This is a genomic window from Gordonia sp. NPDC003504 (genome assembly GCF_053587995.1).
The window spans coordinates 113,982-171,652 of sequence record NZ_JBSFPC010000010.1 but is presented as its reverse complement, the minus strand read 5'-3'; the positions used below and the strand labels follow the sequence as shown (position 1 = coordinate 171,652).

51 protein-coding genes and 2 tRNA genes (1 of these 53 only partly in view) are annotated in these 57,671 nt (G+C 67.9%); 31 read left to right on the top strand and 22 right to left on the bottom strand.

The genetic code is table 11. From position 1 onward, the window contains the following. From ACWDPV_RS18370 to ACWDPV_RS18355, 4 genes are all read right to left on the bottom strand, one after another. A protein-coding gene (locus ACWDPV_RS18370; protein WP_449744114.1) for an alpha-1,4-glucan--maltose-1-phosphate maltosyltransferase crosses the window boundary here: on the bottom strand, positions 1 to 404 show its start. It extends 1,597 nt beyond the left edge of the window; 404 of the gene's 2,001 nt are visible here — the first part of the coding sequence; the start codon lies at positions 402 to 404; its stop codon lies off the left edge, out of view. 133 nt (positions 405 to 537) lie between these two features. Beyond that, on the bottom strand, positions 538 to 2,652 hold the full coding sequence (locus tag ACWDPV_RS18365) for an ATP-dependent DNA helicase (protein ID WP_449744113.1): 2,115 nt from the start codon (positions 2,650 to 2,652) through the stop codon (positions 538 to 540). 63 nt (positions 2,653 to 2,715) lie between these two features. Further along, positions 2,716 to 3,315, bottom strand: coding sequence for an isochorismatase family protein (locus ACWDPV_RS18360; protein ID WP_449744112.1), 600 nt, complete (start codon positions 3,313 to 3,315; stop codon positions 2,716 to 2,718). Between the two features lie 61 nt (positions 3,316 to 3,376). After that, on the bottom strand, positions 3,377 to 4,645 hold the full coding sequence (locus tag ACWDPV_RS18355; protein WP_449744129.1) for a nicotinate phosphoribosyltransferase: 1,269 nt from the start codon (positions 4,643 to 4,645) through the stop codon (positions 3,377 to 3,379). Positions 4,646 to 4,713: 68 nt separating this feature from the next. Here ACWDPV_RS18355 and clpS point away from each other — a divergent pair, with 68 nt between their 5' ends. From clpS to ACWDPV_RS18340, 3 genes are read left to right on the top strand one after another with little or no spacing between them, the layout of a single operon-like run. Next, positions 4,714 to 5,037 (top strand): ATP-dependent Clp protease adapter ClpS, encoded by a 324-nt coding sequence (gene clpS, locus ACWDPV_RS18350; protein ID WP_348803252.1) that lies wholly within the window; start codon positions 4,714 to 4,716, stop codon positions 5,035 to 5,037. Positions 5,038 to 5,055: 18 nt separating this feature from the next. Continuing rightward, positions 5,056 to 5,631 (top strand): oxidative stress transcriptional regulator AosR, encoded by a 576-nt coding sequence (gene aosR / locus ACWDPV_RS18345; protein WP_348808243.1) that lies wholly within the window; start codon positions 5,056 to 5,058, stop codon positions 5,629 to 5,631. Next, positions 5,628 to 6,755: a P1 family peptidase gene (locus ACWDPV_RS18340; protein ID WP_348808242.1), complete on the top strand. Its 1,128-nt coding sequence runs from the start codon at positions 5,628 to 5,630 to the stop codon at positions 6,753 to 6,755. The genes aosR and ACWDPV_RS18340 overlap by 4 nt, the downstream gene beginning before the upstream one ends. Positions 6,756 to 6,788: 33 nt before the next feature. Here the strand turns inward: ACWDPV_RS18340 and ACWDPV_RS18335 are convergent, their stop codons facing one another. Both ACWDPV_RS18335 and ACWDPV_RS18330 read right to left on the bottom strand, forming a co-directional pair. Next, positions 6,789 to 7,178: a DUF4189 domain-containing protein gene (locus ACWDPV_RS18335; protein WP_348808241.1), complete on the bottom strand. Its 390-nt coding sequence runs from the start codon at positions 7,176 to 7,178 to the stop codon at positions 6,789 to 6,791. 26 nt (positions 7,179 to 7,204) lie between these two features. Next, positions 7,205 to 7,993, bottom strand: a complete 789-nt coding sequence (locus tag ACWDPV_RS18330; RefSeq protein ID WP_348808240.1) for an LppX_LprAFG lipoprotein — start codon at positions 7,991 to 7,993, stop codon at positions 7,205 to 7,207. Positions 7,994 to 8,304: 311 nt separating this feature from the next. Here ACWDPV_RS18330 and ACWDPV_RS18325 point away from each other — a divergent pair, with 311 nt between their 5' ends. From ACWDPV_RS18325 to rdgB, 8 genes are all read left to right on the top strand, one after another. After that, positions 8,305 to 8,712, top strand: coding sequence for a M67 family metallopeptidase (locus ACWDPV_RS18325; protein ID WP_348808239.1), 408 nt, complete (start codon positions 8,305 to 8,307; stop codon positions 8,710 to 8,712). 8 nt (positions 8,713 to 8,720) lie between these two features. Next, positions 8,721 to 9,026, top strand: a complete 306-nt coding sequence (locus tag ACWDPV_RS18320; protein WP_348808238.1) for a MoaD/ThiS family protein — start codon at positions 8,721 to 8,723, stop codon at positions 9,024 to 9,026. A 3-nt stretch (positions 9,027 to 9,029) separates the two neighbouring features. Next, the gene (locus ACWDPV_RS18315) at positions 9,030 to 10,001 is read left to right on the top strand and encodes a PLP-dependent cysteine synthase family protein (RefSeq protein ID WP_449744111.1); all 972 of its coding nucleotides are present in this window, start codon (positions 9,030 to 9,032) and stop codon (positions 9,999 to 10,001) included. 40 nt (positions 10,002 to 10,041) lie between these two features. Then, positions 10,042 to 10,671 carry a rhomboid family intramembrane serine protease gene (locus ACWDPV_RS18310; protein WP_348803261.1) on the top strand — a complete coding sequence of 210 codons (630 nt, stop codon included), beginning with the start codon at positions 10,042 to 10,044 and terminating at the stop codon, positions 10,669 to 10,671. Continuing rightward, the gene (murI, locus tag ACWDPV_RS18305) at positions 10,668 to 11,477 is read left to right on the top strand and encodes a glutamate racemase (protein ID WP_348803895.1); all 810 of its coding nucleotides are present in this window, start codon (positions 10,668 to 10,670) and stop codon (positions 11,475 to 11,477) included. The genes ACWDPV_RS18310 and murI overlap by 4 nt, the downstream gene beginning before the upstream one ends. Before the next feature lie 87 nt (positions 11,478 to 11,564). Next, entirely contained in the window at positions 11,565 to 12,329 is a 765-nt protein-coding gene (locus ACWDPV_RS18300; protein ID WP_449744110.1) for a cyclic nucleotide-degrading phosphodiesterase, read from the top strand. A gap of 54 nt (positions 12,330 to 12,383) precedes the next feature. Next, entirely contained in the window at positions 12,384 to 13,133 is a 750-nt protein-coding gene (gene rph, locus ACWDPV_RS18295) for a ribonuclease PH (RefSeq protein WP_449744109.1), read from the top strand. Then, positions 13,133 to 13,753: an RdgB/HAM1 family non-canonical purine NTP pyrophosphatase gene (gene rdgB / locus ACWDPV_RS18290; protein WP_348803264.1), complete on the top strand. Its 621-nt coding sequence runs from the start codon at positions 13,133 to 13,135 to the stop codon at positions 13,751 to 13,753. Before rph ends, rdgB begins: the two co-directional genes overlap by 1 nt. Before the next feature lie 3 nt (positions 13,754 to 13,756). On the opposite strand, the gene ACWDPV_RS18285 is transcribed toward rdgB, so the two are convergent. Continuing rightward, positions 13,757 to 14,125, bottom strand: a complete 369-nt coding sequence (locus ACWDPV_RS18285; RefSeq protein ID WP_348803265.1) for a DUF3817 domain-containing protein — start codon at positions 14,123 to 14,125, stop codon at positions 13,757 to 13,759. Positions 14,126 to 14,138: 13 nt separating this feature from the next. Next, positions 14,139 to 14,594 carry a transcriptional regulator gene (locus tag ACWDPV_RS18280; RefSeq protein ID WP_348803267.1) on the bottom strand — a complete coding sequence of 152 codons (456 nt, stop codon included), beginning with the start codon at positions 14,592 to 14,594 and terminating at the stop codon, positions 14,139 to 14,141. A 130-nt stretch (positions 14,595 to 14,724) separates the two neighbouring features. On the opposite strand from ACWDPV_RS18280, the gene ACWDPV_RS18275 reads away from it, so the two are divergent. Further along, positions 14,725 to 14,809 (top strand) — tRNA-Leu (locus ACWDPV_RS18275). Positions 14,810 to 14,859: 50 nt separating this feature from the next. On the opposite strand, the gene ACWDPV_RS18270 is transcribed toward ACWDPV_RS18275, so the two are convergent. After that, positions 14,860 to 15,222, bottom strand: coding sequence for a histone-like nucleoid-structuring protein Lsr2 (locus tag ACWDPV_RS18270; protein WP_348803268.1), 363 nt, complete (start codon positions 15,220 to 15,222; stop codon positions 14,860 to 14,862). Between the two features lie 92 nt (positions 15,223 to 15,314). Continuing rightward, positions 15,315 to 15,623, bottom strand: a complete 309-nt coding sequence (locus tag ACWDPV_RS18265) for a hypothetical protein (protein WP_449744108.1) — start codon at positions 15,621 to 15,623, stop codon at positions 15,315 to 15,317. Here ACWDPV_RS18265 and ACWDPV_RS18260 point away from each other — a divergent pair. Next, positions 15,613 to 17,850 carry a DUF222 domain-containing protein gene (locus tag ACWDPV_RS18260; protein WP_449744107.1) on the top strand — a complete coding sequence of 746 codons (2,238 nt, stop codon included), beginning with the start codon at positions 15,613 to 15,615 and terminating at the stop codon, positions 17,848 to 17,850. The genes ACWDPV_RS18265 and ACWDPV_RS18260 overlap by 11 nt on opposite strands. A gap of 36 nt (positions 17,851 to 17,886) precedes the next feature. Here the strand turns inward: ACWDPV_RS18260 and ACWDPV_RS18255 are convergent, their stop codons facing one another. Beyond that, on the bottom strand, positions 17,887 to 19,620 hold the full coding sequence (locus tag ACWDPV_RS18255) for a hypothetical protein (RefSeq protein ID WP_449744106.1): 1,734 nt from the start codon (positions 19,618 to 19,620) through the stop codon (positions 17,887 to 17,889). 222 nt (positions 19,621 to 19,842) lie between these two features. Between ACWDPV_RS18255 and ACWDPV_RS18250 the strand changes: the two genes are divergently transcribed. The 3 genes from ACWDPV_RS18250 (at position 19,843) to ACWDPV_RS18240 (ending at position 22,855) form a co-directional block, all read left to right on the top strand. Further along, positions 19,843 to 20,055: a hypothetical protein gene (locus ACWDPV_RS18250; RefSeq protein WP_449744105.1), complete on the top strand. Its 213-nt coding sequence runs from the start codon at positions 19,843 to 19,845 to the stop codon at positions 20,053 to 20,055. Then, entirely contained in the window at positions 20,055 to 21,554 is a 1,500-nt protein-coding gene (locus tag ACWDPV_RS18245; RefSeq protein WP_449744104.1) for a DUF7782 domain-containing protein, read from the top strand. The genes ACWDPV_RS18250 and ACWDPV_RS18245 overlap by 1 nt, the downstream gene beginning before the upstream one ends. A gap of 149 nt (positions 21,555 to 21,703) precedes the next feature. Continuing rightward, positions 21,704 to 22,855, top strand: a complete 1,152-nt coding sequence (locus ACWDPV_RS18240; protein ID WP_449744103.1) for an acid phosphatase — start codon at positions 21,704 to 21,706, stop codon at positions 22,853 to 22,855. 24 nt (positions 22,856 to 22,879) lie between these two features. Here the strand turns inward: ACWDPV_RS18240 and ACWDPV_RS18235 are convergent, their stop codons facing one another. The 3 genes from ACWDPV_RS18235 to ACWDPV_RS18225 form a co-directional block, all read right to left on the bottom strand. Next, positions 22,880 to 24,076 carry a trans-sulfuration enzyme family protein gene (locus tag ACWDPV_RS18235; protein ID WP_449744102.1) on the bottom strand — a complete coding sequence of 399 codons (1,197 nt, stop codon included), beginning with the start codon at positions 24,074 to 24,076 and terminating at the stop codon, positions 22,880 to 22,882. Beyond that, positions 24,073 to 25,266, bottom strand: coding sequence for an OpgC domain-containing protein (gene opgC, locus ACWDPV_RS18230; RefSeq protein ID WP_449744101.1), 1,194 nt, complete (start codon positions 25,264 to 25,266; stop codon positions 24,073 to 24,075). Before opgC ends, ACWDPV_RS18235 begins: the two co-directional genes overlap by 4 nt. A gap of 127 nt (positions 25,267 to 25,393) precedes the next feature. Next, complete coding sequence (locus tag ACWDPV_RS18225; RefSeq protein WP_449744100.1) at positions 25,394 to 27,178, bottom strand: AMP-dependent synthetase/ligase; 1,785 nt, start codon at positions 27,176 to 27,178, stop codon at positions 25,394 to 25,396. Positions 27,179 to 27,436: 258 nt separating this feature from the next. On the opposite strand from ACWDPV_RS18225, the gene ACWDPV_RS18220 reads away from it, so the two are divergent. From ACWDPV_RS18220 to ACWDPV_RS18210, 3 genes are all read left to right on the top strand, one after another. Then, positions 27,437 to 29,191, top strand: a complete 1,755-nt coding sequence (locus ACWDPV_RS18220; protein ID WP_449744099.1) for a DEAD/DEAH box helicase — start codon at positions 27,437 to 27,439, stop codon at positions 29,189 to 29,191. A 162-nt stretch (positions 29,192 to 29,353) separates the two neighbouring features. Next, entirely contained in the window at positions 29,354 to 29,686 is a 333-nt protein-coding gene (locus ACWDPV_RS18215) for a rhodanese-like domain-containing protein (protein WP_348803282.1), read from the top strand. A gap of 127 nt (positions 29,687 to 29,813) precedes the next feature. After that, a complete protein-coding gene (locus ACWDPV_RS18210) occupies positions 29,814 to 33,983 on the top strand; it encodes an AAA domain-containing protein (protein WP_449744098.1) in 4,170 nt (1,389 codons plus the stop codon). Between the two features lie 16 nt (positions 33,984 to 33,999). Here ACWDPV_RS18210 and ACWDPV_RS18205 read toward each other — a convergent pair whose 3' ends face one another. After that, entirely contained in the window at positions 34,000 to 34,818 is an 819-nt protein-coding gene (locus ACWDPV_RS18205; protein ID WP_449744097.1) for an SIR2 family NAD-dependent protein deacylase, read from the bottom strand. Next, the gene (locus tag ACWDPV_RS18200; protein WP_449744096.1) at positions 34,815 to 35,240 is read right to left on the bottom strand and encodes an HIT family protein; all 426 of its coding nucleotides are present in this window, start codon (positions 35,238 to 35,240) and stop codon (positions 34,815 to 34,817) included. Before ACWDPV_RS18200 ends, ACWDPV_RS18205 begins: the two co-directional genes overlap by 4 nt. A 490-nt stretch (positions 35,241 to 35,730) precedes the next feature. On the opposite strand from ACWDPV_RS18200, the gene ACWDPV_RS18195 reads away from it, so the two are divergent. Both ACWDPV_RS18195 and acpS read left to right on the top strand, forming a co-directional pair. Beyond that, complete coding sequence (locus ACWDPV_RS18195) at positions 35,731 to 44,964, top strand: fatty acid synthase subunit beta domain-containing protein (protein WP_449744095.1); 9,234 nt, start codon at positions 35,731 to 35,733, stop codon at positions 44,962 to 44,964. 3 nt (positions 44,965 to 44,967) lie between these two features. Then, a complete protein-coding gene (acpS, locus tag ACWDPV_RS18190; RefSeq protein ID WP_348803290.1) occupies positions 44,968 to 45,363 on the top strand; it encodes a holo-ACP synthase AcpS in 396 nt (131 codons plus the stop codon). A 75-nt stretch (positions 45,364 to 45,438) separates the two neighbouring features. Here acpS and ACWDPV_RS18185 read toward each other — a convergent pair whose 3' ends face one another. Together ACWDPV_RS18185 and bcp are read right to left on the bottom strand one after the other, a co-directional pair. Continuing rightward, complete coding sequence (locus ACWDPV_RS18185) at positions 45,439 to 46,062, bottom strand: TetR family transcriptional regulator (RefSeq protein WP_348808223.1); 624 nt, start codon at positions 46,060 to 46,062, stop codon at positions 45,439 to 45,441. Positions 46,063 to 46,076: 14 nt separating this feature from the next. Then, a complete protein-coding gene (bcp, locus tag ACWDPV_RS18180) occupies positions 46,077 to 46,553 on the bottom strand; it encodes a thioredoxin-dependent thiol peroxidase (protein WP_449744094.1) in 477 nt (158 codons plus the stop codon). Between the two features lie 204 nt (positions 46,554 to 46,757). Between bcp and ACWDPV_RS18175 the strand changes: the two genes are divergently transcribed. The 5 genes from ACWDPV_RS18175 to ACWDPV_RS18155 all read left to right on the top strand — a co-directional run bounded on the left by ACWDPV_RS18175 (position 46,758) and on the right by ACWDPV_RS18155 (position 49,533). Then, the gene (locus tag ACWDPV_RS18175; RefSeq protein ID WP_348803294.1) at positions 46,758 to 46,979 is read left to right on the top strand and encodes a DUF3618 domain-containing protein; all 222 of its coding nucleotides are present in this window, start codon (positions 46,758 to 46,760) and stop codon (positions 46,977 to 46,979) included. Beyond that, positions 46,976 to 48,181 carry a L,D-transpeptidase gene (locus ACWDPV_RS18170; protein ID WP_449744093.1) on the top strand — a complete coding sequence of 402 codons (1,206 nt, stop codon included), beginning with the start codon at positions 46,976 to 46,978 and terminating at the stop codon, positions 48,179 to 48,181. Before ACWDPV_RS18175 ends, ACWDPV_RS18170 begins: the two co-directional genes overlap by 4 nt. 92 nt (positions 48,182 to 48,273) lie before the next feature. Further along, positions 48,274 to 48,346: transfer RNA gene (locus ACWDPV_RS18165), tRNA-Lys, on the top strand. Between the two features lie 197 nt (positions 48,347 to 48,543). Further along, entirely contained in the window at positions 48,544 to 48,879 is a 336-nt protein-coding gene (locus ACWDPV_RS18160; protein WP_449744092.1) for a hypothetical protein, read from the top strand. A 69-nt stretch (positions 48,880 to 48,948) separates the two neighbouring features. After that, positions 48,949 to 49,533 (top strand): hypothetical protein, encoded by a 585-nt coding sequence (locus tag ACWDPV_RS18155; protein ID WP_449744091.1) that lies wholly within the window; start codon positions 48,949 to 48,951, stop codon positions 49,531 to 49,533. A 620-nt stretch (positions 49,534 to 50,153) separates the two neighbouring features. On the opposite strand, the gene ACWDPV_RS18150 is transcribed toward ACWDPV_RS18155, so the two are convergent. Both ACWDPV_RS18150 and ACWDPV_RS18145 read right to left on the bottom strand, forming a co-directional pair. After that, the gene (locus ACWDPV_RS18150) at positions 50,154 to 50,312 is read right to left on the bottom strand and encodes a hypothetical protein (RefSeq protein WP_449744090.1); all 159 of its coding nucleotides are present in this window, start codon (positions 50,310 to 50,312) and stop codon (positions 50,154 to 50,156) included. 389 nt (positions 50,313 to 50,701) lie between these two features. Continuing rightward, on the bottom strand, positions 50,702 to 51,088 hold the full coding sequence (locus ACWDPV_RS18145; protein ID WP_449744089.1) for a hypothetical protein: 387 nt from the start codon (positions 51,086 to 51,088) through the stop codon (positions 50,702 to 50,704). 311 nt (positions 51,089 to 51,399) lie between these two features. On the opposite strand from ACWDPV_RS18145, the gene ACWDPV_RS18140 reads away from it, so the two are divergent. From ACWDPV_RS18140 to ACWDPV_RS18120, 5 genes are all read left to right on the top strand, one after another. Continuing rightward, positions 51,400 to 51,711 carry a hypothetical protein gene (locus ACWDPV_RS18140; RefSeq protein WP_449744088.1) on the top strand — a complete coding sequence of 104 codons (312 nt, stop codon included), beginning with the start codon at positions 51,400 to 51,402 and terminating at the stop codon, positions 51,709 to 51,711. 201 nt (positions 51,712 to 51,912) lie between these two features. Continuing rightward, positions 51,913 to 52,497 (top strand): permease, encoded by a 585-nt coding sequence (locus ACWDPV_RS18135; protein WP_449744087.1) that lies wholly within the window; start codon positions 51,913 to 51,915, stop codon positions 52,495 to 52,497. A gap of 250 nt (positions 52,498 to 52,747) precedes the next feature. Beyond that, the gene (locus ACWDPV_RS18130) at positions 52,748 to 53,956 is read left to right on the top strand and encodes a L,D-transpeptidase (RefSeq protein ID WP_449744086.1); all 1,209 of its coding nucleotides are present in this window, start codon (positions 52,748 to 52,750) and stop codon (positions 53,954 to 53,956) included. 77 nt (positions 53,957 to 54,033) lie between these two features. Next, positions 54,034 to 55,176 carry an acyl-CoA dehydrogenase family protein gene (locus ACWDPV_RS18125; RefSeq protein WP_449744085.1) on the top strand — a complete coding sequence of 381 codons (1,143 nt, stop codon included), beginning with the start codon at positions 54,034 to 54,036 and terminating at the stop codon, positions 55,174 to 55,176. A 53-nt stretch (positions 55,177 to 55,229) separates the two neighbouring features. Next, positions 55,230 to 56,027, top strand: a complete 798-nt coding sequence (locus ACWDPV_RS18120) for a DNA polymerase beta superfamily protein (protein ID WP_449744084.1) — start codon at positions 55,230 to 55,232, stop codon at positions 56,025 to 56,027. On the opposite strand, the gene ACWDPV_RS18115 is transcribed toward ACWDPV_RS18120, so the two are convergent. Both ACWDPV_RS18115 and ACWDPV_RS18110 read right to left on the bottom strand, forming a co-directional pair. After that, positions 56,019 to 56,537, bottom strand: coding sequence for an ArsR/SmtB family transcription factor (locus tag ACWDPV_RS18115; RefSeq protein WP_449744083.1), 519 nt, complete (start codon positions 56,535 to 56,537; stop codon positions 56,019 to 56,021). The two genes, ACWDPV_RS18120 and ACWDPV_RS18115, sit on opposite strands and share 9 nt — an antisense overlap. Continuing rightward, a complete protein-coding gene (locus tag ACWDPV_RS18110; protein ID WP_449744082.1) occupies positions 56,534 to 57,613 on the bottom strand; it encodes a serine hydrolase in 1,080 nt (359 codons plus the stop codon). The genes ACWDPV_RS18115 and ACWDPV_RS18110 overlap by 4 nt, the downstream gene beginning before the upstream one ends. Positions 57,614 to 57,671: the final 58 nt, after the last annotated feature.

Below are 57,671 nucleotides of genomic sequence, written 5' to 3'. Positions count from 1 at the left end.
TCCGGTGGTGGGAGCTGATCGTGTGCGACGTCGAGAATCCTGGCCCCGATCTCCAAATCGTTGGCGAGATCGACGGTGCCCTGCCCGGCCTCGATCTTCTTGACGATGCCGGACTTCCAGGTGGTGAAGGGGTCGCTCCATGCCTCGATACGGAACGTCCAGAAGCCCTCGAGATCGGGGACGAACGCCGCGTTGAACTGATCCGGTTCGATCGACGGCGTCATCCGGACCTCGAAGATGCGTCGCCTCGGTCCCTCGATCCGCAGGGTCGCGCCGAGGGCGTCGTGCCCTTCGCGCCACGCCGTGGCGCTCACCGGAACCATTTCGCCCACAACGGCTTTGCCTGGATTCGCACCTGCCGATACGAGTGGTTGGATGTCGTCGATGCCCATCCGGCCGATCACTCGCGGCTCCCTTCTCACGCAGGCCGCGACTCCGGCCGGATGCGTCGTTGCTGTTGAACACCGTGCTGGGCGCGCCCACCGGTGACCGCGCCTGAACTCATTGTGACGTGGTTGCGGGCCGCGCGTCCGGAGATCAGCGTACGGGCACCGCGGTCAGCCTGCCGAGTGCCGAACGCACCACCGCCGGATCGGTGGTCCGCCAGAACGGCGGCAGGGATGCGGCCAGGTATCCGCCGTAGCCCGCGGTGGCCAGGCGCGAGTCGAGCACCGCGACCACACCCCGGTCGTCCACCGACCGCAGCAGCCGCCCGGCGCCCTGGGCCAGGAGTAGCGCCGCATGATTGGCGGCGACCGACAGAAAGCCGTTACCGCCGCGGGCGTCGACGGCGCGTTGCCGCGCGGTCGACAACGGGTCGTCGGGCCGCGGGAAGGGGATGCGGTCGATGAGCACCAGACTCAGCGACGGACCCGGGACATCGACTCCCTGCCACAGTGACAGCGTCCCGAACAGACAGGTCGCCGGGTCCTCGGCGAACCGACGCACCAGCGTCGAGGTGGTGTCGTCGCCCTGACACAGGATCGGCACCGAGCAGCGATCGGTCAGGGCGTCGGCGGCCTCGCGGGCGGCGCGCATCGACGAGAACAGTCCGAGGGTGCGTCCACCCGCGGCGGCGATGAGTTGCTCCATCTCCTCCAGGGTCCGCGGGGCGAGGCCGTCACGCCCGGGTCTGGGCAGATGCCGGGCGACGTAGAGGATCGCCGAACGCGGATAATCGAACGGTGAACCGGCGTCCATCCCGGTCCACCGCACCGGCCCGGAATCCGACGGCGCCGCCTTCCCAGTCGCGGTGACCTCCCGCGCGGAGCCGGTCGATGTCGCCGCGTCGATCTTCGCTGCGTCGATGTCGTCGGCGGCGGGGGTGTCGGCGCCGCGACCGGCCGCGGGCAATCCCCAGGTGGCGGCCAGGGCGTCGAAGGAGCCACCGATGGTCAGGGTCGCCGACGTCAGGATCACCGTCGCGGTGCTGAACAGGGTGGCGCGTAACAGCCCACCCACCGACAGCGGGGCGATGTGCAGCACCGGACGGGTGGTGGCCGACGCTCCCCGTCCGACCCGTTCGGCCGCGACCCACACCACGTCGCGACGTTTGGCCACATCGGGTTCGCCGAAGGTGTCCAGCAGGCGGACGATGGTGTCGTGCAGGTCGTCGAGGCCGGTCAGGGCCGCCGACCGCGCGGCGGCATCCTCACCGCTCATCCCGGTGCCGCGCACCGGCCCGATCGCCGAGCGGGCCGCCCACAAGCGGTCCCGCAACGCGGTCAGCATGGTGCCCGCCGACACCGGCAGTCGCGTCCACTCACCCGGCGGACACTCCTCGAGCAGCGCACCGATCTGGTCGCCGGCGCCGAGCAGCGCGTCGGTGGTCTCCTCGTCGATGAGCTTGCCGACGCGGCGCGACAGGTTGGCGACCGCCGCCGCCGACACCTCGGCGGTGCTGACGGCGGTGATCCGGTCGACGAGCTCGTGCGCCTCGTCCACGATGACGACGTCGTGTTCGGGCAGGATGTTGGCCGGGCTCATCGCATTGATGGCGAGCATCGCGTGATTGGTCACCACGACGTCGACCTGGCCACTCGCGCGCCGTGCGCGTTCGGCGAAGCAGTCCTCGGCATACGAGCAGTTCGCGGCCCCCAGACATTCGCGAGCCGACACACTCACCTGCCGCCATGAGCGGTCGGAGACCCCGGGGGTCAGGTCGTCACGGTCACCGGTCTCGGTGTCGGAGGTCCACTCCCGCAGCCGGGTCACCTCGCGGCCGGTCCGCGACAGTTCGAACGCGTCGAACAGTTCGGTGTCCGGCTCCTCGACGGTGCCCGCGTGGATCTTGTGCAGGCACAGATAGTTGGCGCGGCCCTTGAGGATCGCGAAGGTGGGCCGCCGGCCGAGCGGACCGGCAAGCGCGTCGGCCAGTCGCGGCAGGTCGCGTTCGACGAGTTGGCGTTGCAGCGCGATCGTGGCGGTCGAGACGATGACGGTGTGCCCGCTGGCGACGGCATGACGGATCGCCGGGACCAGATACGCCAGGGATTTGCCGGTGCCGGTGCCGGCCTGCACCGCCAGGTGTTCACCGACGTCGATGGCGTGATCGACGGCGGTGGCCATCCGCACCTGCCCGTCGCGTCGGGCACCGGAGACGGCGGTGACGGCGGCGTCGAGAAGATCGGTCACCGAGGGGAGTTCAGGCATGAGTGAGTCTGTCAGGTGTTTCGCGGCGGTGGGCGTCGATGACGGCAGGCTGTGGATGAAAGATCAGGATCCGGCGCCACCGTAGAGCAGGTCGCCGGACACCTCGACGCCCGCTGCCCGCATCTCGGCGAGCGCGGAGGTCGCCGTGTCGGCGGCCACCGCGGCGGTGAAGTTCAGCAGCACCCGGGTGGCGAAACCGGCCTTAGCGGCGTCGAGGGCGGTCGCCCGGACACAGTGGTCGGTCGCGATCCCGACCACATCGACGGAGTGAACGCCCTTGTCGCGCAACCAGTGTTCCAGTGTCACGCCGTCGTCGTCGGCGCCCTCGAATCCGGAATAGGCGGCCGAGTACTCACCCTTGGAGAACACGTCGGCGACCGTCGAGGTGTCCAGGCCGGGGGAGAAGGCGACGCCGTCGGTGCCGACGCGGCAATGCGGTGGCCACGAGTCGACGAAGTCGGGTTTCTCGGAGAAGTGCGAGCCCGGATCGATGTGGTGGTCGCGGGTGGCCACCACCGTCGAGTACTCGCCGAGAATGGTGTTGATCGCCTGGGCGACGGCGTTGCCACCGGCCACGCCCAGTGCGCCACCCTCGCAGAAATCGTTCTGGACGTCGACGATGATGAGGGCGTCGGCGGCGGTGTCGGAGGTCGGGCTGGACATGGCTCTCCTCGGGGCTGGAGGTCGGACGGCGGGGCGGACGGGGCTCACACGCGAGTGTGGCTCACCCGGGCGGCGTGGGGAGAACGAAACGGGTCGGGACGGCCGGATCGCCGTGGGACAACCCGAGACCCTCCCAGGGCAGACTCACCAGACCCCGCGCGAGATGGTCGCGGGAATCGGTCAGCGTCGGCAGCTCGTCGACGGGTTTGCCGTCGCGGACCAAGGGGATCTGCAGATCCCGTGATATCAGCCCGGTGGCCGTGGGAGCGGGGGTCCCGGTGCGGTAGACGACCTCTTCGACGATCGTCCCGCTGGGTCGGGCGGTGCGGATCGCCGTCTTGGCACCGCCCTGCGATTCCTTGTGGCTGGACCGTTTGGCCACCGGGATCCCGTCGACCTCGACGAGCTTGTAGACCATGCCGGCCGTCGGCGCGCCGGAACCGGTGACCAGCGACGTGCCGACGCCGTAGATGTCGACGGGCTCGGCCCGCAGCGACGCGATGGCGTACTCGTCGAGGTCACCGGACACGACGATCTTGGTCTTCGTCGCGCCGAGCGAGTCCAGTTGCGCGCGCACCTGGCGGGCCAGGACACCGAGGTCGCCGGAATCGATGCGGACCGCGCCGAGTTCGGGCCCTGCGACGGCGATCGCATTGGCGACGCCCTGGGTGATGTCGTAGGTGTCCACCAGCAGGGTGGTGCCGACGCCGAGCGCCTCGATCTGGGCGGCGAACGCGGCCTTCTCGTCGGGTCCGTCGGGGCCGGAGAATCCGAGGGTGAAGGCGTGCGCCGCCGTGCCGGCGCTGGGCACGCCGTAGGTCCGTGCCGCCTCGAGATTCGACGTCGCCGACAGGCCGGCGATGTAGGCGGCGCGGGCCGAGGACACCGCGGCTCGTTCATGGGTGCGCCGGGATCCCATCTCGATGATCGGCCGGCTGCCTGCCGCGCTCACCATGCGCGCCGCCGCGGAGGCGATCGCACTGTCGTGGTTGAGGATCGACAGGATCAGGGTCTCGAGGAGCACTCCCTCGACGAAGCTCGCGCGGACGGTGAGGATCGGCGAGCCCGGGAAGTACAGCTCGCCCTCGCGGTAGCCGTCGATGTCGCCGGAGAACCGGTAGTCGCGCAGCCAGGCGACGGTGTCGGCGTCGCAGAACTTCTCGATGACCGCGATCTCGTCGTCGCCGAACCGGAAGCGGGCGAGTTCGTCGAGGACGCGACCGGTGCCTGCGACGACACCGAACCGGCGGCCGTCGGGCAGACGCCTGGCGAACACCTCGAAGACACATTGTCGATGGGCGATCGGCTGGCGCAGCGCAGCCGAGACCATGGTGACCTCGTAGTGATCGGTCAGCAGGGCGGTGTTGTCCACGGTGGTGATCCCTTACCCTTGGAGGTATGGCGCCTGACGTATTGCGTGCGCACGAGGCTACTCCGGGTGGTGCGGCGGTCGCGGAACCGACCGTCGCCGAGAACGTCGCCGATCTCGACCGGCCCTGGATGACGATCGTCTGGGACGATCCGGTCAACCTGATGCGCTATGTGACCTTCGTGTTCCAGAAGATCTTCGGCTACTCAGAATCCCGGGCCAATCAACTGATGATGCAGGTGCACACCGAGGGCAAGGCCGTGGTGTCCAGCGGGGATCGCGACAAGGTCGAGTCCGACGTCCGGAAGCTGCATGCGGCCGGCCTGTGGGCCACGATGCAGCGCGACTGCTGAGCGCGGCCGGGATCACACGTGCGCACCTGGAAACGTCAGGGTCGTGGTTCGCGTATGCGGATCTGTTCCAACCTCGACCGCAACGAGGTCGAGCTGCTCACCTCGATGGTCTCGTCGATGATCGATCTCCTGCATGAGCGGGAGTCGAGCGCACCGACCGACGATCTCGCGGAGCTCACCGGAATCCGGACCGGGCATTCCGCGCCGCCGGGCGATGTGACCCTGGGCCGGTTGCTGCCGGACTTTCATCGGCCCGATCAGGAACGCGAACTGGCCGCCGACATGGTCAACGGCGATCTCAACGCGGCGCTGCGCAGCATCAACGAACCCAAGATCATCGACGCGAAGATGGCCGCGGCCAAGACCCTGCTCGATTCGCTCCCGCCCGGCGGTGGCGACATCGCACTGACCGAGGCGCAGGCGCTGGACTGGCTGACCGCACTCAACGACGTGCGACTCGCGCTCGGCGCGATGCTGGGGATCTCCGAGGACACCCCGGATCAGTTGCCCGAGGGCCATCCGCACGCCGCGCATCTCGACGTCTACCACTGGCTCACGGTGATGCAGGAACTCCTGGTGGAGTCGTTGATGTGAGTGCCGCGGCCCCTGCCGGTGGCCCCGGCGACGTGCCGGTGAGCCGTCGGGGAGATCGCCTCACCGACGTCGCCGGGATCACCGTCGGCCATCATCATCGCCTCGACGACGACGTCGTCGTCGGCGGAGATCGGCCCGGCGATCGGCCCGGGTCGGGCTGGGCCACCGGGACCACGGTCGTCCGCATCGCCGGTCCGGACCCGCGGGCCGCGGTGGACGTGCGTGGTGGTGGGCCGGGGACGCGTGAGACCGACCTGCTCGACCCGTCCAACACGGTGACCGTCGCCCACGCGATCGTGCTGACCGGCGGCAGCGCCTACGGGCTCGCCGCCGCCGACGGCGTGATGGCCGAGCTGGAACGTGCCGGTGTCGGACTGCCGATGGACATCCACGGCCACGTCGTGCCGATCGTGCCGGCGGCGGTGATCTTCGATCTCCCGGTGGGCGGCTGGGATCGTCGTCCCGACGCGGGATTCGGCGCGGCCGCGACACGCGCGGCGGCGCAGGGCTTCGCGATCGGAAGTGTCGGAGCCGGAACCGGCGCCCGCGCCGGCGGCCTGAAGGGTGGTGTGGGTACCGCGAGCCGGGTCATCGACGCGGGCCCGGCGGCCGGCGTGACGGTCGGTGCGCTGATCGTGGCCAATCCGGTCGGGACGGTGATCGATCCGGCAACGGGATTGCCGTGGGGCATCGGCGTCGCCGATCTCGAGCGGTTCGGTCTGCGGCAACCGACTCCGGCGGACATCGGTGCGGTGGCCGACATCGCCTCCAAGGCAACGGTTCTCAACACGACGATCGGCGTGGTGGCCACCGATGCGGCACTGAGCCCGGCGTCTCTGCGACGGATGGCGGTGGCCGCGCACGACGGCCTGGCCCGCGCGATCGTGCCGGTGCATTCACCGCTGGACGGCGACACCATCTTCGCGGTGTCCACCGGGGCCCGCCCGGTGGAACCGTCGCCGCTCATCCCGCCGGGGATGAACCCCGAGGCCGCCGTGCTCACCCAGGTCGCCCAGGTGGCGGCGGAGGTGACGCGCGATGCGGTCTGGCAGGCGGTGATCGCCGCGCGGCCGGTGGCCGGCATTCCCGCCTACGCAGACGTGGTGCCGTCGGCATTGCGCTGACGGCACCACGAGTGCTGGATGGGTCGGGGAGTGTCAGTCGTGCCCGGTGGTGCACACCCAGGTGTAGATCTCCCCGCCGCCCGCGGCGTAGAGCGCGTTGGACTGGGCGGTGTAGAGGCTCGAGCCGCGTCCGTAGCCCCAGTAGTCCGGCGACGAGGCGACCGCGCCGCAGCCGTTGACGAAGTCGACGACGACCTTGCAGCCGTACCCGCACGCGCCGAGCGCAGCGGCGTCGGCCTCGGCGTAGGAGTCGTAATCCCAGGCGCGGCCGACGGTGCCGTCGGAGATGTTCAGCGCGATGGCGCCGTAGTAGTTGCCGTACGCGTGGGCCGGTGCGGTCTCCAGCGCGGCGGGGGCGACGACGGCCGCACCCACCGCGCCCACTGCGGCCGCAGCGGCGACGAAGCGCTTGCGAATGGTCATGGCTTTCTGCCTTTCGTGGGTGGGTGTCAGGCCGGCACGCGGGAGGCGTCGGCCGGGTTCGGCGGTGTCGAGGCGCTCGGCGTCACGATCTGCGACGGCTTGCTCACTTCGACGGTGTCATTCCACTTCGACAGCGTGATCGTCATCGACGAGTTGGGGACCGGCGTGATGGCCACCCGGGCGAGCTGATTGTCGGCGGTGATCCACACGGTGATCGGGACCTGCGCATTCTGATTGGCGGTCACGTTGACCCCGGTCAGCGGTGCCAGGGTCATCGCCGCGACGGTGCCGGTGACCTGGGTGGCCTGCACCCCGTCGACCTCGGCCGCACCGGTCTTGGTCGGGTTCTGGATCTGCCGGAGAAGATTCGCCAGCCCCTTGTCCGGATCCAGTACCACCGACACGTCGTAGATGGACCGGCCATCGCCGTAGTCCACGAATCCCTCATCACCGATATCGGCGTAGAGATGCTCGTCGACGTAGACGAACGGGGCCTTCACCTCGGTGGTACCGAGCAGCACGGTCGCGGTGCCCTTGGCCGCCATCTGCGGCTTGGTGGTGACGTCGGCCTCGACCGCCTTGGCGGTCAGATTGGGGATGGTCCCGGTCACCACCAGGTTCAGGTGGGCGCCGGTCAGGGCGGCGGTCGAGTCGGCGGCGGCACTGACCAACGCGGCCGGATCGGTGATCGTCGAGGTGGCCGTCGTCGAACCCGACGAACCACTCTCGGAGCCCGACGAACATCCGGTCAGGGCGAGGGCGGCGGCGATACCCGCCGCGACGGCTGCAGTGGCAACACGCTGGGCACGTTGCATGAAATGGCACTCCTTTTCTGTGGTCCCCGAGGCCGGTGGTCGATGTGAGAATCCGGCACCGCAGATCGAGGTAGGCACACGCTACAACGGGCCCCTGCAGGTCAACCCCCTTTGTGGATCGGATGGATGACATGCGTTCGGAGGACGGGTCGGCGAGGTGATCGGAACGGGTGATCGACTCACGCGGTGACGTCGAGAGGCCGTCGATTCGTGGTCGCACGGAATAGCCCGGTCGCCGGCGTCGTTGATGTCCGGCGGACATTGCCTGCCCGCCGGGGCGGGCCCGGAGGATCGCGGCGGAGGACGAGTCGGTGTTGAGGATCGGTCGGGACCTGGTGGATCAGATGATCGCGCACGCGCGCGCCGATCACCCCGACGAGGCGTGCGGCGTCATCGCCGGCCCCGAGGGTTCCGACGACCCGCAGCGGTTCATCCCCATGGTCAACGCGGAGCGCTCGCCCACCTTCTACCGATTCGATTCGCTCGAACAGCTCAAGGTGTGGCGCGAGATGGACCGCAATGACGAGGAACCGGTGGTCATCTACCACTCACACACCGCGACCGAGGCATATCCCAGCCGCACCGACATCTCCTACGCGAGTGAACCGAACGCCCACTACGTCCTGGTGTCCACCCGGGAGCCCGATACCGCGCAGGTGCGCAGTTACCGGATTCTCGACGGGGTGGTCACCGAAGAAGAGATCGAGATCAGGAGCTGAAGAACATCATGGCCGTCACCGTTTCCATCCCCACGATCCTGCGTACCCACACCGGTGGTGAAAAGCGGGTTGACACAAGCGGATCCACCTTGTCGGAGGTGTTCGACAATCTGGAGTCGGCCAACCCCGGCATCCGCGACCGTCTCGTCGCCGACGGCAAGCTGCACCGTTTCGTCAACGTCTACGTCAACGACGAGGACGTCCGTTTCTCCGGCGGACTCGACACGTCGATCGACGACGGCGACGAGGTGACCATCCTGCCCGCGGTCGCCGGCGGAGCCGGAGTGCGGTTTCCGGCCGGCGGAGCACGCTGAGGCGTGGCGCGCTACGAGTCGCTGATCGCCTCGGTCGGCAACACCCCGCTCATCGGTCTGCAACGGCTCTCGCCCCGGTGGCACGACTCCGACGACGGCCCGCATGTGCGATTGTGGGCCAAACTCGAGGACCGCAATCCCACCGGTTCCATCAAGGACCGTCCGGCGTTGCGCATGATCGAGCAGGCCGAACGCGACGGTGTGCTGACGCCGGGCGCGACGATCCTGGAGCCGACGAGCGGAAACACCGGGATCTCGCTGGCGATGGCAGCGAAGCTCAAGGGCTATCAGCTGATCTGCGTGATGCCGGAGAACACCTCGGAGGAACGTCGATCACTGCTGCGGATGTACGGTGCGCAGGTCATCTCCTCGCCCGCCGCGGGTGGTTCGAACACCGCGGTCCGGGTGGCCAAGGAACTCGCGGCCGACCACGACGACTGGGTGATGCTCTACCAGTACGGCAACGAGGCCAATTGGCTCGCGCACTACGAGGGCACCGGTCCGGAACTGTTCGCCGATCTGCCCGAGATCACCCACTTCGTCGCCGGTCTGGGAACCACCGGAACCCTCATGGGGGTGGGGCGGTATCTGCGTGAGCGGGTGCCGGGCGTGCAGATCGTGGCGGCCGAACCCCGCTACGGGGACGAGGTCTACGGCCTGCGCAACATCGACGAGGGCTTCGTCCCGGAGTTGTACGACGACACGGTGCTGACGCGTCGGTTCTCGGTGCAGGGTGTCGACGCGGTGGCGCGGGTGCGCGAACTCATCGACACCGAGGGGATCTTCGCGGGCGTCTCCACCGGCGCGATCCTGCAGGCGGCACGCGGCGTCGCACGTCAGGCCATCAAGAAGGGCGAACGTGCCGACGTCGGGTTCGTCGTCCCCGACGCGGGATGGAAGTATCTGTCGACCGGGGCGTACGACGGTAGCCTGGAGGAGGCCCAACAGGCCCTCGAAGGGCAACTCTGGGCGTGAGTCCGGTGATGGCCGGCCCCCACCGGTGAATGAGGAGGACATGACCGTCACACCGCCGACCGCGACCCCACGCGCAGGCCGACCGCTGTGGCAGCGATCGGCCATCGTCATGGCGGCCATCGTGGCCCTGCTGGTGGTCATCGAGGCGATCGACGCGGCCACCCGCTATCAACTCGATGATGCGGGTATCGAGCCGCGGCAGATCGACGGTCTCGACGGCATCCTGTGGGCCCCGTTCCTGCATGCCGATTGGGCACACCTGTGGGCCAACCTCATTCCGGGCATCGTGCTCGGCTTCCTGGTGTTGATGACGCGCCGGTTCCTGATCGTGACGGCCATCGTGTGGGTGATCTCGGGACTCGGGGTGTGGCTGATCGCACCTCCGTACACGATCACCGTCGGCGCGTCGGGGATCATCTTCGGCTGGCTGACCTTCCTGCTCGTGCGCGGCCTGTTCAACCGGGACTTCTGGCAGGTGCTGCTGGGTATCGGTCTCTTCCTCGTCTACGGCTCGGTGCTGTGGGGAGTGTTCCCCGGCACGTTCGGGGTGTCCTGGCAGGGCCACCTGTTCGGGGCCATCGGCGGTGTGGTGGCCGCCTGGTACCTCGCCGACCGCGACCGCCGACGCCCGAATCGTGGTGCCGGGACCACTCCGGGGGTGAGGTCATAACCGCATCATCGACGCCCGACGCTCCGATCGGCATCTTCGATTCCGGCGTCGGCGGGCTCACCGTCGCCCGCGCGATCATCGATCTGCTGCCCGACGAAGACATCGTCTACATCGGCGACACCGCCAACGGCCCGTACGGTCCGCTGACCATTCCGCAGATCCGCAAGCACGCTCTCGCGATCGGCGACGACCTCGCCGAGCGCGGCGTCAAGGCCATCGTCATCGCGTGCAACACCGCGTCGGCGGCATGCCTGCGTGACGCCCGGGAACGGTATGCCCCGATCCCGGTGGTCGAGGTCGTGCTGCCGGCGGTGCGGCGTGCGGTGGTGGCCACCAAGACCGGGCGGATCGGGGTGATCGGCACCGAGGCCACGATCGCCTCACGTGCGTATCAGGATTCGTTCGCCGCGGCCCGCGACGCGCAGATCACCGCGGTCGCCTGCCCGAGATTCGTCGACTTCGTCGAACGCGGAATCACCAGTGGGCGACAGATCCTCGGTCTGGCCCAGGGATATCTGGAACCGCTGCAGGAGGCCGACGTCGACACCGTCGTTCTGGGGTGCACGCACTATCCGCTGTTGTCCGGCGTGATCCAGTTGGCGATGGGTGACGAGGTCACGCTGGTGTCGAGTGCGGAGGAGACGGCCAAGGACCTGTTCCGGGTTCTGACCGAGGGTGACATGCTGCACCCGCATTCCGATCGCGAGGCCGAGCGGGTCTTCCAGGCGACCGGTGACCCCGCGTCGTTCGCCAAGTTGTCCAGCCGTTTCCTCGGTCCCACCATCGGGGCGGTGGCTCGCATCTGAGGAATGTCGACACCGATTCGCCGGCCCGCAACCGACTTGTGCCCGATACCTGATCACCATGCCATGCGCGCATGGCATGGTAGGAACATGCGTCTCACGGTCCTCGGGTGCTCGGGAAGTGTGGGCGGGCCGGGGGCGGCCTGCTCGGGGTACCTGTTTGCCGCGCCGGGTGAGCAGCCGGTGCTTGTCGACTGCGGGCCCGGGGTGATCGGTGAACTCATGAGGGTGGCCGATCCCGACAACATCGCGGTGGTGCTCAGCCACATGCACGCCGACCATTGTCTCGATCTACCCGCGATGCTGGTGTGGCGTCGCTACGCCCCACCCGGTCCCGCACCGGAGAAGGCGCCGCTGTACGGCCCGTCGGGTGTTGCGACGCGCATCGGTGCGGCGTCCTCGGAATATCCGGGCGAGATCGACGACATCAGCGACACCTTCGACGTGCACGAGTGGAGCGACGGGATGGAGATCACCCTCGGGGGCCTGCGTATTCAGGCGCTCGCGGTTGATCACCCGCCGGAGACCTATGGGATGCGGATCACCGGACCGGACGGGCATGTGGTGGCCTTCAGCGGTGACACCGGCCCGTGCGACGAACTGATCGACGTCGCCGCGGACGCGGACCTGTTCCTGTGTGAGGCGTCGTGGACCCATGACCCGGCCACTCGGCCCGAACACCTGCACCTGTCGGGTATCGAGGCCGGAGAGGCTGCGACCAAGGCCAATGTGAAGACGCTCGCGATCACCCATGTCGCTCCGTGGTGTGACGCCGAAACCATTCTCGCCGAGGCCCGGAGCACGTTCTCGGGACCGGTCGAGTTGGTGCGACAGGGTCAGATCTTCCACTTCTGAGTCGGCGCGTGGGGGGCGTCGGCGGTGTCGGAGGCGATGTCTACAGTTGGTGAGGTGACCACACGCGCTGACGGCAGGGCCGACGACGAACTCCGACCGATCACCATCACCCGCGGATTCACCAGCCATCCGGCCGGATCGGTGCTCGTGGAATTCGGCGAGACCCGGGTGATGTGCACCGCGAGCGTCACCGTCGGCGTGCCGCCGTGGCGGCGCGGGTCGGGACTGGGGTGGCTCACCGCGGAGTATTCGATGCTGCCCGCGGCCACCCACGAACGGTCTCGTCGGGAATCGGTCAAGGGCAAGATCGGTGGCCGCACACACGAGATCAGCCGGCTCATCGGACGTTCCCTGCGGGCCTGCATCGACCTGGCCGCGTTGGGGGAGAACACCATCGCCCTCGATTGCGACGTCCTGCAGGCCGACGGCGGTACCCGCACCGCGGCGATCACCGGCGCCTACGTGGCCCTCGCCGACGCGGTCACCTGGCTCGGTGCGGCAGGCCAACTCAGCGATCCGCAGCCACTGTCGTGCATGATCGCCGCGGTCAGCGTCGGCGTCGTCGACGGCCGGGTGCGTCTGGACCTTCCCTACGAGGAGGATTCCCGCGCAGAGGTCGACATGAATGTGGTCGCCACCGACGCCGGCACGCTGGTCGAGGTGCAGGGGACCGGTGAGGGTGCGACCTTCCCGCGTGCCACCCTCGAGAAGCTGCTCGACATCGCCGAGGTGGGCACGGCCAAACTGTTCGAGGCCCAGCGGATCGCGCTGGAGCAGCCGTACCCGGGCGAGCTTCCGGCCTGATGGCCAATCGGATTCTGCTGGCGAGCCGCAACGCCAAGAAGCTTGCCGAACTGCAGCGGGTCGTCGACGCGGCGGGGATCGTAGGACTCGAGGTGATCGGACTCGACTCGGTGCCCGACTACCCCGAAGAACCCGAGACGGGCGCCACGTTCGAGGAGAACGCGCTGATCAAGGCACGTGCCGGGGCGCGGGCCACCGGCCTGGTCTGTCTCGCCGACGATTCGGGGCTGTCGGTGGATGCGCTCAACGGGATGCCCGGGGTGCTGTCGGCGCGGTGGAGCGGCCGCCACGGCGACGATGCCGCCAACAACGACCTGCTGCTGAATCAGATCGGTGACGTGCCCGACGAGCGTCGCGGTGCCGCGTTCGTCTCCGCGTGTGCACTCGTCGCGCCCGACGGTTCCGAAACCGTGGTGCGAGGGGAGTGGCGTGGCACGATCCTGCGTGTCCCGAGGGGCGCCAACGGCTTCGGTTACGACCCGCTGTTCATCCCCGACGACGCCGTCGCGGCCGGCCGATCGTCGGCGGAACTCTCTGCGCAGGAGAAGGATTCACTGAGCCATCGCGGAAAGGCGTTGGCGCAGTTGGTTCCCGCGCTACGAGGCCTGGCCGCCGACTGATCTCTACAGCGTCTCGCCGCCTATCCCGTACTGCGCCTTCACTTCCTTGGTCCGGATGTGTTCGACGTAGAAGGACAGGAACGGGATGGTGCCGGCGATGGCGGTCACCAGGATCTTGCCCAGCGGCCAGCGCACCTTGATGGCCAGGTCCACCGCCAGGATGAGATAGACGAAGTACACCCACCCGTGCACGATCGGGACGAAGTCGAGGGCGGCGACGTCGAATCCGTACTTGAGGATCAGTTCTGCGACGAGTAGCAGCAACCACAGACCGGTGATCCAGGCGAGAATGCGGTACCGCAGGAGCGCTCCCTTGACCTTCTCGATCGGTGCGGCCGCTGGTGCGACGTCGGTCGCGGATTTGTCGCTCACTGAAATGGGATCCTCACTTCTCGGATGTGTCGGTATCGGCCGGCGGCACGGTCTCGCGCAGGGCGGCGTGGGCGTGGTCGGCGGCGTTGAGTTCGGCCAGGTATTGGTTGTACTCGCGCAGCGACGGATCGTCGTCGTCGGCCCGGTCGCGCTGCAGGGTCGACGCACTGGGGATCGTCGGACGCTCGGGCAGGATGCCCTCGGGGATCTCGGTCGCGGCCTTGTTCTCGGCAATCTTCTGCGCCTCGTCCGGATCGCTCTCGAGGACCACGAAGCGGCGGTACGCCCAGACGAAGGCGAACCCGAAGGCCGGCCACTGCAGCGCGTATCCGAGATTCTGTTCAGTGCCACCGCCGGACTCGTAGGTGTCCCACTGCCACCAGGCCAAACCCAGGCAGGCGATTGCCGCGGCGACCGCGAGCACCAGGAGTGCGGGGCGGTGACGACGACGGCCGGACTGCGTAGACATACCTACGACGGTACCTGGCCTGCGCCGATGCTCTGCCGGGCGGTCGGGGTGATCTGCGTCAACGGTGACGCCGACGCTCGGGCTGATGCGGTTCGCGGGAAGTGCAGACGGTAGGCTGTGCTCGCAGCACGCGCGAGTGGCGGAATTGGCAGACGCGCTGGATTTAGGTTCCAGTGTCTACGGACGTGGGGGTTCAAGTCCCCCCTCGCGCACCAGCATTCACCTCGGTCGGTGACCCCTATGGCGAGGAACCTCGGCGTTGGTCTCAGTGCGCCGCGTCGTACGCGTCGACGACGTTGCGAGGTAGGCGACCCCGGGCGGAGACGGAGTATCCGTTCGCAGTGGCCCACTCCCGGACCTGCGCCGGGTCCGGCGTGGTGGATTGGCGTCGGGTGGGCGGATCGATGCGTGTCGCGGTGGGGTGACGTCGACCCCCGACGCGGGTGGAGACGGCGAGCAGTTTGGCGAGCGGGACCCGTCCGTCCTCGATCTTCGCGAGGTTCACCTTCGAGGTATCGAGCCGGTAGACGACGCCCGCCCAGGACCACATCACACTGCGTGCATCGTCGACACCGAGGGGTTTGCCATCGAGGTCGTCGACGAACGAGGTCACCTTCACCCTTGCCACGTGATGCACGTTAACACATGGATAATCCGATGTCGCGAATCCGGGAAAGGAATCGACGTCAGCCTCACGTGAGGCGACGCGGCTCCGTCGCCTCAGGTGAGGCTGGTGTGCCCGACGACGCGCCATTCGCCCGCCGCGTAGTAGGTCGTGTACCCGTTCGGTTCGACCACTTTGAGCACCCCGCCGTTCTCGATGGTCAGGTCCGCGGACTCGTACTCGTGATCGCGGCCTCCGGTCAGGACGAGCTTCACATTCTGCGCCATGGCAGTCGAGCCTAGAGTGACCGATGGTCGCCCGCCCTGCGAGCGAACGGTTTTGTCGGTGCCCGTCTCTACAATGATGGTCAGATCGAAGAGAGCTTCGACGGTCATCTTGTTCGAGGGGGCGAGGGTGAGCACCATTCCGTGGAGCGCGCGGATTCGTGGGGATGTGCGCGATGCGTTGCTGAAGCAGGGGCCGTCGCCGTGGCCGGGGTTGCCGCCGGAGTTTCTGTTCGGGGTGGATCCGGATCGGCTGGATCAGCATTCGATCAACGAAGTACTGGTGGCGATGACCGAACTGGACCGCTGCCGCTCCTATATGGCGTGGCTGGACTCCTACTTCACCGCCTATGTGGTGAGGTGTCTGACCGATCGGCCGTTGGATGAGTCGGCGGAGTACGCGCAGATCGCGGCCGAACACATCTCCCGGACCCGGAATCTGGCGATGGTGACCACCCGGCGGATGCTGGATGAGGCGATCGTGATGGCCACCCGCCTGCCCAAGACGGGGCGGGCATTACTCGAAGGCCGGATCAGCCACAGTCAGTTCCGGACCCTGATCGATCGCACCAACCTGCTCGATCCGGGACCGGCCTTGCATCCGAACACCGCCCTGGTGGACGCGGCGATCGCCGAGCGGTTGTTCAGCCGCCAGGGGCAGTGGCCGGCGACGAGTTTGCGGGACATGGTCGACAAGATCGTCTTCCAGCACGCACCGGACGCGGTGCGGGAACCGCGGAAGCGGAACCTGGACAAGCGGGCTGTGTTCACTCATTTCGAGGGCGACGGGACCGGGGAGATCACCGGGACCATGTCCGCGGAGAACATCACGATCGCGGAGAAGACGATCGCCGCCCTGGCCGATTGTGCCTGCCGGAAGGATCCGCGGACGCGGCGGCAACGTCAGGCCGATGCCATGTACTCGTTGTTGTCGGGGACGCAGTTCGCGTGTGAGTGCGGGCGTGAGGACTGTTCCGCGGTGATCCCGGAGCCGGGCTGTATTCCGGATGTGCAGATCGTGTTGCACGTCATTGCCGATGAGACCACCGCTGCGGCGATCGAGGAACGCCAACGACAACAAGAACAGCACGAGCAGGAGCAGTCTGCGGCCGCCGACAGCGAATCCGATAGCAGTGCAACCGAATCCGTGGTCCAGTCACGGCGTCCGGAACCGGAACCCGAGTCGATGCCCACACCTGAGCCGGTCGTGGAGGCCGACGCGGGTGCGGCACAGATGTCGCTACTCGACGAGAGCGGTCCCTCTGACGCGGACACTGCAGACGTGGAACAGGCACCAGAACCCGAGTCTCGCACCGAGCCCGAGCCCGAGTCGGACGCCGACGTGGGCGTGGCGCGGATGTCGTCGCGTATGGAGAGTCCTGAGGTGAACGCTTCTGACGGCGAGGGCACTCCCGATGCGGCCGTCGTCGACACCGGCGGCGACTCATGCGGTGAGTCGCCCTTGTCCGGCGCTCAGAAGTTCATTCAGCGGTTGCGCCGCGATACCGCGCGCTCCAGCGAGGACGCCATCGAGTGGTTGGTGAACGCGGAACGCCGAGCACAGGAAACGGCGGCCACCGGCGCGGACACCGCACCCACCGACACCGAATCAGGCTCTGCCGAAACAGTTTCGGCCGACGACACGCCTCTCGGCGGCAACCTCGGCTACCTCGTCGGGCAGGGCGCGGTCATCCCCGAACAGTTCCTCGATCTGATCAGCCGATACCCGACCACGATCCGACGACTGGTGCCCAAGGGCGTCGATCCCGAGGACGTCGAACTCCCGTCGGCGTTGCCGTCAGATCCGTACCGACTGTCGACGGCATTGGACACATTCATCCGCATCCGCCACGGCGAATGCGTCATCCCCACCTGCCGGGATAGTGCCTCCGACGGCGACTGCGATCACGTACACGAGTACGACCACGAGCACCCCGACCGCGGTGGGCAGACCACCCCCGACGGGCTGAACGCGAAGTGCCGTGGGCATCATCTGCAGAAAACGCACTCCCGGTGGCTCGATGACCAGTACCGCGACGAGAACGGCCGACTGGTCACGATTTTCACCACCCCGGAAGGACTCAACATTCCGGGGCCGGCGGAAACCCTCGAAGACTTCTTCGGCGGGCTACGCCGCTACCGGTTCGCCGACCCACCCGCGGCGCCACCGACACCCCGGGAACCGGGCGTGATCCCGACCAGTAAGCGGGATCGGCTCGCCGCCAAATATGAACGGCGACGCCGCGAACGCGAACGCAACCGCGCCCGCATCGCCGACGGTGTCGCCCCACTTACCCCGCCACGCCCGAAACGACGCGAGAAGCGATACCCCGTCGTGTCCGACGACGGCGCACCACCACCCTTCTGAGGGTGAGGCCGCAACCGCGGCCGGTTCAGGGTGTGATTAGCCGATTCCCGGAATTTGAATCGGCAGACCGGGTATCGGCTGCCGGGTGGTCGTGGTCGACGCCGCGCCGCGGTTCGGCGTGCCCGACGGCCGAGTACTCGACGGCGTGCTCGCACGGGAGCCCGCGCGCGGAGGGGCGGTCGGCGTCGTCGTGCTCGCCGACGGAAGGGTGGCGTTGTCGCGGTTGAGCTGCGCGCCACGCCCCGTGCCGGTGGTGTCGTCTTCGGTGAAGCACATCGAGCGAATCACGTTGTGGAAGTTGACAAGTCCATAGGTGAGGGGAAGTGCGGCGACGGCACCGATGGCACGAGTCGGGGAGAGGAAACCGACGGTCGGACTGCCGAAGATCTCACCTTCGGCGAGACCGCCGACCGTGGTGAACAGGTACAGCGACAGGTAGTACGAGTAGTACGCGGCCGTGAGCGACTTGGTGACGGTGAGGTCGGCGACGCTAACCGTCTCCAGCGGGTTGTCCCCCTGATCGAGGTTGTGCTTGAGGCCGATGACGATGTCGAGCGGCGCACCGCCGACGTACGGGACCAGGCTGCCCAACAGCGAGGCGGCGCCCTCGAGCTGCGTGAAATCCGCGGGATCGGCAGGAATCAGATTGTGCGGAATCCGAGTTGTCTTCATCCGCGCCAGGATCGCATCGGTTTCGCGTGCGACCTGCGTCCTCTGCGCGTCGGTGGTCGCGGTGCTCTGCACGTAGTCGCGGGTGCGGGTCACGATGCGGCTCAGCGGGACGTTACCCACGGCGTCACAGGTCTCGTTGTCGGCCAGCGAGAGCTGATTGGCCACGCTTCGAATAACCGCGGGAATGTCGATGTCGTAGGTGACGTCCTCGCTCGGGCGGCCCGCCTCGGCTCGCTGGTCCTCGGTCACCCGAGCCACGCACTGGTTCATCACCATGTTCGAGACGGCCTGATAGGTGTACTGCGCACCGAGCGCCCCACCCTGGACCGCGATCTGCAGGATCGTGTTGTAGGTCAAGTAGCCCTGGAAGCTCGCGAGCGACGTGCCTTCGAGGGGACTGCCCAGGAACGGCGTCAACTGCAGCGCGAACTTCGTCGGCGCGATCACCGTCGCGAACAGGTACAGCCACGCCGTCTCGACCGCCTGCGCGAGAGTGATGTTGCCGACCGGAATGGCCTCACCCTCCTGGCCGTCCTTGATCTTCAACAGCTGCATGACCATCCACTGCGAGATCGGTCCGCGGTACTTCAGCGATGGATCGTCGGTGTCGGCGCCGAGTGCCATCGGGTTGTCGGAGATGGCCAGGGTGGAGACGTTGAGCCGCTTCATATCCCGATGTGCGGCATCGCGAGCGGCGTAGGCGTTGGCCCGCAACTGCGGCGGCAACGAGGGGAGAAGTGACTCGAAGAGGGAATCGTAGACCACCGACATCGTGGTGAACTCGCCGCTCACGCACACGGTGGCCTGACCGCGGTTCTCATCCAGCGGCCGCAGCAGCGACCGCGGGCTCGCCGCGATCCGGTCGATGCGCTCCTGGAAGGTCTCGGCCGGCTTGGTGGCCGGCGTCCTCGGCGGTGCGGTCTGCTTGGCGACCGGTGTCGGGACCGGGGCGAGGGCCGGGCTCAGGACGGCGGCCGACCCGTTCGACGTGAAAGCGCTGGCCGAGAACGCCGTCAACGTGGCAACCGCGGACACCCGGACAAACCACGTCTTGCCCCGCCCCGACCGCTGACCCCGCATCGAACCCACCACTGCCACCTGCACTCCTCAGCCTCCCCGGTGCGCTGGGAGGACACGGACGAGCCGTCCACGCGCACCACGACACCGTCGCCACGCAACCTCACGACGGTCAGAATTTGAGGAAAAGTTAGCATAACCTTGCCTGAACGAAAGGATCGTGAGCAGGATCACCATCACATCCGGTAACACCGAACGTCAACGTTGGTTGACGATGATGGCTGCGACGTGCACGATGGGGGCATGCACACAGGAATCGGCACCGGGGACTCCGGCGACCCCGACAATCCGGTGTCGGCGTTGGCTGAGGTTGCCGACCGTCGCCGGCAGCTCGCACGTGACGAGGAGGTCGCGGTCCGGCGGGCTCGGACGGCGGGTCTGTCCTGGGCGGAGATCGGCGTGGTGCTCGGTGTGTCCAAGCAGGCAATGCACAAGAAGTACCGGCGGGTCGGCTGATGAGCGATCTTCCGCTGCAGTCGACATCCGTCGTCGATTCCTTGGGTTCCGACCTGTGCGCTGCGGGGTACACCGCCGACGGGGTGTCGGAGTTACTGGGCGTAGAGGCGAATGAGGCATTGGGTCGCGGGGTCTGGTGGCCCGCGCTCCGCGCCACCGGCGCCGATACTGCTTCTCCGTCGCTCGCCACTCTGGTCCGAGTGTTTCTCCTGGGCTCGGATGAGCCGGAAACCGCCGTCACGCAGGCATTTCCGACGACCGGCGTCGACGTCCTCATCGACGCGGGCGTGATCGAGCGAGTTGCCGACGGCCGCCTGCGTGCGGTCCTGGATATCCGGCCGCACGCCGATGACGTCCGGGACTACCTGGTCGTATCCGACCAGGACGCGGCCGTGCGGTCCGGTCCCGTGGCCCACGACCACGTTCTGGGGATCGGTGGTGCGTCGATCTCGTTGGTGCGCGCGGTGATCCGTGACCCGGTCGAGAGTGCGCTCGATCTCGGCACCGGGTGCGGGATCCAGGCACTGCATCTGGACGCGCACTGCGAGTCGATCGTGGCCACCGACACCAACCCGCGGGCGCTCGCCCTGGCCGCGGCGACCGCGCGGATCAACGGAATGGATTGGGACCTGCGAGCCGGCAGCCTCTTCGAGCCGGTGGCCGACGAGCGGTTCGACCTGGTCGTGTCCAACCCGCCGTTCGTCGTCGGGGCCGGTGGGCAGGACTACATCTACCGGGATTCGGGGATGGCCGGAGATATGATGTGCGCCAACATAATTCGGCAACTCCCGGATCATCTGACCGACGGTGGCACGGCGCAGCTGCTCGCCAACTGGATCGTGCGTGACGGCGAGGACTGGCGCGACCGGATCGTGGGCTGGCTTGACGGAACCGGACTCGACGCCTGGGTGGTGCAACGCGAACTCGCCGATCCGATCAGTTACATCTCGCTGTGGCTCTCCGATGCCGGCGAAGACCCGGAGCAGATCGCCCGCCGCGGGTCGGGCTGGCTGGACTGGTTCGCCGAGGAGCAGATCACCGGGATCGGGATGGGTGTGATCACCGTGCGCCGCAACGGCCGTCGCATTCCGGACCACACCATCGAGGAGATCACCGGGGCGGGTGAGGAGGTGACCGGCGAGGAGGCACGCGCCTTCCTCGACCGGCGCGATTACCTACTCGGACACGACGACGCGCATCTGCTGGCTGCGCGGTTGCGGACCGCGCCGGTCTTCCTCGAATCGCAGTCACTACCCGGCGACGGCGGCTGGCAGGAGATCGGGTCATCGGTGCGGCGACCCGGCGGGCCCGGCGCCGTTCTCGGCGTCGACGAGGTGTCCCGTGCACTGTTGGCCGGATGCCGCGGGCAGGTCCCCCTCGGCACGCTGATCGATCTGCTCGCCGGCGTCCACGACGTCGACGCCGACGCGCTGGCGCAGGCGGCCATCCCGGTGATCCGCGAGGCGATCGGCCGCGGAATCCTGTTCGAGACACGCTGATCCGCCGGCCGGCATTCTGGGCGGAATGTCGTTTTCGGAGGCAATGGTCACCCAGTGTTCACCTCGTGTGCGACCGCCTGATGCCGAGTGATCCATCGCGCTTCGTGAGGTGAGTGCGACAGCGGTACGACGGGTCGATCGGAGGAATCATGGTGCGTCCGAAGTGGACAAAGATCATGGCTGCGGCGGTGGCGGCGGTGGCATTGATGGCGCCGACGGTGGCGACGCACGCCCCGGCCGCCGCCGCTCCGGCATGTACGTTCACCTCGACGGCCGTACCGGCGTCGACGGGATTCACCGCGGCACAGAAGTCCGACCCGTTCACCACCGCGGCACCGGCCAATCACATCGCCATCCTCGACGGGTTCTCGCGCACGTCGCCGCTGGTCCGGCAACAGAACCTCGCGGAGACGGTGGCCGTCAACACCACCGCCTCGCCCGCGACCGCGCGGTATGCCGTCGACGACAACTACGCGATCGAGGGTCCGGCCATATTCAACGCCCTCGGATCGCAGCTGGCGCCGGCCTTCTCGGCGGCGCTGCGGGCCGGACAGTTGCCCAAGACCTCCGAACTGCTCCTGGGCGAGGAGTCGATCGCCGGGGAACGCATCAGCACCACCAAGGAGAAGAAGTACTTCCAGTATCCACGCCCGTTCGAGGTTGCGCCCCAACTCATTCGACGATACGGCGACGGTCGCCCGGACCTGTACGCCGCGGTCAAGGGCAGCGGCTCGTATCCGTCCGGACACACTACTTGGGGGTACACCCAGGCATTCCTGATCGCCTCGATGCTGCCGGAGATCGGTCCGCAGATCCTGGCCCGCGGCGCGGAGTACGGCTATCACCGCATCGTCCTCGGCGTGCACTACCCGCTCGACGTGATGGGTGGCCGGATGCTGGCCCAGGCCACCGCCTCAGAACTGCTCGGCGATCCCGGATTCGCCGCCCTGTTCGCCGCCGCCCGCACCGAACTGCGTGGCGTGCTGCAGGCCCGGGTGGGCGCACCGATCGGCTCCGTCGCGGCCTGTCAACAGCCGTGGGAGCCGACGGCGACGGCGCTGGCCGACTACCGGCAGCGGGCGAGCTACTCGTTCCTGCCGACCGGTGACACCGCATCCGCGCTCACCGTGCCGACCGGGGCGGAGAACCTCATTCGTGCCGCACATCCCGGGCTGAGTGCCTCCCAGCTCCGAAACATCCTGGCCCGCACCGCACTTCCGGCAGGATATCCGCTGGACAAGTCCGGGCCGACCGGGGGATGGCAGCGTCTGGACATCGCCCGCGCCTGGGTCACCCACTGACCTGTCACCCACTGACGCGCGCGCTCACCCGAAGGTGGCGTCGAGGGCGCCGATGAGATCGGCGATCAGATCGTCGGCGTCCTCGAGTCCGACCGAGAACCGCAGATGTCCGAACGTGCGGAACGGCTCCGGATAGGCGGCCACCCGTGGGCCGTCGGTGCCGACGTGAACGATGAGCGACTCGTCGTGGCCCAGGGAGACCGCCGAGGTGATCACCCGGAGGTGGGAGACGAAGCGGTTCTGGGTGGCCGGATCGCCGTCGACCGCGAACGCCATCATCGCGCCGAATCCGCGGCCACCGAACTGGCGTGCGGCGAGCTCGTGCTGCGGGTGCGACGTGAGGCCGGGGTAGGCGACGAAGGCCACCCGGGGATCACCCGCGAGGACCGCGGCGACGCGCTCGGCGGTGCGCTGATGCTGGCCGAGCCGTAGCGGCAACGTGATCGAGCCGCGCTCGATGAGCCAGGCGTTGAACGGGGAGATGACCCCGCCGACATCGACCATCGCCTCGCATTTGATCTGCCCGATGCGCTCGGCATCGCCGATCACGGCTCCGCCCATGGCATCTCCGTGCCCGTTGATGTACTTGGTCAACGAATGCACCACCAGGTCGGCGCCGTCGTCGAGCGGGCGATACAGCGGCGGTGGGGTGAAGGTCGAATCGACCAGCAGGACGGCGCCGGCGTCATGGGTGAGCGTTGCGAGGGCGGAGATGTCGGCGACCTTGGTCGTCGGATTGGCGATGGCCTCGGTGATCACCATCCGGGTCTTCGGCCGCATCGCCGCGGCCACCGCGTCGAGATCGGTGATGTCGACGAAGCTCGCCTCGATCCCGTACTTGCGGGGGAGCAGTTCGGTCCACAGCTTCCACGTCGCCTCGTAGGTGGTGTCGGACACCACGACGTGGTCGCCGGCGGCGACGAAGGTGAAGAATGCCGCATGCAGCGCCGCGACACCCGAGGCGAGGGCCACGGCGTCCTCGCCGTGGTCGAGGACCGCCAGTTTTCGTTGCAGGGCAAGCTGATTGGCGCCCGAGTTGCGGGTGTAGAGCAGGTCATCGGTGCCCGACCAGTCGACCGCCTCCGGATTCGGGGGCAGGTGATAGGAGTTGGCCATGGTGATCGGTGTGCGGATCGCGGCGCCTCGGGTGTCGTTGCCGGCGTGGACGGCGGTCGTCATGTCACCGGCGGTGGCGATCACCTCGTCGCGATTGCCGCTCATGACGGTGATCCGGCGGAGACCGAGCGGCGAACCGACGAGTGTGTGGCGGAGGCGACACCGACGGGCCGCACGGCCGGTGCGGGCATCCTCCGCGCGATGGCCGCGGTGATCGGCGCCGCGAGAATCGCCGGCAGATGATGCAGCTTGTCGACGTGGCAGGCACGCCGGAACTCCGCCCACGCCCAGCATGCTCCGAACACTCCGACGGCGATCGCCGTCATCGACCACGTCGACCACGGCCGATCCAGGATCATGATCGGCACGACGACCAGGCCCAACGACTGGATGACATAAGAGTCCAGACTCCGGGCACCCGACAACATCAACGGTCGCAGCCAGTCGCGATGCCACTGGGCGAGGAAGACACGGAAGACGCCATAGACGACAGGGACGACGACCCAGGCGCCGACGACTCGCGCCACGCCCAGGTCGAGCTTGTCGCCCAGCGCCGGCTCGAAGGCGGCGAGGGGGCCGTCGATCACCAGGAAACCCATTGCCGCGGCCACAATGGCGGCCACCAGGACCAGCAGTGGCAGGTGCCGTTCGATCCTGGTCGCGAGGTGCCACCGCCGCCAATTCCACCCGATCGCAAGGGCGGGCACGAACAGAACCTGCCAGGCCGCCCAGTTCTGGATCCGGGGCGCGGTCATGTCGGCGGTGAGATAGAACCAGTCCGGCGGATTGGTCTGGGCGAGTATGTACAGTCCGATCGACGCGGCGACGACCGCCGCCCACCACCCGCGCGCCAGCATCGGCAGGATGGCGAAGGCCGAGGCCATCAAGACCATGTACATCAGCAGGATGTTCCCGCCGCTCGGCAGGTACGCCATCGTGACCGAGGCCCAGATACCCTCGGCCCACCCGTCCACCGGCAGCAGCCAGGTGAGCCGGAAGTAGCCGGCCATCCCCGCGGCCACCGCCACCAATGCAATGGTGAGCTGGCAGACGTAGAGGACCGCGAGGCGGGCGGCGAGCTTGCCGAAGGCGTACCGCATGCCGTGTGCGTCGATCCAGCCGTGATGGACCAGCCCGAGGATGAACCCGGACACCAGGACGAACACACTCATGCCGTCCACGTAGGGGAAGGCATGGGTAGGCATGGCGATCTTGGCGCCGTCGGCGAAGTGGGCGGTGATCATGCTCCAGATCGCCAGGCCGCGCGTCACGTCGATGGCGAGGTCCCGGTTCATCGCCCAGAGACTATGGCCGGGCCGTCGCCCCCAGGGCCACGACGCGCCGTCGAGTCCCAATCGTCACATTTGTCACTTGAGTAACAGGAGTCTCACCCCGCCATCGAAAGACGCAGGTGACCGTTGATCAGGTGTACAGGTCGGCGATCGCCTGCTTGTAGGTGTCGCTGATGACGTTGCGCTTGAGCTTCATCGTCGGCGTGAGCTCGCCGGATTCGATGGTGAAATCGGACTCGAGGATGTCGAACTTCTTGATGGCCTCGGCCTTGGACACCTTCGAATTCGCCTCCGCGACGGCCGCGTCGATCTCGGCGCGCAGCGCCTCGTTCTTGATGAGGTCGGTCATCGGAGTGTCGGCGGGCAGGTGGTGGCGCTCGAGCCACCCCGGGGCCGCCTCCGTGTCGATGGTGATGAGTGCGCCGATGAACGGCATATTGTCGCCGACCACGAGGCACTGGCTGACCAGCGGATGGGCGCGGATCGCGTCCTCGAGCTGGGCGGGGGAGACGTTCTTGCCGCCGGCGGTGACGATGATCTCCTTCTTGCGGCCGGTGATGAACAGGAACCCGTCGTCGAGATGTCCGATGTCGCCGGTGTGAAACCAGCCGTCTCGGATCGCGTCCGCGGTGGCCTGGGCGTTGTGCCAGTAGCCGGTGAACACCACCGGACCCTTGAGCAGCACCTCGCCGTCCTCGGCGATGGCGACGCTGACGCCGGGCACCGGCCGTCCGACCGAACCGACCTTCTGGTGGTCCTCGTTGTTGGCGGTCACCGCGGCGGTCGTCTCCGAGAGCCCATAACCCTCGTACACCGGGATGCCGACGCCGCGGAAGAAATGTCCGAGCCGGGCGCCGAGGGGGGCCCCGCCGGAGATGGCGCCCTCGCAGTTGCCGCCCAGCGCGGCGCGCAACTTCTTGTACACCAGCACGTCGAACAGCTTGTGCTGCAACGACAACATCAATCCGGCCGAACCGTTCTCGGTGGCCTTGCTGTAGGCGATGGCGGTGTCGGTGGCCCGATCGAAGATGGCGCCCTTGCCGCCGTCGTAGGCCTTCTGCTTGGCCGAGTTGAAGACCTTCTCGAACACCCGCGGCACCGACAGGATGTAGTTGGGCTTGAAGACCGCGAGGTCGTTGATCAGATTCGGGATGTCGTTGGTGTGGCCGAGGATCACGCCGTTCTCGACACACCCGACGGCCACGACGCGTGCGAAGACGTGGGCCAGCGGCAGGAACAGCAGGGTGGAGCGGCCCTCGACCAGTCCGGCGCCCACCGCGTCGCGGGTGGCGGCGCACTCGGCCAGGAAGTTGGCGTGGGTGAGTACGACGCCCTTGGGCCGGCCGGTGGTGCCCGAGGTGTAGATCAGGGTGGCGGCGTCGGAGGAGAGCTGGTTCGCGTGTCGCTCGTCGAGTACCTCGTCCCCGAGCTTTTCGCCCCGCTTGCTCAGCTCGGCCAGTCCGTGGCGGTCGATCACCAGGGTCTCGCGCAGCGGATCGGGGGAGAGGATGACCTCCTGATGCTTGGTGAACTGCGCCTCGGATTCGATGATCAGAAGGGTGGTGCCGGAGTTCTCGACGATGTATTGGACCTGATCGGTGGCCGAGGTCTCGTAGATCGCGACGGTGACCGCGCCCGCGCGCCAGATCGCGTAGTCCAGGACCGTCCACTCGTAGCGCGTCGACGACAGGATCGCGACCCGATCACCGGCCTGCACGCCCGAGGCGATGAGTCCCTTCGCGACGGCATCGACCTCGTCGGCGAAGTGCTTGGCCGTCACCGTGATCCACGTTCCGGACGCGCGCTTCTTGAACAGCGGCATGGTGGGCCGCTGTTCGCGGTAGCGCAAGATCGCGTCGACCGTCGTGGCCTTGTCGTCGATGGCGAGGTCGGACGGGGTGGTGTATTCCTGCATGACGCTCCTGGGTGAATACGGTGTGGTCGAATATGGGTGATCGAATACGGGCATTTCGGGCAGACGGTGCGAGTCACATGGCCGCTGCGTAGTGGTAAGTGGCACCTAGGGTATCAGCAACCCGGTGGCGCCGATCACAGTGCGGATCGACCGTCGCGACGTCGGAGAAACCGATGTCACCACGGCCAAACCGCCGCAGATAAGGACTCTGGCCGTCGCGCGCATTACAGTTATCTCGATGAACGGGACACGCAGACAATGACCGATCAGCCCGACACCGATTCGCCGTCGATGAGCTTCGACGACCTCGACATCGACGACCGCGTTCGCAGCGCGATCGCCGAGGTCGGCTATGAGACCCCGTCGCCGATTCAGGCGGCCACCATTCCACCGCTGATGTCCGGCCGCGACGTCGTCGGACTCGCGCAGACCGGCACCGGCAAGACGGCCGCATTCGCCATCCCGATCCTCTCGCGGATCGATCCGGCGCTGCGCCGTCCCCAGGCACTCGTCCTGGCGCCGACGCGCGAACTCGCGTTGCAGGTCGCCGAGGCATTCGGAAAGTACTCGGCGCACATGCCCGACGTCCGCGTGCTGCCGATCTACGGCGGCCAGAGCTACGGCGTGCAACTCGCCGGGCTCAAGCGCGGCGCGCAGGTGATCGTCGGCACCCCCGGCCGTGTCATCGATCACCTCGACAAGGGCACCCTCGACATCTCCCAACTCGAGTACCTGGTGCTCGACGAGGCCGACGAGATGCTCACCATGGGCTTCGCCGAGGACGTCGAACGCATCTTGGCCGAGACTCCCGACGACAAGCAGGTGGCGCTCTTCTCGGCCACCATGCCCAGCGCGATCCGCCGGCTGGCCCAGCGGTACCTGCACGATCCGCAGGAGATCACCGTCAAGGCCAAGACGGCGACGGCGCAGAACATCACCCAGCGCTACCTGCAGGTGTCCCATCAGCGAAAACTCGACGCGCTGACCCGTTTCCTCGAGGTCGAGTCCTTCGACGCGATGATCGTCTTCGTCCGCACAAAATCGGGCACCGAGGAACTCGCCGAGAAGTTGCGCGCACGTGGCTTCTCGGCCGTGGCGATCAACGGCGACATGGTGCAGGCGCAGCGTGAGCGGACCATCAATCAGCTCAAGGACGGCACGATCGACATCCTGGTCGCCACCGACGTGGCCGCCCGCGGACTCGACGTCGAGCGCATCTCCCACGTCGTCAACTACGACATCCCGCACGACACCGAGTCCTATGTGCACCGCATCGGCCGCACCGGACGCGCCGGCCGATCGGGCAACGCGTTGCTGTTCGTCTCGCCGCGGGAGCGTCACCTGCTGCGGGCGATCGAGCGGGCCACCCGGCAACCGCTCACCGAGATCGGATTGCCGTCGGTCGAGGATGTCAACGCCCAGCGGGTGGCTCGCTTCGCCGACTCGATCACTGAGAACCTCGGTTCGGACAACCTCGACATGTTCCGCAAACTCGTCGAGGACTACGCGCGTGACAAGGACGTGGCGATGGCCGACATCGCCGCCGCGCTGGCGCTCGAGACCCGCGACGGCGGCTTTCTGATGGCACCCGACCCGCCCGCGGGAGAGCGGCCCGAACGCCGCGAACGCGCCCCACGCAAAAGCGGCGGCGGATTCGCCACCTACCGCATCGCGGTGGGCCGCAAACACAAGGTGTCGCCCGGCGCGATCGTCGGCGCGATCGCGAACGAGGGCGGACTCACCCGGGGTGATTTCGGCAACATCAGCATCCGCGACGATTTCTCGCTGGTGGAACTGCCCGACAACCTCGATCGCGAGACGCTGGAGTTGCTGCGCAACACCCGGATCGGCAAGAACCCGATCGATCTGCGCAAGGACATGGGCCCCCCGCGTGGTCGGGGCGGCAACAAACGCACAGGTCAGGGGCAGCGTGGGCGCGACGGTCACAACTCCCGTGGGGACGGCTGGGGTAAGCGGGGTTCGCGCCACGTCGCCGGACGGCCGCGGAACTGACCCACTGACCCGGCGATCCGCGACGGTGGCTCCGGCGTGTCCGGGTTGAGGCGATGTTGGGCGTTTCGAGATTTTTCCGTAACCTTTGTCGGGGGGATCGCGGGCGACCGTGTTCGCGCCCCCGTCGTACAACATCTCAGCAACATCAGGAGTGAGTCCCCAGTGTCAGTGGTGGATCCCATCTCGGCAGCCGAAGCCATGTCCCACACCCGCCGCGGCGATGCCGTGGTTCTCGACGCGCGCCCGCAGGTCGTGCGGCATCAGGGGAGCCTGCCCGGAGCGGTCGTCGTCGAGCCGACCGATGTCCGCGAGCGCCTCGCGCCCACGCCGTCGGGCACCTTCCCGGTGATCGGTCACCCCGACACCGAGATCAACGTGGTGTCGGTCTCGTCACAGGCGCCTCGCATCGCCGAACAGATCGCCGACCTCGGCTACACCAATGTCCACTACATCGACGGCGGCTATCGGGCGCTGCGCAGCAACCCCGGATCGTAATCGGCGTCCTGCCGCCCCGGCGGCGGCTTGATAGCGTGATGGGTCAGACCCGACCGGAGGTGACCGACGGCCAGACTCGCCCGGTCATCGGCCGGTTGGACGATCTGCGCAGGAGGACACCACGCTCATGACCGAGGAGGAGCATCGCGCGCATCGCCGCGATCAGGTCTTCGGCCTGCTCGGTTTCTTCCGTGACCTGCTGGCCTCCCGCGGTCATGACGTGGCTGACGTCGGCGAGCACCCGGCGGTCCTGCCGGTGGGGCCCGGCACCCCGATAGCGATTCGGTCCGGTGCGGCGGCCGGTCAGCTCGTCGTCGAACTCGGGCTCGATCACGTCGGATACGACAGTCTGTCGGCGATGGTCGACGACCTCACCGAGTCGCCCCAGTCCCGGGAACTCGTGCTGGCCGCCGGCCTGCTGACCGTGTCGTCGCCGGATTCGGCGGATGCGGCCGGCACCCCCACGATCCGCGAGTACCTGCTGACGCAGCCGGTGGTGGCCGAGCGGGACCCCGATCGGGGCACGATCCGCGTCGCGGTGGCGGCGGGATCGGTCCCGACCCTGCACGACGCCCGACTCTTGTCATCGGTCGAGGGCATCGACTTCCAGAACACCGCGAAGGTGCGCGCGAAGATCGAGTCGTTGCCCAGCCCGCTCCATCCGAAGGCCGACGATCTCCTGCACGATTGGGTTTCGCGTGTACGGACCGACGCGGCCGTGTCGGTCGAGGTGGAGTTCGTCGGAGCGCTGGTTTGCCGGCGACGCAGTCCCGACGCGCTGCTCGACTTCTACGAGACGATTCTCACCCGACTGCGCGATACGGCCGAGGAGGACATCCCCATCGGGCTGGCCCAACTGGTGGCGCCGATCGAATCCGACGAGCGGCTGGCTGCGCTGGCAGCGTCGGGCGCGATGCCCGCCGAGGATCTCGTCGGCGATGCGCTCTTCCCGCTGCCCGCCAACGTCGAACAGCGCGACGTCTTCGCCCAACTCGGTGTCGACAGCGGTGTCGTCGTCGAAGGGCCACCGGGCACCGGGAAGACCCAGACCATCGCCAACGTCGTGTCGGCGCTATTGGCCAAGGGACAGCGCGTCCTGGTGACCAGCGAGAAGCCCGGAGCGCTGGCCGTCCTCCGCGACATCCTGCCGCTCGAGTTGCAGGCCCTGACGGTGTCCACCGCCGACATCACCCGCGACCGCTTCGAATCGATGGTCTCGGGTGTCGAGGAGATCGCCGAACGCAAGGCAACCTACGTCGAAGGCGTCGGCACCGCCGAGATCGATGACCTGACCGCGCGCCGGGAGCAGGCCATGGCCCGCCGGGAACGTGCGTTACGCGGACTCTGGGAGCTGCGCCGCGCCGAGACCGAGATCCACGAATGGGTGGCCGGCGACTATCGGGGCACCGCCGCGCAGGTGGTCCGTGACTGCAACGCCCACGCGGCGCGATACGACTGGCTGCCGGGACCCGTCGAGGGGGCACTGCCGCCGCTGGAACCCGCCGAGTTCACCCGGGTGCTGGAGTTGTTGCGCACCACCAGGAATCAGCCTTCCCGGCAGGCCCAGCGCTTCGTCGACCTCGACGACTTTCTGCCCGATCCGGCCCGGATGGATCAAATCTGCGCGCGTATCGCGCATCGCCCCACCGAACCCATGGTCGGTACCGGCTCGTTGATGTCGATCCTGTCCGGTGTCGACAGCGCCCGATTGATGCGGCTCAAGGAGATCTGCGATCGGCTCGGCGTGGCCGCGACCGAGGTGGCGGCCTTTCCGCCGGCCATGGTCGACATGGCCGACCGCCTGCTCGCCGGTGAGGCCACCCATCTGTGGTCGCGTGTCACCACCCTGTCGCCGGTCATCGCCGACGCAGCGCGCCGAGATCGTGACCTCGGCGCGCAGGCGGTCTCGGTCGACGGTGCACGCCCCGGGGATGGCGAGTTATTCGCCGCCGCAGCCGCTTTCCTGCGTGGCGGGGGCCGCTGGCGTGGCCGCATGCGGCGATCGGAGGCACAGCGGGCCGTCGAGGAGTCCGGGGTCGCGGCCACCGTCGACGGTCGCGTACCCACCGACGAACGGTCGTTGCAGGCCGTCGCCGATCACCTCGCCGTGTTCGACGCGGTGTACCACGCGCAGCGGGTGCTCGCCGATCTGCACGTTCCGGTCGACGTCTCCGGAAGTCGGTCATCACAACTGAATCGGCTGGTCGGACTCGACGAGCGCCTCGGGTGGATCTCGACGCTGTTGTCCGAACGCGACGCGCTGGTGCGCGAACTCGAGGCGATCAGCCCCGGCGGGCCCCGACCGCGCAGTGTCGCCGAGGCGGTGGCCGTGGCCCACGACGCCGGTGCCATCGCGGCGGCCAACGACGCCCTGCTGGCCGAGAAGGAACTCGGTGACCACGTCTACGCGCTGGCCCCCGAACTCGAACGCGGGCCGTCCGCGGAGGGGGATGCGCTCATCGCGGCACTCGCGAGTGCGGACGCCGATGCCATCCAGGCCGCGCGACGGGCCGTGGTGGCGGCCCGGACGCAATGGGAGGACCAGTCGGCCCTGGACCTGCTGATCCTTCGATTACGCAGCAAGGCACCGGAATTCGCGGTCATGCTGGCCGAGTCCGCCGACGATCCCGCGTGGGACGGGCGCCTGCGTGAGGTGCGTCGCGCATGGGACTGGCGTCGGGCGCGGACGTGGGCGGAACAGCGCAGCGACCCCGACGGCGAACGGCGGTGGTCGGCAGCGCTCGACGAGTCCGAGGCCGATCTGGCGCAGCTCACCACCCAGTTGGCCGCAGCCCGCGCCTGGCGGGCGTGCCTGTCGCGGGTGACGGTCGCACAGATCCAGGCGCTGCAGTCCTACCGGGACCACATGATCAACCTGGGCAAGGGATCGGGGAAACACGCACACCGCTTCCGGGCCGCGGCCCGGGAAGCGATGACCGAGGCCGCCGCCGCCGTGCCGGCGTGGGTGATGCCACTGGCCGAGGTCGTGGAAATTTTCCCGGCACAACAGAACTCCTTCGACGTCGTCATCGTCGACGAGGCCAGCCAAACCGATGTCACGAGCGCCTACCTGCTGTGGCTTGCACCCCGGGTGATCGTCGTCGGCGACGATCGCCAGTGTGCGCCCACCGGCCTGTCGGGCACCACCCTCGACGACGCCTTCGCCGGCCTCGACTCCCACCTGCCCGATCTGCCCCACTACCTGCGTGACGGGCTGACCCCACGGTCGAGTCTGTTCTCCTTGCTGCGCAGCCGATTCGGGCATGTCATCCGGCTGCGCGAACACTTCCGCTCGATGCCGGAGATCATCGGGTACTCCTCGGCACAGTTCTACTCCGACGCACCGCTGATCCCGGTCCGCCAGCACGGCGCCGACCGACTCGACCCGCTGCGGACCCAACTCGTCGACGGCACCGCGTCCGGGCAGGGCAACACGCTGGTGAATGAGGCCGAGGCCGCTGCGCTTGTGGAGGTACTCGTCGAGTGCCTCGCCGACAGTGCCTACGACGGAATGGATTTCGGCGTCATCGCGCTGCAGGGCACCCGGCAGGCCGAGATGATCACCCGGTTGCTGCGTGAGCGAGTGGACGATGCGCAGTGGCGTCGCCGACGGATCCGGGTGGGGACGCCCCCGGATTTCCAGGGCGATGAACGACGCGTGATCTTCCTGTCGATGGTGGTCTCCGATCCCGGCGCCATCGCGGCGCTGACCCGGGCCGAATCCCAACGTCGCATCAACGTCGCGGCGTCGCGCGCGATGGACCAGATGTGGTTGTTCCACTCCATCGCGCTCGACGACCTCGGCGAGGGCGACCTGCGCAGATCGCTGCTCGATTACCTCGAGGCGAACCAGGGCCCCGCGATCGATCCGATGCCCGTCGACATCCCGGACGACCGGCGGGTCGAACCGTTCGAGAGCCTCTTCGAGCAGAAGGTGTTCAACATCCTGTCCCGTCGTGGGTACCACGTGACGCCGAAGGTGGTGGTGAACAACCGATGTATGGATCTGGTGGTCACCGGCGCCGACGGTCGGATGGCGGTGGAATGTGACGGCGACGAGTTCATCACCACCGGTGCGCAGGCACGTTCGGACATGGAACGCGAACGCGAGCTACGACGGTGCGGTTGGGAGTTCTGGCGCGTGCGTGAGTCGGAGTTCGAACTCGATCCCGACACCGCCCTGGCCGGACTGTGGGATGCGCTCGACCGTCGCGGCGTGAAGCCGGGGTCGGTGCCAACCGGCCCGGCGCGATCCGAAATCTCTTGGCAGCCGATCGATCTCGCGTCAGGGGAGTAGCGCGGGGTCGGTTCTCTCACCGCTGGACGAGGGCGCTCACCACCGCGGGCAGGGCGGTGGCCGCGGTGGCCCGCAGATGATGTGATGCCGCCGCGGACAGCGCCGAGGGCTCCGGGTTGATCTCGACGACAGGCTCACCGGCCGCCGCGGCGCGCTCGGGCAGCGACGCGGCCGGGTACACCACTCCGCTGGTTCCCACCACGATCACCAGATCGGCTGCGCGGAAGGCGCTTTCGGCACGTTGCCAGGCGTCTTCGGGTAGGGCCTCACCGAACCACACCACGCCGGGGCGGACCCGCCCCCCGCAGATCGGGCAGGACGGCGGTGTCCTCCGGGACGTCGGCGGGGTGTCGAGATCGGAATCGGGTTCGGACCTGTCGAGCATGGCGTCGGGGTCGTACGGCGTGGCGCACCGGGAGCACCGCGGTGCGAAGAGGCTGCCGTGCAGGTGACTGAGCACCGGGGTGCCGGCGCGCTCGTGCAGATCGTCGACGTTCTGGGTCACGATCATCACCGCACGTGCCTCGGAATCGCCGGAGTCGTCGAGTCCCGCGGTCGGCAGATCGGCGAGGGCGTGGTGGCCCGCGTTCGGCTCGGACCGTCGCACGAGTCGGGCGCGCCACCGATACCAGGCCCACATCAGGTCCGGGTCGGCCTCCCATGCCTCGGGGGTGGCCAAGGAGGCCGGATCATAGTTCTCCCACAGCCCCACCTGCGCATCGCGGAAGGTCGGGATACCACTCTCAGCGCTCATGCCGGCGCCGGAGAACACGGTGATCCAGCGGGCCTGCGCGGTGAGGGCGACCACCTCGTCGAAGGCGGCGGAGGTCGTCACGGCAGGGTGCCCATCGCCTCGCGCAGGATGGCGGCGGTCTCGTCGGGGTTCGGGTCGCGTCGCACGAGGAGTCCGCGGACGAATCGGATGCGGTCGCCGTCGGCGCGCGGAAGCACGTGCAGGTGGGTGTGAAACACCGTCTGGAACGCCGCGGAACCGTCGTTGAGGGCCAGATTGATGCCGTCGACCACCAGGTCGGAGACCTTCATCGCGGCCGCGATCCGTCGCCCCGCGGCCCACATGCGGGCGCCGTCGTCGATGCCCAGGTCGGTGAGTCCGCCGGAGTGGGTGCGCGGGACGACCAGGGTGTGTCCGCGCATGATCGGGCGGATGTCGAGGAAGGCGACGACGTGGTCGTCGGCGTAGATCTGCCGCGCCGGCGCGGCGCCGGTCACGATGTCGCAGAATACGCAGTCGGTCATAATCACCACACCCTACGGGTCCGGCCCGACGCACATCGGAGGTGGACGCTCGACCCACTCATACGACAACGCGCGCGGACGTGTTTCACCTCACATAACGATTAGATAACAGACCATCCCTGACCTGCGGAACGCTCGCTCGGTGCGGCAAAAGCGCCCGTGAACTGCCGCAACCCACCGGGGTGTGACGGGCCACTCGGTGGACGCCTGTGTTACCCGCGAGATTACCGACCGGTATACCGCGGGGTCAGTTCGGAACATGAGGAATCCCTCACTTTTGTGTGCCATGATTGGTCCCACGAACACGTCGACGGTGCTTCACCGATGAATGCCGTAGCCCCAAAGGACTTGTGGTACAGGCGCGTTCAGTACAACAGAGCGACGCGAGGCCAGCCCGCAAGCCAACGGGTGGTGGTCGCGATGACGCACGCCCTGACTCGGCGTCGTCGTCGGTCGCACCCCAATCCGGACACAACCCACAGGAGTTCATGTGACCGTCGATCACCACCGCACCGGAACCGCCCGCGCCCAGACCGGCCCCTCGGAGAGCCTGATCGATCGGCTCGAGAACGGCGAGGCCTACGCGATCAGTTTCGGCGGGCAGGGCTCTGCGTGGTTGCCGACGCTGGCCGAGCTGGTGATCGACGCCGATCTCGAACATCGGGTGTCGGCCGTGGTCGAGGCGGCCGAACGACTCGTCGAACCGGTCGCCGACGCGATCACCATGGCGCGCCCCGACGGCTTCCATCCGCTGTCCTGGGTGCACGCCATCGACACCGGTGAGCAGGTCCCCGCCGACGCCGAACTCGCCGACTTCACCCTGTCGGGTCCCGGTGTGCTGCTGACCCAGCTGGCAGCCATCGAATCGCTGAAGAAACAGGGCCTCGACACCACGAGCCCGGCACCGGTCACCGTCGTCGGCCATTCCCAGGGCTCGCTGGCGACCGGCGCCATCGGTGCCGACGGGCACGTCGCCGAGTCCGGGCAGGGCCTGCTGCTGGCCGTCGCCCACCTCGTCGGGGCGGCCGGAACCATCATCGCGCGTCGCCGCGGACTCGCCACCACGAGCGAGGGCTCACCCATGCTGGCGATCACCGGCATCCGCCCCGAGCGGATCGACGCGCTGCTGCAGGAGTACCGCGCGAACCTCTCCGTCGGTGAACTCGCCGCCGCCCCCGTCGTCGCCATCCGCAACAGCCGCACCTCGGTGGTGCTGTCCGGCGCACCGCGCCATCTGCGGGCCTTCGCCGAGCGCTGCGAGCAGGTCGCCGAGGCCGAGGCCGCCGACCGCAAGCGCAAGGTGATCGGCGGCGCGCCGTTCGACCCCACCACCGACCACCTCCAGGTCAGTGTCGCCTTCCACCACCCCGGGATGGCCGACGCGGTCGATCTCGTCGGCGAATGGGCTGCGCTGTGCGGAATCGACGTCGACCTGGCATTGCGGCACGCCCGTTCCATCCTGGTCGAGCCGGTCGACTGGGTCGCGACCGTGGACTCCGTCATCGACGCCGGCGCCCGATGGATCCTCGACTTCGGCCCCGGTGACCTCGCCACCCGACTCTCGGCGCCGCTGGTCCGCGGTCAGGGTGTCGGACTCGTGGCCGCGGCGCTGCGCGGCGGTCAGCGAAATCTGTTCAGCCCCGCCGGTATTCCCGAGGTTGCGCGCCCCTGGTCCGAGTTCGCCCCGACCATCGCCGAGCTGCCCGACGGCCGTCGCGTCGTCGAAACATCCTTCACCAAGCTGACCGGCCGCTCGCCGATGCTGCTCGCCGGCATGACCCCGACAACCGTCGACCCCGCCATCGTCGCAGCCGCCGCCAACGCCGGCCACTGGGCCGAGCTCGCCGGTGGTGGACAGGTCACCGAGCAGATTTTCGCCGACAACGTCGCCACCCTGACCGACCTCCTCGAGCCGGGCCGGCTGGCACAGTTCAACGCACTGTTCCTCGATCCCTACCTGTGGAAGCTGCAACTGGGCGGCAAACGCCTGGTGCAGAAGGCCCGCGCCCAGGGCGCCCCGCTCGACGGTGTGATCGTCTCCGCCGGTATCCCCGAACTCGACGAGGCCGTCGCCCTCGTCGACGAATTCGTCGAGGCCGGACTGCGTTTCGTCGCCTTCAAGCCGGGCACCGTGGAGCAGATCCGCTCGGTCATCCGCATCGCCGCCGAGGTGCCCCACCACCCGGTGATCGTCCAGATCGAAGGTGGACGCGCCGGCGGCCATCACTCCTGGGAAGACCTCGACGACCTGCTGCTGGCCACCTACGGCGAACTCCGCGCCCGCCCGAACATCGTCGTCTGCGTCGGCGGCGGTATCGGCACACCGGAACGTGCCAGCGCCTACCTGACCGGCGCCTGGGCCACCGACCACGGCTACCCGACGATGCCGCTGGACGGCATCCTCATCGGCACCGCGGCGATGGCCACCCTCGAGGCGACCACCGCACCCGAGGTCAAGCAGTTGCTCGTCGACACCGTCGGCTGCGACGAATGGATCGGCGCAGGCCACGCTACCGCCGGAATGGCTTCCGGCCGAAGCCAACTCGGCGCCGACATCCACGAGGTAGACAACGCCGCGTCGCGCTGCGGTCGCCTGCTCGACGAGGTCGCCGGTGACGCCGACGCCGTCGCCGACCGCCGGGACGAGATCATCGCCGCCATGGCGCCGACCGCCAAGCCGTACTTCGGTGACGTCGCCGAGATGACCTACCGGCAGTGGCTGGAGCGTTTCGCGACCCTGTCGGTCGGTGCGGCCGACGCCGATCAGCTGCCGTGGGCCGACATCACCTGGAAGCAGCGCTTCGTGGAGATGCTGCGCCGCACCGAGGCCCGGATGAACCCGCTCGACTCCGGTGAGATCCCGACGATGTTCGCCGACGTCGCCAGCGTCGAGGATGCGCATGCCGCGATCGATGCCGTCATCGGCGTCTACCCGGCCGTCGAGGTCGACATCCTGCATCCCGCCGACGTCGCCTTCTTCCTCGACCAGTGCCGTACCCCGGGCAAGCCGGTCAACTTCGTCCCGGTCATCGACAAGGACGTCCGCCGGTGGTGGCGCAGCGACTCGCTGTGGCAGGCGCACGACGCCCGCTACGGCGCCGACGCCGTCTGCATCATCCCCGGTCCGGTGGCCGTCGCCGGTATCACCCGGGTCGACGAGCCGGTGGGCGATCTGCTCGACCGTTTCGAGGCGCAGGTGGCCACCGACCTCACCGACGCCGGCGCGCAGCCCGTCGCGATCGACTCACGCCATCGGGCCGGGCTGGTCGCCGACGCCGGCTCGATCACCACGGTGCTCGAGGCCGACGACGTCAGCTGGGCCGGCCGCATCGTCCCGAGTCCCGTTGCCCGCCTGGGTGATCGCGACCGGTGGACCGTCGTGTCGCCCGAGCGCGCCGAACACGAGACCTCCGGTGCCGTGTTGGAGAAGGTCGACGACGAGCGCTTCGACCTGATCATCCCGATCTCCTCGGCCGCGGTGCGCATCCCGATGCGGATCGACTCGTCGGTGCGCGACGGGGGCAGCCCGCTGGTGCTCGCCGACGATGCCGCCGCCGCGATGCGGGAGATCTTGACCGTCGCCGCCGGTGGGTTGCTGGCACAGGTCACCGACGGTGCCTCCACCACCACCGTGTCGTGGAACCCGGATTCGGTGGCCGACCACGCCGCCGTCACCGGTTACACGATGCCCGCGCACCTGCATCCGACGACGCCGTCGGAGCCCTTCGGTTTCGCGGTTCCCGACACCCTGGTCGGCGCCTGCTGGCCGAGCGTGTTCAGCGTCATCGGCGCGGCCACCACCGACGAGGGCTGCTCGGTCATCGAGGGTCTGCTCGACCTCGTCCATCTCGACCACGTGGTCCGCCTCGTCGGCGACATCCCGACCACCGCAACTGATCTGACGGTCACCGCGACCACCGGAACCGTCGCCGACACCGAGGTCGGACGCGTCGTCGAGGTGGCCGTCGAGGTGCGTGCCGGCGATGCGACGATCGCGACGATGGATGAGCGCTTCGCGATCCGCGGACGCCTCGGCGCCGCCGAACTCACCGACCCGGCGCGGGCCGGCGGAGCGCTCGACGACGAGGGTTCGGCCACCCGCAAGACCCTGCGCGTGGTGACCATCACCGCGCCGTCGCGGATGACCGGTTTCGCCGGCGTCTCGGGCGACCGCAACCCGATCCACACCGACGCCTCCGCGGCCCGTCTGGCGGGTCTCGGCGACCCGATCGTGCACGGCATGTGGTTGTCGGCGGCAGCCCAGCAGGTCGTCACCGCCACCGATGCGAAGAACCCCATCCCGTCCCCGCGTCCGCTGATCGGTTGGACCGCACGGTATCTCGGCATGGTCCGTACCGGTGACGAGATCAGTGTCCGCGTCGACCGCGTCGGACTCGACGCCGGCCGCGAGGTCGTCGAGGTCACCGCCAAGGTCGGCGACGACCTCGTGATGAGCGCCACCGGACTGCTCGCCGCGCCGCGTACCGTCTACGCGTTCCCCGGCCAGGGCATCCAGAGCAAGGGCATGGGGCTCGACGCCCGCTCGCGGTCGAAGGCCGCACGCAAAGTGTGGGATCGCGCCGACAAGCACACCCGCAAGGCGCTGGGCTTCTCGATCCTCGCGGTCGTGCGGGACAACCCGACCACCCTGATCGCCAACGGCACCACCTACAGCCATCCCGACGGTGTGCTCAACCTGACGCAGTTCACCCAGGTCGCCATGGCGACCCTGGGCGTCGCGCAGATCGCCGAGCTCAAGGAGTCGGGCGGTTTCGTCGAGGGCGCCATCACCTGCGGGCATTCCGTCGGTGAGTACAACGCGCTGGCCGCCTGCGCCGGAGTGCTTCCGCTCGAGGCCGTGCTGGAGGTCGTCTTCCAGCGTGGCGAGGCCATGCACCATCTCGTTCCCCGAGATGAGCAGGGCCGCAGCGACTATCGGATGGCCGCGATCCGGCCGAGCCAGTTCGGTCTGGCCGACGAGGATGTCGCCACCTGGGTGAGCGAGTTCGGTGACTCGGCGGGCGAGTTCCTCGAGGTCGTGAACTTCAACCTGCTCGGCTCGCAGTACGCGCTCGTCGGTACGGTGCGTGGCCTCGAGGTGCTCGAGGAGGAGATCGAGCGCCGTCGTCTCGAATTCGGGGGCAAGCGCTCCTTCATCCTGGTGCCCGGCATCGATGTTCCCTTCCACTCCACGGTGTTGCGTGCCGGTGTCCCGGAATTTCGCGGCAAACTCGACGCGCTGCTGCCCGAGGAGTTCGATCCGTCGATCCTCATCGGCCACTACATCCCGAACCTGGTGCCGCGGATGTTCAACCTCGGTCGGGACTTCGTCACCGAGATCGCCGAGTTGGTCCCCTCCGACCCGCTGAATGCGGTTCTCGCGGATTGGGATTCGTGGTCCGCGCAGCCCGCCAAGCTGGCCCGCGTCATCCTCATCGAACTTCTCGCATGGCAGTTCGCCAGCCCGGTGCGCTGGATCGAGACGCAGGATCTGCTGTTCTCCGGCACCGAACGTGACGGCCTGGGCATCCAGCGCTTCGTCGAAATCGGACTGAAGGGCGCGCCGACCCTGTCGGGACTGGCGACCAACACCCTCAAGCTCGATGCCTACGGCTCGGCCACCACCGAGGTCGTCAACCTCGAACGCGATTCGGATGTCATCCTGGCCAAGGACTCCGGCCCCGAACCGGAGGACGAGGCCGACGAGCCGGCCGCCGATGCGGGTACCGAGAGTGCCGCCCCGGCAGCGGCCGCCGCACCTGCCGCCGCGCCCGCCCCGGCCCCGGCCGCGGCTTCCGGACCCCGTCCCGACGACATCTCCTTCGGCCCGGCGGATGCGGTCAAGGCCGTCATCGCGCTGTGGACCAAGATGCGGGTTGATCAGATCGGTGGCGCCGACACCATCGAGGCGTTGTGCGACGGGGTGTCCTCACGCCGCAATCAGCTGCTCCTCGACATCGGTGGTGAACTCGGCCTCGGTGCCATCGACGGTGCCGCCGAAGCCGACATGGGCGCGCTCGCCTCGACCGTGGAGAGCCTGGCCCGCGGCTACCGCCCGCTGGGCACGGTGCTCACCGACGCGGTCGGCGACCAGATCCGCAAGGTCATCGGCCCGACCGGCAAGCGCCAGTCCTACATCACCGACCGGGTGACCGGTGTCTGGCAGCTGGGCCCCGGCTGGGCCCTGCACACCCAGGTCGCGCTCGCGTTGGGCAGCCGCGACGGCGCCAGCGTTCGTGGCGGTGACCTCGGCGACCTGCTCGACGGCGCGGTCGCCAACACCGACGCGCTCGACGGCCTGATCGACCGGGCCGTCGTCGCCGCCGGTGCCGCCCGCGGGATCGCGGTGGCCAAGCCGGCCGCCGAATCCGGCGGTGGGGCCACCGTCGACGCGGCCGCGCTGGGCGAGTTCACCGAAGCGATCACCGGCCGCTCCGGGGCGCTGGCCTCGGCCGCGAACACCCTGCTCGCCAAGCTCGGTCTGATCGAGGAGGTCTCCACCCCGGAGGCCGCCGACGATCCCAATGCCGTGGTGGCACAGCGGGTCAGTGACGAGCTCGGCTCGGATTGGGCGCGCACCGTGGCACCGGCCTTCGACGAGGCCAAAGTGGTGCTCATCGACGACCGCTGGGCCACCGCGCGAGAGGATCTGGTGCGTCTGTGGCTGGCTGACGAGGCCGACCTCGATGTCGACGCGCAGGTCGCACGTTTCGTCGGCGCCGGTCACACCGTCGCCGAGCACGCCGGCTGGTGGCAGTCCAAGGCGGCCGCGGAGGGACATCCGGTGCATGCCCGCCTCTACGGTGCCATCGCGGCCGCCGCCGAGGAGCCCGGTCAGGGGCAGTTCGCCGATCAGGTCGCCGTGGTGACCGGCGCGAGCAAGGGATCGATCGCCGCATCGGTCGTCGCGGGCCTGCTGGCCGGCGGCGCCACCGTGGTGGCCACCACCTCGCGCCTGGACTCGTCGCGACTGGCGTTCTACAAGAAGCTCTTCCGTGACAACGCCCGCCACGACGCGGCGCTGTGGGTGGCGCCGGCCAACATGGCCGCCTACACCGACATCGACGAACTCGCGGCCTGGCTGGGCGGTGAGCAGACCGAGAACCTGGGCGGGACCACCGCGGTGGTCAAGCCGGCGATGAAGCCGACGCTGCTGTTCCCGTTCGCCGCTCCGCGGGTGGCCGGTGACCTCACCGACGCCGGCGGCCGTGCCGAACTGGAGATGAAGGTGCTGCTGTGGTCGGTTGAGCGACTGATCGCGGGGCTCTCGGAGATCGGTGCCGACCACGACATCGCCGCCCGCCTGCACGTGGTGCTGCCGGGCTCGCCCAACCGCGGCATGTTCGGTGGTGACGGCGCCTACGGCGAGAGCAAGGCCGCCCTCGATGCGCTCGTGACCCGTTGGGGCGCAGAGGAATCCTGGGGCTCGAAGACCACCCTCGCGCACGCTCTGATCGGCTGGGTCAAGGGCACCGGTCTGATGGGCCACAATGACGGCATGGTCGACGCCGTGGAGGCCGCGGGTGTGCGCACCTGGACCACCGACGAGATGGCGGCCAACCTGCTCGGACTGTGCGACTCCGACACCCGTGTCGCGGCCAAGGAGGCGGCGGTCATCGCCGACTTCACCGGCGGTCTGGACCCGTCGATCGACCTGAAAGCCCTTGCCGGAGCGGCGGCCGACGCGGTCGAGGAGGCCGACGAGGATGCGGCCGATGCCCCGGTCACCGTCGCGGCCCTGCCGGCCCCGGCACGCGCCACGGTGGGGATGACCCCGCAGTGGCCGAGCATTGACGCCCGGCCGGAGGACATGGTCGTCATCGTCGGTGCCGGTGAGCTCGGGCCGTACGGCTCGGCGCGCACCCGCTTTGAGATGGAGGTCGACGAAAAGCTCTCCGCCGCAGGTGTTCTCGAACTCGCCTGGAACACCGGCCTGATCACCTGGGACACCGCGCCCAAGCCGGGCTGGTACGACACCGAATCCGGTGATCCGGTGGCCGAGGCCGACATCGCCGAGCGCTATCACGACGTGGTCGTCGAACGCTGCGGCATCCGTCGCTACGCCGACGACGGCGCCATGATCGACAACACCTCACCGCTGCTGACATCGGTGTTCCTCGACGAGGACCTCACCTTCTCGGTGTCCTCGGAGGCCGAGGCACGCGCCTTCGCCGCCGCCGACCCGGAACGCACCCGCGTCGTCGCCGACGAGGAGTCCGGCGAATGGCAGGTCACACGACTGGCCGGCACCGAGATCCGGGTGCCGCGCACGTTCACCCTGACCCGCACCGTCGGTGGTCAGATCCCCACCGGATTCGATCCGACTCGCTGGGGCGTCTCCGCCGACATGGTCGAGTCGATCGACCGGGTGGCGCTGTGGAATCTGGTCGCCACCGTCGACGCGTTCCTGTCGTCGGGCTTCACCCCGAGCGAACTGATGCGCTGGGTGCACCCCGGTCTGGTGGCCAACACCCAGGGCACCGGCATGGGCGGCATGACCTCGATGCGCGAGCTCTACATCAACACCATCCTCGGTGAGTCCAAGGCCAACGACATCCTGCAGGAGGCCCTGCCGAATATCGTTGCCGCCCACGTGGTCCAGTCCTACGTCGGTAGCTACGGTGCGATGATCCACCCGGTCGCCGCGTGCGCCACCGCCGCGGTGTCGGTGGAAGAGGGCGTCGACAAGATCCGGCTCGGCAAGGCACTGTTCGCGGTGGCCGGCGGCTTTGATGACCTCGGCATCGAGGGCATCGTCGGATTCGGTGACATGTCCGCGACCGCGGAGTCGGCCAAGATGGCCGCCCGCGGAATCGACGAGCGCCGCTACTCGCGGGCCAACGATCGCCGACGCGGTGGATTCGTCGAATCCCAGGGTGGCGGAACGATCCTGCTGGCCCGCGGCGACGTCGCGGCGCAGATGGGTCTGCCGGTCCTCGGTGTGGTGGGCTGGGCGCAGAGCTTCGGCGACGGTGTGCACACCTCTATCCCGGCCCCCGGCCTGGGTGCGCTGGGTGCGGCGCGCGGTGCGCTGAGTTCGCCGCTGGCCAACGCGCTCAATGCATTGGGTGTCTCCGCCGACGACGTCGCGGTGGTCTCCAAGCACGACACGTCCACGCGGGCCAACGATCCCAACGAATCCGAACTGCACGAGCGGCTCGCGGCGGCGATCGGCCGGAGCGAGGGCGCGCCGCTGTTCGTGGTGTCGCAGAAGTCGCTGACCGGCCACGCCAAGGGTGGTGCCGCGGCCTTCCAGCTCATCGGGCTGTGCCAGGTGCTGCGCGACGGCGTCATCCCGCCCAACCGCAGTCTGGACTGCGTCGACGAAAAGATGGCCGAGTACCCGCATCTGGTGTGGGCACGGGAGACCCTGCGTCTGGGAGATCGCTTCCCGCTCAAGGCCGGTCTGCTCACCAGCCTCGGCTTCGGTCACGTATCGGGACTCATCGCGGTCGTCCATCCGGAGGCGTTCATCGCCTCCCTGGATCCGGCCGAGCGGGATGAGTACCGTCGCCGGGCCGCCGAGCGGGAGCGCAACGGCAGCCAGCGTCTGCTGCAGGCGATGTGCGGTGGCGAGGCCGCCTACCGTCGTCCGCCGAACCGCCGGTTCGACGAGGCCCGTGACGAGCACGACGCCGAGGCCGACCTGCTGCTGGATCCGGCTGTGCGCCTGGGCACCTCGGGTGCCTACGGCGATGCCGTGTCCGGATCGGGCGTGAGCTGAGACATGGCCGTACTGGGAGTGGGGATCGACATCGTGTCCGTCCCCGAATTCGCCGAGCAACTATCCCAACCGGGTACCACGTTCTCCGACCGTTTCACGGTCGGGGAGCGGCGGGACTCGGCCGCCGGAACCGGCGAGGATGCCCGTCACCTCGCCGCCCGCTGGGCCGCCAAGGAAGCCGTCGTCAAGGCGTGGTCGGTCAGCCGCTTCGCGCGGTCGCCACTGCTGCCGCTGATCCGGCACAGCGACATCGAGGTGATCACCGACAACTGGGGCCGTCCGGCCATCCGGCTGGCCGGCGAGATCGCCGAGCACCTGCGTGACACCCTCGTGCACGTGTCGCTGACGCACGACGGTCCGTCGGCGGCGGCCGTCGCCATCATCGAGGGAGCCGGCTGAGCAGCGGGTCCATCACCCCCGACGTCCGGGCCGCCACACCGCTGTGGCGGCCCGGTCTTGTCTCACCGTCTCGCCTCACATGGTCGAGGTGGATTCCTCGAGGAGCAGGTATCCGGCGAGCATCCGTTTGAGTTCGCTGACGGTCTCCGGATGATCGTGACCGTCCTGCACGGAGAAGCTCAGCAACGAGTACGCGGTGTGGACGAGGACCTGCGACATCATGTCGCGGCGATCGCGCTGTGACGGGGTCAGCGGCGCGATCAGCCGCGCCACCTGCTCGGCGAGCACCCGCTCGTTCTGCGACGCGGTGGCCCGGGTGGCCGGGGTGGACTGCACTGCGAGCCACACCGCACGCCGGGACGGATCGTCGCGCCACAGTGCGGCGAGGTGATCGAGGAACTTCTCGAGTAGCACCGGCCACTCCAACGACGGGACCTCCGAGGCGAAGGCTGTCAATTCCTCGCGGACGGCGACCGTGTCGAGCCGGTCGAGTTCGCAGACGATGACGTACTTGTTGGCGAAGTACTGATACAGCGTCCCGATGGGAACCTCTGCGCGGGAGGCGATTTCCTCGCACGTCAGTGATTCGAACCCGACCTCGGTGAGCAGATCGCGCGCGGCCGAGAGCATCGCGGAGAACTTGCGTTTGCTGCGTTCCTGAGTCGGCCTCTTGCGGGGGATCAGCGGTTGCGCGGTCATCGTCGGCTACGCGGTCAGTCCAGCTTCATGTCGCGACGGAGTTTGGCGACGTGACCGGTGGCGCGGACGTTGTACTGGGCCAGGGCGATGGTGCCGTCGGCGTCGACGACGAACGTCGACCGGATGACGCCGGTAACGACCTTGCCGTAGAGCTTCTTCTCGCCGAAGGCGCCCCATGCGGTGAGCACCTCCTTGTCCGGGTCGCTCAGCAAGGGGAACGTGAGGCCCTCGGCCGCGGCGAACTTCGCGAGCTTTGCCGGTTTGTCCGGTGAGATTCCGATCACATCGATGCCGGCGCCGTTCAGCTCGGACAGACTGTCGCGGAAGTCGCAGGCCTGCTTGGTGCACCCGGGGGTGGCGGCGGCCGGGTAGAAGTACACAATCACCTTTCGCCCTGCGTAGTCGGCGAGCGAAACCGTATTTCCCTCTGCGTCCGGGAGTGAGAAGGCGGGTGCGGGGTCGCCGACGGCGAGGCGATGTGACTCGGACATGACGCCAGGCTAGCCGATCAACGTCCATGCTCAGCAGCGGTCATGGCGTAGCCTGAGATGGCGCTCACGCAGCAATCGTCCGCGCCGGGAACTTCATCCGGGTGCGGGCGCGTTGTGTCAGCAGTCCCGAACCCGGCCCGGTGCCGGTGTCGGGTGCTGTTCGTCGGGCAATTTTTCCGTTGGTAAGAAGTTTTGGAGGACCACGTGGCCGGGGATACCGACCGTATCGAACAGGACATCGCGAAGGCTCGCGAGGAACTGGCCAGCACACTCGACACCCTGGCTGCTCGGGCGAACCCGCAGCGCCTGACCGAGGACGCCAAGAGCGCGGCTCTGGCGTTCGTGAACAAGCCCGCGGTGAAGTACGCCATCGCCGGTGTCGGTTCGGTTGTCGTCATTCTCGTCATCCGCAAGGTCATGAGGTGACCCGGGTGCGGGGCGTCAACGCCCGACACGCACTCCTCCTACTCACCGCCGGCGCTGTTGTGACCGTTTTGCCAGGTTGCACGGCGTCGTCGTCGTATTCCGACGCTGTCGGGAATGCGCCGGCGCTGAGTTCGTTGGGGCAGCCGAACATCGCCGTCACCGGGTGGGCCGACCGCCCGGTGAAGGACAACGCCGTGGGGGTGATGCCCGGGGCGCCGCTCACGGTGACCGCCCATGACGGAAGCCTGAAGTCGGTCGTCGTCACCGGCGATGACGGGCCGGTTGCCGGCACCGTCTCCGCCGACGGCTCCACGTGGACCGCGACCAACGCCCTCGACTTCGGGTCGGACTACACGCTGACCGCGGCGGCCCAGGGCATCGAGGGTGCCGGAGCCAAGAAGCTGACGTTCACCACCGCCTCGGCGGAGTCGACCGCGTCGGCGTCGAGCGTGACCGCCGAGGGGGAGACCGTCGGCATCGGGCAGCCGGTGATGATCAACTTCGATCAGCCGGTCACCAACAAGCTCAACGCGCAGCGTGCCATCCAGGTCACCACCGACCCGCCGGTCGAGGGTGCCTTCTACTGGGTCAACGACTCGATGCTGCGGTGGCGCCCGGAGCACTACTGGAAGCCGGGCACCAAGGTCAGCGTCAAGGTCAACACCAAGGGAATCGATCTCGGTGACGGCGTGTACGGCGACAACAACCTGAGCACCCACTTCACCGTAGGACGCAGCCTCATCGCGTCCGCCGACGACAACACCCACCAGATCACCGTGTCGATCAACGGCAAGGTGGTCCGCACGATGCCCACCTCGATGGGTAAGGACTCCACCCCGACCAACAATGGTGTTTACATTGTGGCCGAACGGGATCCGAGCGTGATCATGGACTCGTCGACCTACGGGGTGCCGGTCAGTTCGCCCGGTGGCTACCGCGAGACCGTGTACGACGCGACCCGGATCTCCTACAGCGGCATCTACGTCCACTCCGCTCCCTGGTCGCTGGGTGACCAGGGCGTCGACGACGTCAGCAACGGATGCCTGAACGTCAGTCCGGACAACGCCGAATGGTTCCTCAACACGGCACTGCGCGGCGACATCGTCACCGTGAAGAACGCTGTGGGACCGATCCTTCCGGGTGACGACGGTCTCGGTGACTGGAACATCCCGTGGTCGGTCTGGAAGAAGGGCAACGCCTGACGATCGGTGCGACACCGAGCGGAATGCGCTCCTGACCAGCCGATTTCATTTCTGGGGCACCGGTCATGTAATGTTTCCTCTCGGTTCGCCAAGCGCCATTAGCTCAATTGGCAGAGCAGCTGACTCTTAATCAGCGGGTTCGGGGTTCGAGTCCCTGATGGCGCACAGAAAAGCCCCCTTCACCGGTGCAAACGGTGGAGGGGGCCTCTTTTGTTTCGACCCACCCACGGTTTACCCACGACAAGCGATCAACCCGTCTCCGCGACCTTCGACACCGGCGAGAACGTCTCGAGGCCGTGCCGCATGTCCGGGCTTACGGCGACACGCTGCATGTAGTGCGCGCGCGTCACGTCGGGGCCGGCGTGACCAAGCTGCGCGGCCGCGGCCGCGGCCTCGAGCCTGGCCGGGGTGTCGATCGTGGTGCGGCGGTCGATGATGTCACCGCGCGCCGGCGCCGCACGGTTGCGGAGATCTTCTACCAGCGCACGTTTAGCGGCCGCACCCGTCTTACCGAAGCGCTCGACGGCCCGGGTGCGGCCATCGAAGTCGCGGTACTGGGCGCGGGCACGCCAACGGCCCGACGAGACCTCGGTCCGGTTGATCTTGTGTCGACGACCCTCAGCGTGTACGACCGCGGTCGTCAGTTCCTCGACGACCATGCCTCCGACGTCGTCGCGGGTTATTTCTGGGCGGCGTGAGCCGACACCCCTGATCGTTCATCCGATCAGGGGGCGGCCCGCGTCGCATCCGACCGGGATAATGTCGCCATGACACCTCGCCCATTCGGCGCAGTCCCGCTCCTGCTCACCATGATGGTCCTGGCGTCCTGCTCCAGCCAGGAGACCGCCGGCACCAGCTCCACGACCACGGTTGCCGCCAGCGCATCCGCGCCGCAGCCCATACAGAAGCAAGTCGGCCAACGTGCCGCAGCCGCATGCGCAGGCGAGTCCATCGACGACACCTGCGCACTCATCTTCACGGTGACAGCTATCGACAGCGTGCCGTCCTCGGACTGCTCGGACTACAAGCCGCCCACCGCCGACGAGCGTGTCATCCGGGTCGCCCTCGACGCACAAGGCCTCCACCCGACACCAGCACCGAACTCGCACATCCCGCCCGGGTACATCCTCAGCAGCGACTACTGGTTCGCCCTCGGTGCCGATGGCTACACCACCAAGGTTGACGTTGCCATCGGATGCGGCGAGTACACGCCCGGCCCGTTCTACACGCAGACCGACGTCGGCCAGAAGCTCCGTGGCGACATCCTGTTCAAGATCCCAGCGGACAGCACCACGCTCGAACTGCGCCCCCAGCCTGGCCTCGCCTGGCGCTGGGCACTCCCTGCGCAATGAGATTCGATCGGGGGCGTGTCCGCATCATGGATTGATCTCCGCCACCCGCGTTACCCACGGAGAATATGTAGAACCGGCGTCATCAGACGGAGTGGAGCAACGGCGCCGACGGTCCTGAACTGCGCTGGAGCGGGCAGCGTGTACCAGATCGACCAGGGTCGACGGCCCGACCAATTCAGCGGGTTCGGGGTTCGAGTTCCTGATGGCGCACAAAGAGAAGCCAGGTCAGAAGAAATTTCCTCTGACCTGGCTTTCTCGTTGAGTGGCCGGGTGTGCCACGAGCGTGCGAACGCCGCCCAGGACCTCGGACCGGCACATCCGATAGATCGACTCCGGCGCAACGAGATCCAGGCGCACGCTGAGGGCCGATCGGGCGTCCCGGTACACCAGCCCGCCGCGATCTACCGGCTGGCGACCCGGTAACCCGGTACGGCGGGGTCTCGCCTGCGTCACCCGATGCCGCGAGCAACCAGACGGCCCCGATGCCGGGTGAGAAGCCCTGGGGATCGTTCGCGACGCTCCTGTCGTCGGATGGGTAGATTTGCCGGACACCACCCGGAGGAGGACCCCATGAGCAGGCAGGGTAGGCGTGCCGACGCTCTACGGAGGTTGTCTGCGCGCTACGGGAGAAGGCCGACGATGCTGCTCTGGCCGGAGCCGCACTCGATTCCGCCTACGGCAAAGTCCGCGAGCGGGGCGAACTGCCCGAGGACACGGCATTCGAGGAAGTCGAAGCCGAAACCGAGCGCATCCGGCGGGAACGTCGCCAGGGCGTACATGCCGGTTCGCCGGAGGTAGCGGATAGTTGACCGTTGTCCTCGTACTGGACATCAACGCACTCATCAGTGCAGCCCTCAGCCCAAGCGGCCATTCTGCGCAGCTCATCGAACTTGCTCGACGGGATCGAATCTCGCTCGTCATGTCGGATCAGGGGACGTCGCCCTGCCCGCAGACACGATCTTCGCCACGATGCAGCGGTGCCCAGATCTCGATGACCTTCCCGGTGCCGAATTCGATCACTGGCGTGTGTTCGGGATCGGGGGCGCTGTCGAGCCTGAACGTATTCGGCCGCGGCCCACGTTGGGGCAGTGATTCTTCGGTCGGTGCCTCACAAGGGCGGGCGGGCCGGGCGCTCAACAGGATTCAGTGGGCGAGCGTCGCCCGGGCTTCACAGCCGCGCGTTTGCGAACGGCAGGTGACCGTGGCGTTCGCGGAACGCGGCGATCATGGAACTTTCGATTTCGGCGGTGTCCGCGTCGGGTGTCTCGCGCCACGCGACGAGCAGATCGGCGTGATCGACGAGCTGCCAGACGCGACGTCCGCCTGAGTGCGCGACAGTCTCACCGGCTCCGTACCGGCGGTACTCATCAAGCCGCCGACGCAGCCCGCGTCGGCCCCTCCTGTCGACGTTGGCCTTGCCGATATAGATCACACGGCTTGCTGGTACCCAGCGGTCGCGCAGGTCGGCGATCGGTTCGGTGGGGTCGCGGCCCTTCCAGTGGCCCGCCGGCGACACGTCGAGGAAATCCGGGGGCACGTCGGTGTCGCGCACCACGACGTACACGCCCGGCCCACGAGGCACGTCAGCGCTCGGCAGATCGTCGAATCGGACCCAGCCCGAGAACAGGGAGAGATCGATCTCGGGCGGAAGGTCGCCGCCATTGTGAAGCGCGCACATCTGATCATTGAACAACTGGCGACCGCAGCCAGGGACCGCGGCCTAGATCGCCCCGCGCGGGGCAGTCGGTCAAGGGAGACCTCTGTACCGAAGCACGACCGATGCTGGCGTCGCGGCGGCCTCGAAGTCCCGACATCATCGGTTCGATATCCTGCAGCGACGGGTTGGAGTCGACAAAGGGGTGCGGGGTGCTCAGCAAAGCCATCAGATGGTGTGCGCTCTTTCTCGCCGTCGTGTCGCCGGTGGTCTTCGTCGGTTCCCTGATCATGGGCGAGTGGTGGACCGCCGCGATGTTCGCCTTCTTTTCTTTCTACGGCGTCCGTGAACTGCGCAACGAGCGGAAGCGGTGCGCGAGACTGGCAGAGTGGCCGCGGGACCGCGTTGCGTCCGCGGTCGGTGAGGTCGACGACCCGATCGAGGCGGCCCGGCGGTTACGCGAGATCGACGACCGGCTTCGCCTTCTCGATTCGCTGGAGTTGGTCACCCGGGCGAGGTCCTGATCGCTTCCCGCGGGTGGTCTCCGGTCGCGCGGGTCCTCGTGGCTCGCCTGATTCATCGACGACCTGCGTGAGCGCCGACGACCCGCGCGAGCGACGACGACCTGCGTGAGCGCCGACGGCCCGCGTGAAGGTCGATATCGAAGCGGTCACGGTGTCGCGCCGAGGTTGGCAATCGGGCGATCCGGTCACCACCATGTGGTCATGAGCGACGACGCGACACAGCCGGCCACGCCCCCGAGACCTCCGGCGACCTCCTCGAACGGCCTGCCCTCGTGGGCATGGAAGGCGATCGCCGTCGGCATCCTCGTGGTGCTGCTGGTGATCACCTACTTCATCCTCGCGGCGTTCGCGCCACGGGAGTGGGCGCAGCACATCGGCACGATGGTCGACGGCAGCATCACCTCGGGCACCGGATACGGCCTGGCATTCGGATTCGTGTGCACCTTCGTCTCGCTGGTGCTGCTGGTGCCGATCTGGTGGACCCGTCGCTGGCGCGGGGGACGATACTGGGCGATCGGGCTGATCGTCCTCGCCGTGATCGTGTCGATCCCGAATCTGTTGACGCTGTCGATCGTGGCCGGTAACAGCAGCGCGGCACACGCGGGTGAACGCATCCTGGACGTGGACGGCCCCGGCTTTCGCGGCGCGACCCTGGCCGGGGTGATCCTCGCGGTTGCGGTGTTCGCCGTGGTGTTCTTCCTCGTCGTCAGGGTTCGCCGCCGCCGGAAGGCGCCATCGGCACCTACCTCCGGGACCGCTCCGACGACGGGTCCGAGCGCCGGCTGACACCGCGTCGCGCCGCGCCGGGGGACCCGGCGAATTTGGTAAGATCGCCCGAAAGCGACATGGACGTCCCGCTTGGTGCGGGGCGTCCATTCATGTCGAGGATCTCTCATCGCGCGAACACCGTCGGACGTCATTCGGCCGACAGCGGCGGGCGTGTGGGTGGGACTCCGACATATCCGGTATCTCGTACACTTGGTGCGGGATTGCGGGGATTGCATTGCTGGTGGTCATGGTTGCAGGTGGGAGAGTTATGGGGATCGGTCGGAATCGCTCGCGGTCATCGGTCGCGGTCGGTGTGCTGTTGCTGGCGATCGTCGCCTTGGTGACGTCGTGCTCGTCGGAATCGAAGTATTCGTCGAACGTCGGCAGTTCGGTCCTGTACGACGAACTGCTCAAGCCCGGCCTCGAGATCACCGAATGGGGCAACAAGCCCCTCGCCAACGATGCCGTCGGCGTGCAGCCCGGCGCCCCGATCACGGTGGTCGCCAGCGAGGGTGCGCTGACCAACGTCCGGATCAACAAGGCCGACGGGTCGGCCGTGGGCGGGGAGTTGAGCGAGGACGGAACCCGTTGGGTCAGTAGCGAACCGCTCGGCTACAACCGCACCTACACGCTGACCGCGGATGCGACCGGCGTCGGCGGTGCCACCACCCGCGAGGTGTCGTTCACCACGCGCGCACCGAACAATCTCACCCAGGCCTACCTGACCCCGGACAACGGCGAGACGGTGGGCGTCGGGCAGCCGGTCGCGGTCAAGTTCGACGAGTCGATCACCAACCGTCGTGCCGCGCAGGAGGCCATCAAGGTCACCACCGACCCGCCGGTGCAGGGTGCCTTCTACTGGATCAGTGACACCGAGGTCCGTTGGCGGCCGCAGGAGTATTGGAAGCCGGGCACCACCGTCAACGTCGCGGTGAACACCTACGGGATCGACCTCGGTGGTGGCCTGTTCGGTCAGGAGAACGTGAAGTCGACCTTCAAGGTCGGACGCTCGATGTTGATCACCGCCGACGACAACACCAAGCAGGTGACGTTCGTCCAGGACGGCAAGACGATCCGTTCGATGCCGACGTCGATGGGTAAGGACGCCACGCCTACCGACAACGGCATCTACCTGGTGTCGGACAAGCACGACAACATCATCATGGACTCGTCCACCTACGGTGTCCCGGTCGGTTCGGCCGACGGCTACCGCACGCCCGTCGACTACGCCACGCGAATGTCCTACAGCGGCATCTTCTTCCACTCCGCGCCCTGGTCGGTGTGGGCACAGGGCAACACCAACACCAGCCACGGGTGCCTGAACCTGAGCCCGGACAATGCGCTCTGGGTCATGCGCAACACCCTGCGCGGTGATCCGGTGGTCGTGAAGAACACCGTGGGCGGCACGCTTCCGGGAACCGACGGACTCGGTGACTGGAACATCCCGTGGGCGGTGTGGTCGAAGGGCAACGCCTGAGCGGCCCATCCGAACGCTGCCACTGAGCACTGTTACGATCGTCGCTGACATGTTCATGTGACGATGGGACACACACCATGGTGGAACGCTCTTCCTGGGAAGACGACGATCTGACCGCCCTGCGCGACCTTGCTCGCAACTTCTGCGAGAAGGAGATCAAGCCGAACATCGACAAGTTCATCGAGCAGCACCACGTCGACCGCGACCTGTGGAACAAGGCGGGCGAACTCGGACTGCTCTGCATGTCGATCCCCGAGGAGTACGGAGGCGGCGGGGGCACCTTCGCCCACGAGGCCATCCTGATCGAAGAACAGGCGCGCGTCGCCGACTCGTCGTGGGGCGCAAGCCTGCACAACGGCATCATCGCCCACTACCTGCTGTCCTACGGCTCGGAAGAGCAGAAGAAGACCTGGCTGCCGAAGATGGCCAGCGGTGAGGTGGTCGGCGCGATCGCGATGACCGAACCCGGTACCGGATCGGATCTGCAGAACGTCAAGACGAAGGCGATCCGGCAGGGCGACGAGTACGTCATCGACGGATCGAAGACCTTCATCACCAACGGCGCTCAGGCCGACCTCATCATCGTGGTCGCCAAGACCGATGCGAGCGAGGGTGCCAAGGGCATCTCGCTGATCCTGGTCGAGGCCGATCGAGAGGGTTTCCGGCGGGGTCGGGTGCTCGACAAGGTCGGGCAGCGCGGACAGGACACCTCGGAACTGTTCTTCGACGGGGTACGCGTGCCGGTCGACAACCTTCTCGGCAGCGAGGAGGGGCAGGGCTTCATCCAGCTGATGCAGCAACTCCCGCAGGAGCGGTTGATCATCGCGGTCGCCTCGGTGGCCGGCATGGAAATCGCACTGGCGCACACGCTGGCCTACACCAAGGAACGAACCGCGTTCGGCCGTCCCATCTTCGGGTTCCAGAACACCAAGTTCAAACTCGCCGAGGTGGCCACCGAGGCCAAGATCGCACGCGTCTTCGTCGACGACTGCATCACCAAGCATCTCGACGGCAAACTCGACATCCCGACGGTGGCGATGGCCAAGTGGTGGACCAGCGACCGGGCCATGGTCGTCGCCGACGAGTGCCTGCAGCTCTTCGGCGGCTACGGCTACATGAACGAGTACCCGATCGCCCGGATGTGGGCGGATCAGCGGGTGCAGAAGATCTATGCCGGCACCAACGAGATCATGAAGGAGATCATCGCGCGCACCCTCTGAGAGGTGGTGCGCGAGGCGATAATTCGCTTGCCTGCCGCGATAAGTTCGACGGCATGACCAAGCACGACAATGCAGACTTCCGGCAGATCGCCGAGCACGGCCTGATCCTTCGGGGTCAGGTCGGCTCGGGTCTGCATGGCGTGGCCACCGGTGCCGATGACCGCGACGAGATGGGTGTGTGCATCGAAGGCCCCGAATGGGTTCTGGGCCTGCAGAAGATGCCGTTCGAGCAGTACGAGTACCGCACTCAACCCGACGGGAATCGTTCGGGCGCCGGGGATCTCGACCTGGTGGTGTACTCCCTGCGCAAGTGGGCGCGGCTGGCCGCCGACGGCAATCCGACGATCCTGTTGCTGCTGTTCATTCCGGAGCAGGAATTGGTGTACCGCAACGACATCGGCCGGGAGCTGCAGGATTCGGCGTCGATGTTCCTGTCGCGGCAGGTCGCGGCACGGTTCGCCGGCTACCTCACCTCGCAGAAGGAGAAGATGCTCGGCATCCGAGCTCAACGCACCAACCGACCCGAGCTGATCGAGGCCTACGGGTTCGACTCGAAATTCGCTTATCACATGGTGCGCTTGGGTATTCAGGGTGTCGAGCTGCTGACCACCGGTCGGATCACCTTGCCCATCGTCGAACCCGACCGAACGTGGCTGACCGACCTCCGGCACGGACGGCACACCAAGGAGGAAGCGCTGGATCGGGCGGACGCAGCGGTGGCGGAGTTGGCCCGATTGGCCGCGCGAGCCGACCTGCCCGAGTATCCCGATCGACGTCTGATCAACCGACGGCTGCTCGACTGGTACGGCCGCAGTTGGCGAGCGCCGTTGTCGGATACGGTCCTACAGTGATCCGCTGATGTCCGCCGCGGACACCAGCGCCACCAGCGTGGGAACCACATGTGTTGCGGCGATACCGTATTCGTTGCGTCCGAGCTTGCTCGCCACTCCTGCCGCGGTGAGGATCTTCAGGTGGTGGTAGAGCTGGCCGGACGTCCCGAAGTCGCCGGCCGCCTGGAGATCGGTCACCGAAGCGTTGCCGCGCAGCAGGATTCGTACGATCTCCAGGCGGGCCGGGTGGCCCAGCGCGGCAAAGACCGCCGCGGACGATTCGGTGGGGAGGTCCAATGCCGCGGTGGCGTCGTAGTGGATGCTCCACTGCACCGGACCGGCCAGATCGACGGTGCCGAAATAACCTACGGTCTGCGCGCCGGTGGTGGCGCCGGGCGTGTCGGTGCCGGGAGGGCCCGGACCATCGGGTGGCGCGGTGCCCGGTCGTGGCGAACCACCGCCGCGTAGCGTCTCCTCGAGCCGGTCGACCCGCGCGGCGAGCTCGTGCAGCTCGGACTCGAGGTCACTCACACCACGCATCGTAATGCAGCGGTCACCTGCGGATCGGTGAGCGCGCCGAGAAGCAGGCGCTGGTGGGCGAAGTCGTTCCGCGCGGCGTCGTCGGGGGAGAGGCCGCGGACCATCAAGGTGCCGACCGCGATCCGGGCATCGGCGAACCGGTACTCGAACACCTCGGTCAGGATTCCCGGCAGACTTCCGCCCTTGAAGCCGAGTATCCCGCCATCGGGTGACACGCCTTGGTACTCCAGGACGTTCCGTGCGATCGCCGCACCCGGCCCGAGGGTCCCACGGGCGATCGCGGACATGAGCGCATGCAGTGAGCCGGGCGTTGCATCGATGGTCGAATCGGTGGCGACCGTCAGCGGCGGGGCCGTTGCGGCCAGGGAGAGCATGTGTGCCGCATAGGCCGGGTCGTGCCGGTAGCGTCGAGCGGCCGAATCCCGTTGGGCCGCAGTGTGAACCGTCGGGTCGAGGAGACCCAGGTACAGGCCGAGGAGACCGGGAGTCTCGTCGCCGAGACCGTAGGCGCGCATGATCGCGAGCAGTGCGCCGTCCCCGAGCCGTTCCCGGAGGACGTCCGGTGCGGCGGAGTCGGAGAACCGGATCATCACGTCGACCAGCTGCCGGTAGCTCACCTGACGGGTCCGGTCGACGGCAACCCCGTTGACCTCCGGAATCCCCAAGTACCGCAGTGATTCCCGGTGCGCACCTCCGTCGAGCGGAAAGTACCACTGTTCCCACTCGTCGACGCCGACGGTGTCCTCGGCATGCAGGTCTCCCCGCGCGACGGCCTGCGCGTAGGCGGCCAGGTGGACCAACTTGATGGCCGACGCGGTCGGGAACCGCACGCCGATGTTGTGGCCGAAGTCCTGCCCGTCGGCGGTGGTGATCGCCAGACCGTAGTCGTCGGGATGGGCCGCGAGGTAACCGATCCAGCCCTGCGTGGTCGAGACATCGGGCGGTGGGGGCGCAGCGCACCCGGCCATCGCTGGTGCTGCCTCGGCGTGTGGTGACTCAGATGCCGTCGGGACGGTCGCGACAACGAGGCCCGCGACGGTGAGGACGACGGTTGCCCAGATGCGCATGCCGTTCCCTTCCAGATCCGTAACTACGTAACAGCGTAATACACGGAGTGGGTGAAGG

Excerpts from the sequence above, each read along its gene's own strand:
- ACWDPV_RS18150 (WP_449744090.1), bottom strand. The coding sequence starts at position 50,312 with ATGTACGCCCTGGCGACGTTCCCGCCGGATGCGCTCGGTTTCGGCTTC.
- ACWDPV_RS18220 (WP_449744099.1), top strand. The coding sequence starts at position 27,437 with ATGACCGATCAGCCCGACACCGATTCGCCGTCGATGAGCTTCGACGAC.
- ACWDPV_RS18280 (WP_348803267.1), bottom strand. The coding sequence starts at position 14,594 with ATGTCTACGCAGTCCGGCCGTCGTCGTCACCGCCCCGCACTCCTGGTG.
- ACWDPV_RS18355 (WP_449744129.1), bottom strand. The coding sequence starts at position 4,645 with ATGGTCTCGGCTGCGCTGCGCCAGCCGATCGCCCATCGACAATGTGTC.
- ACWDPV_RS18155 (WP_449744091.1), top strand. The coding sequence starts at position 48,949 with ATGACACCTCGCCCATTCGGCGCAGTCCCGCTCCTGCTCACCATGATG.
- ACWDPV_RS18265 (WP_449744108.1), bottom strand. The coding sequence starts at position 15,623 with ATGGTGCTCACCCTCGCCCCCTCGAACAAGATGACCGTCGAAGCTCTC.
- ACWDPV_RS18250 (WP_449744105.1), top strand. The coding sequence starts at position 19,843 with ATGCACACAGGAATCGGCACCGGGGACTCCGGCGACCCCGACAATCCG.
- ACWDPV_RS18125 (WP_449744085.1), top strand. The coding sequence starts at position 54,034 with ATGGTGGAACGCTCTTCCTGGGAAGACGACGATCTGACCGCCCTGCGC.
- ACWDPV_RS18135 (WP_449744087.1), top strand. The coding sequence starts at position 51,913 with ATGAGCGACGACGCGACACAGCCGGCCACGCCCCCGAGACCTCCGGCG.
- ACWDPV_RS18360 (WP_449744112.1), bottom strand. The coding sequence starts at position 3,315 with ATGTCCAGCCCGACCTCCGACACCGCCGCCGACGCCCTCATCATCGTC.
- ACWDPV_RS18300 (WP_449744110.1), top strand. The coding sequence starts at position 11,565 with ATGCGTCTCACGGTCCTCGGGTGCTCGGGAAGTGTGGGCGGGCCGGGG.
- ACWDPV_RS18245 (WP_449744104.1), top strand. The coding sequence starts at position 20,055 with ATGAGCGATCTTCCGCTGCAGTCGACATCCGTCGTCGATTCCTTGGGT.
- ACWDPV_RS18210 (WP_449744098.1), top strand. The coding sequence starts at position 29,814 with ATGACCGAGGAGGAGCATCGCGCGCATCGCCGCGATCAGGTCTTCGGC.
- acpS (WP_348803290.1), top strand. The coding sequence starts at position 44,968 with ATGGCCGTACTGGGAGTGGGGATCGACATCGTGTCCGTCCCCGAATTC.
- rdgB (WP_348803264.1), top strand. The coding sequence starts at position 13,133 with ATGGCCAATCGGATTCTGCTGGCGAGCCGCAACGCCAAGAAGCTTGCC.
- ACWDPV_RS18225 (WP_449744100.1), bottom strand. The coding sequence starts at position 27,178 with ATGCAGGAATACACCACCCCGTCCGACCTCGCCATCGACGACAAGGCC.
- opgC (WP_449744101.1), bottom strand. The coding sequence starts at position 25,266 with ATGAACCGGGACCTCGCCATCGACGTGACGCGCGGCCTGGCGATCTGG.
- ACWDPV_RS18320 (WP_348808238.1), top strand. The coding sequence starts at position 8,721 with ATGGCCGTCACCGTTTCCATCCCCACGATCCTGCGTACCCACACCGGT.
- ACWDPV_RS18130 (WP_449744086.1), top strand. The coding sequence starts at position 52,748 with ATGGGGATCGGTCGGAATCGCTCGCGGTCATCGGTCGCGGTCGGTGTG.
- ACWDPV_RS18110 (WP_449744082.1), bottom strand. The coding sequence starts at position 57,613 with ATGCGCATCTGGGCAACCGTCGTCCTCACCGTCGCGGGCCTCGTTGTC.
- clpS (WP_348803252.1), top strand. The coding sequence starts at position 4,714 with ATGGCGCCTGACGTATTGCGTGCGCACGAGGCTACTCCGGGTGGTGCG.
- ACWDPV_RS18240 (WP_449744103.1), top strand. The coding sequence starts at position 21,704 with ATGGTGCGTCCGAAGTGGACAAAGATCATGGCTGCGGCGGTGGCGGCG.
- ACWDPV_RS18335 (WP_348808241.1), bottom strand. The coding sequence starts at position 7,178 with ATGACCATTCGCAAGCGCTTCGTCGCCGCTGCGGCCGCAGTGGGCGCG.
- ACWDPV_RS18235 (WP_449744102.1), bottom strand. The coding sequence starts at position 24,076 with ATGAGCGGCAATCGCGACGAGGTGATCGCCACCGCCGGTGACATGACG.
- bcp (WP_449744094.1), bottom strand. The coding sequence starts at position 46,553 with ATGTCCGAGTCACATCGCCTCGCCGTCGGCGACCCCGCACCCGCCTTC.
- ACWDPV_RS18365 (WP_449744113.1), bottom strand. The coding sequence starts at position 2,652 with ATGCCTGAACTCCCCTCGGTGACCGATCTTCTCGACGCCGCCGTCACC.
- ACWDPV_RS18200 (WP_449744096.1), bottom strand. The coding sequence starts at position 35,240 with ATGACCGACTGCGTATTCTGCGACATCGTGACCGGCGCCGCGCCGGCG.
- ACWDPV_RS18185 (WP_348808223.1), bottom strand. The coding sequence starts at position 46,062 with ATGACCGCGCAACCGCTGATCCCCCGCAAGAGGCCGACTCAGGAACGC.
- ACWDPV_RS18310 (WP_348803261.1), top strand. The coding sequence starts at position 10,042 with ATGACCGTCACACCGCCGACCGCGACCCCACGCGCAGGCCGACCGCTG.
- ACWDPV_RS18330 (WP_348808240.1), bottom strand. The coding sequence starts at position 7,993 with ATGCAACGTGCCCAGCGTGTTGCCACTGCAGCCGTCGCGGCGGGTATC.
- ACWDPV_RS18120 (WP_449744084.1), top strand. The coding sequence starts at position 55,230 with ATGACCAAGCACGACAATGCAGACTTCCGGCAGATCGCCGAGCACGGC.